Source organism: Sphingomonas epibiotica, from assembly GCF_039615155.1.
GTDB lineage: Bacteria > Pseudomonadota > Alphaproteobacteria > Sphingomonadales > Sphingomonadaceae > Sphingomonas.
Genome location: NZ_JBDGHY010000001.1, coordinates 629,179 through 684,832, shown reverse-complemented (window position 1 = coordinate 684,832; position 55,654 = coordinate 629,179). Strand labels below are relative to the sequence as shown.

General features: G+C 66.5%; 58 protein-coding genes (2 of these 58 running past the window's edge). 28 read left to right on the top strand and 30 right to left on the bottom strand.

Features of this window, described 5'->3' with window-relative positions:
* On the top strand, positions 1–513 hold the 3' portion of the coding sequence (locus tag AAIO73_RS03295; protein WP_345876196.1) for a metallophosphoesterase family protein. Its footprint begins 246 nt before the window's first position; the window shows 513 of its 759 coding nt (coding positions 247–759); the start codon falls outside the window, past its left edge; the stop codon is at positions 511–513.
* Between the two features lie 328 nt (positions 514–841).
* On the opposite strand, the gene AAIO73_RS03290 is transcribed toward AAIO73_RS03295, so the two are convergent.
* The 4 genes from AAIO73_RS03290 to AAIO73_RS03275 form a co-directional block, all read right to left on the bottom strand.
* Positions 842–1,591, bottom strand: a complete 750-nt coding sequence (locus AAIO73_RS03290) for a class I SAM-dependent methyltransferase (RefSeq protein WP_345876194.1) — start codon at positions 1,589–1,591, stop codon at positions 842–844.
* A 161-nt stretch (positions 1,592–1,752) separates the two neighbouring features.
* Positions 1,753–2,313 (bottom strand): 30S ribosomal protein S9, encoded by a 561-nt coding sequence (rpsI, locus tag AAIO73_RS03285; RefSeq protein WP_242115825.1) that lies wholly within the window; start codon positions 2,311–2,313, stop codon positions 1,753–1,755.
* The gene (gene rplM, locus AAIO73_RS03280) at positions 2,313–2,792 is read right to left on the bottom strand and encodes a 50S ribosomal protein L13 (RefSeq protein ID WP_242115824.1); all 480 of its coding nucleotides are present in this window, start codon (positions 2,790–2,792) and stop codon (positions 2,313–2,315) included. The genes rpsI and rplM overlap by 1 nt, the downstream gene beginning before the upstream one ends.
* A gap of 128 nt (positions 2,793–2,920) precedes the next feature.
* Entirely contained in the window at positions 2,921–3,961 is a 1,041-nt protein-coding gene (locus AAIO73_RS03275) for a COX15/CtaA family protein (protein WP_526023749.1), read from the bottom strand.
* 91 nt (positions 3,962–4,052) lie between these two features.
* Here AAIO73_RS03275 and AAIO73_RS03270 point away from each other — a divergent pair, with 91 nt between their 5' ends.
* A complete protein-coding gene (locus tag AAIO73_RS03270; protein ID WP_345876191.1) occupies positions 4,053–4,604 on the top strand; it encodes a DedA family protein in 552 nt (183 codons plus the stop codon).
* Here the strand turns inward: AAIO73_RS03270 and coaD are convergent.
* The 7 genes from coaD to AAIO73_RS03235 form a co-directional block, all read right to left on the bottom strand.
* Entirely contained in the window at positions 4,601–5,101 is a 501-nt protein-coding gene (coaD, locus tag AAIO73_RS03265) for a pantetheine-phosphate adenylyltransferase (RefSeq protein ID WP_345876190.1), read from the bottom strand. The two genes, AAIO73_RS03270 and coaD, sit on opposite strands and share 4 nt — an antisense overlap.
* The gene (locus AAIO73_RS03260) at positions 5,098–6,003 is read right to left on the bottom strand and encodes a polyprenyl synthetase family protein (protein ID WP_345876189.1); all 906 of its coding nucleotides are present in this window, start codon (positions 6,001–6,003) and stop codon (positions 5,098–5,100) included. The genes coaD and AAIO73_RS03260 overlap by 4 nt, the downstream gene beginning before the upstream one ends.
* Positions 6,003–6,245, bottom strand: a complete 243-nt coding sequence (locus AAIO73_RS03255; RefSeq protein ID WP_055999565.1) for an exodeoxyribonuclease VII small subunit — start codon at positions 6,243–6,245, stop codon at positions 6,003–6,005. The genes AAIO73_RS03260 and AAIO73_RS03255 overlap by 1 nt, the downstream gene beginning before the upstream one ends.
* Before the next feature lie 299 nt (positions 6,246–6,544).
* Complete coding sequence (locus AAIO73_RS03250) at positions 6,545–7,063, bottom strand: DNA-deoxyinosine glycosylase (protein ID WP_345876187.1); 519 nt, start codon at positions 7,061–7,063, stop codon at positions 6,545–6,547.
* Complete coding sequence (locus tag AAIO73_RS03245) at positions 7,027–8,193, bottom strand: BaiN/RdsA family NAD(P)/FAD-dependent oxidoreductase (RefSeq protein WP_345876186.1); 1,167 nt, start codon at positions 8,191–8,193, stop codon at positions 7,027–7,029. Before AAIO73_RS03245 ends, AAIO73_RS03250 begins: the two co-directional genes overlap by 37 nt.
* A 39-nt stretch (positions 8,194–8,232) precedes the next feature.
* Positions 8,233–9,651 carry a M48 family metalloprotease gene (locus tag AAIO73_RS03240; RefSeq protein WP_345876185.1) on the bottom strand — a complete coding sequence of 473 codons (1,419 nt, stop codon included), beginning with the start codon at positions 9,649–9,651 and terminating at the stop codon, positions 8,233–8,235.
* Between the two features lie 63 nt (positions 9,652–9,714).
* Positions 9,715–10,785, bottom strand: coding sequence for a PA0069 family radical SAM protein (locus tag AAIO73_RS03235; protein ID WP_345876184.1), 1,071 nt, complete (start codon positions 10,783–10,785; stop codon positions 9,715–9,717).
* Between the two features lie 56 nt (positions 10,786–10,841).
* On the opposite strand from AAIO73_RS03235, the gene AAIO73_RS03230 reads away from it, so the two are divergent.
* On the top strand, positions 10,842–11,171 hold the full coding sequence (locus AAIO73_RS03230; RefSeq protein ID WP_345876183.1) for a VOC family protein: 330 nt from the start codon (positions 10,842–10,844) through the stop codon (positions 11,169–11,171).
* A gap of 1 nt (position 11,172) precedes the next feature.
* Here the strand turns inward: AAIO73_RS03230 and moaB are convergent, their stop codons facing one another.
* Genes moaB through AAIO73_RS03215 form a run of 3 tightly spaced genes read right to left on the bottom strand, consistent with a single transcriptional unit; the run spans position 11,173 to position 14,175 of the window.
* Positions 11,173–11,700 (bottom strand): molybdenum cofactor biosynthesis protein B, encoded by a 528-nt coding sequence (gene moaB / locus AAIO73_RS03225; RefSeq protein ID WP_345876181.1) that lies wholly within the window; start codon positions 11,698–11,700, stop codon positions 11,173–11,175.
* Positions 11,690–13,429: a lytic transglycosylase domain-containing protein gene (locus AAIO73_RS03220; RefSeq protein ID WP_345876340.1), complete on the bottom strand. Its 1,740-nt coding sequence runs from the start codon at positions 13,427–13,429 to the stop codon at positions 11,690–11,692. The genes moaB and AAIO73_RS03220 overlap by 11 nt, the downstream gene beginning before the upstream one ends.
* 29 nt (positions 13,430–13,458) lie before the next feature.
* On the bottom strand, positions 13,459–14,175 hold the full coding sequence (locus AAIO73_RS03215; protein WP_345876180.1) for a uracil-DNA glycosylase family protein: 717 nt from the start codon (positions 14,173–14,175) through the stop codon (positions 13,459–13,461).
* Positions 14,176–14,295: 120 nt separating this feature from the next.
* On the opposite strand from AAIO73_RS03215, the gene AAIO73_RS03210 reads away from it, so the two are divergent.
* From AAIO73_RS03210 to AAIO73_RS03170, 9 genes are all read left to right on the top strand, one after another.
* Positions 14,296–15,957, top strand: coding sequence for an electron transfer flavoprotein-ubiquinone oxidoreductase (locus AAIO73_RS03210; RefSeq protein WP_345876179.1), 1,662 nt, complete (start codon positions 14,296–14,298; stop codon positions 15,955–15,957).
* 40 nt (positions 15,958–15,997) lie between these two features.
* Entirely contained in the window at positions 15,998–17,527 is a 1,530-nt protein-coding gene (locus tag AAIO73_RS03205; RefSeq protein ID WP_345876178.1) for a tetratricopeptide repeat protein, read from the top strand.
* A gap of 4 nt (positions 17,528–17,531) precedes the next feature.
* Positions 17,532–18,359 (top strand): 4-(cytidine 5'-diphospho)-2-C-methyl-D-erythritol kinase, encoded by an 828-nt coding sequence (locus tag AAIO73_RS03200; protein ID WP_345876177.1) that lies wholly within the window; start codon positions 17,532–17,534, stop codon positions 18,357–18,359.
* Between the two features lie 148 nt (positions 18,360–18,507).
* Positions 18,508–19,242, top strand: coding sequence for an enoyl-CoA hydratase/isomerase family protein (locus AAIO73_RS03195; protein WP_345876176.1), 735 nt, complete (start codon positions 18,508–18,510; stop codon positions 19,240–19,242).
* On the top strand, positions 19,239–19,958 hold the full coding sequence (locus AAIO73_RS03190) for an N-formylglutamate amidohydrolase (protein WP_345876175.1): 720 nt from the start codon (positions 19,239–19,241) through the stop codon (positions 19,956–19,958). The genes AAIO73_RS03195 and AAIO73_RS03190 overlap by 4 nt, the downstream gene beginning before the upstream one ends.
* A 9-nt stretch (positions 19,959–19,967) precedes the next feature.
* Positions 19,968–21,689, top strand: a complete 1,722-nt coding sequence (gene ilvD, locus AAIO73_RS03185) for a dihydroxy-acid dehydratase (RefSeq protein ID WP_345876174.1) — start codon at positions 19,968–19,970, stop codon at positions 21,687–21,689.
* A 69-nt stretch (positions 21,690–21,758) separates the two neighbouring features.
* Positions 21,759–22,148: a hypothetical protein gene (locus tag AAIO73_RS03180; RefSeq protein ID WP_345876173.1), complete on the top strand. Its 390-nt coding sequence runs from the start codon at positions 21,759–21,761 to the stop codon at positions 22,146–22,148.
* On the top strand, positions 22,145–23,533 hold the full coding sequence (locus AAIO73_RS03175) for an NAD(P)H-hydrate dehydratase (RefSeq protein WP_345876172.1): 1,389 nt from the start codon (positions 22,145–22,147) through the stop codon (positions 23,531–23,533). The genes AAIO73_RS03180 and AAIO73_RS03175 overlap by 4 nt, the downstream gene beginning before the upstream one ends.
* Positions 23,524–24,726: a class I SAM-dependent RNA methyltransferase gene (locus AAIO73_RS03170; RefSeq protein ID WP_345876171.1), complete on the top strand. Its 1,203-nt coding sequence runs from the start codon at positions 23,524–23,526 to the stop codon at positions 24,724–24,726. The genes AAIO73_RS03175 and AAIO73_RS03170 overlap by 10 nt, the downstream gene beginning before the upstream one ends.
* A 107-nt stretch (positions 24,727–24,833) precedes the next feature.
* On the opposite strand, the gene truA is transcribed toward AAIO73_RS03170, so the two are convergent.
* Together truA and fmt are read right to left on the bottom strand one after the other, a co-directional pair.
* On the bottom strand, positions 24,834–25,577 hold the full coding sequence (gene truA / locus AAIO73_RS03165; RefSeq protein ID WP_345876170.1) for a tRNA pseudouridine(38-40) synthase TruA: 744 nt from the start codon (positions 25,575–25,577) through the stop codon (positions 24,834–24,836).
* Positions 25,574–26,479, bottom strand: a complete 906-nt coding sequence (fmt, locus tag AAIO73_RS03160; RefSeq protein WP_345876169.1) for a methionyl-tRNA formyltransferase — start codon at positions 26,477–26,479, stop codon at positions 25,574–25,576. The genes truA and fmt overlap by 4 nt, the downstream gene beginning before the upstream one ends.
* A gap of 53 nt (positions 26,480–26,532) precedes the next feature.
* Here fmt and recR point away from each other — a divergent pair, with 53 nt between their 5' ends.
* The 3 genes from recR (at position 26,533) to AAIO73_RS03145 (ending at position 29,190) form a co-directional block, all read left to right on the top strand.
* Entirely contained in the window at positions 26,533–27,129 is a 597-nt protein-coding gene (gene recR / locus AAIO73_RS03155; protein ID WP_345876168.1) for a recombination mediator RecR, read from the top strand.
* 31 nt (positions 27,130–27,160) lie between these two features.
* Positions 27,161–27,685 (top strand): peptide deformylase, encoded by a 525-nt coding sequence (gene def, locus AAIO73_RS03150; protein ID WP_345876167.1) that lies wholly within the window; start codon positions 27,161–27,163, stop codon positions 27,683–27,685.
* A gap of 80 nt (positions 27,686–27,765) precedes the next feature.
* Entirely contained in the window at positions 27,766–29,190 is a 1,425-nt protein-coding gene (locus AAIO73_RS03145; RefSeq protein ID WP_345876166.1) for a DNA recombination protein RmuC, read from the top strand.
* A gap of 138 nt (positions 29,191–29,328) precedes the next feature.
* Here AAIO73_RS03145 and AAIO73_RS03140 read toward each other — a convergent pair whose 3' ends face one another.
* From AAIO73_RS03140 to AAIO73_RS03105, 8 genes are all read right to left on the bottom strand, one after another.
* Positions 29,329–30,279, bottom strand: a complete 951-nt coding sequence (locus AAIO73_RS03140) for an arginase family protein (protein WP_345876165.1) — start codon at positions 30,277–30,279, stop codon at positions 29,329–29,331.
* A gap of 30 nt (positions 30,280–30,309) precedes the next feature.
* Positions 30,310–31,107 (bottom strand): TrmH family RNA methyltransferase, encoded by a 798-nt coding sequence (locus AAIO73_RS03135; RefSeq protein WP_345876164.1) that lies wholly within the window; start codon positions 31,105–31,107, stop codon positions 30,310–30,312.
* An 8-nt stretch (positions 31,108–31,115) separates the two neighbouring features.
* Positions 31,116–31,337, bottom strand: coding sequence for a hypothetical protein (locus tag AAIO73_RS03130; protein ID WP_345876163.1), 222 nt, complete (start codon positions 31,335–31,337; stop codon positions 31,116–31,118).
* Positions 31,338–31,403: 66 nt separating this feature from the next.
* The gene (locus AAIO73_RS03125; protein ID WP_345876162.1) at positions 31,404–32,657 is read right to left on the bottom strand and encodes an N-succinylarginine dihydrolase; all 1,254 of its coding nucleotides are present in this window, start codon (positions 32,655–32,657) and stop codon (positions 31,404–31,406) included.
* 2 nt (positions 32,658–32,659) lie between these two features.
* The gene (astA, locus tag AAIO73_RS03120) at positions 32,660–33,673 is read right to left on the bottom strand and encodes an arginine N-succinyltransferase (protein ID WP_345876161.1); all 1,014 of its coding nucleotides are present in this window, start codon (positions 33,671–33,673) and stop codon (positions 32,660–32,662) included.
* Positions 33,670–34,875, bottom strand: a complete 1,206-nt coding sequence (locus AAIO73_RS03115) for a hydrolase (protein ID WP_345876160.1) — start codon at positions 34,873–34,875, stop codon at positions 33,670–33,672. Before AAIO73_RS03115 ends, astA begins: the two co-directional genes overlap by 4 nt.
* A gap of 27 nt (positions 34,876–34,902) precedes the next feature.
* A complete protein-coding gene (locus tag AAIO73_RS03110) occupies positions 34,903–35,799 on the bottom strand; it encodes a DUF481 domain-containing protein (protein WP_345876159.1) in 897 nt (298 codons plus the stop codon).
* A gap of 64 nt (positions 35,800–35,863) precedes the next feature.
* Positions 35,864–36,343: an RNA pyrophosphohydrolase gene (locus AAIO73_RS03105; RefSeq protein ID WP_345876158.1), complete on the bottom strand. Its 480-nt coding sequence runs from the start codon at positions 36,341–36,343 to the stop codon at positions 35,864–35,866.
* Positions 36,344–36,405: 62 nt separating this feature from the next.
* Between AAIO73_RS03105 and AAIO73_RS03100 the strand changes: the two genes are divergently transcribed.
* The 3 genes from AAIO73_RS03100 to AAIO73_RS03090 are packed head-to-tail and all read left to right on the top strand — an operon-like array spanning position 36,406 to position 39,931.
* Entirely contained in the window at positions 36,406–37,314 is a 909-nt protein-coding gene (locus AAIO73_RS03100) for a histone deacetylase family protein (RefSeq protein WP_345876157.1), read from the top strand.
* Between the two features lie 10 nt (positions 37,315–37,324).
* A complete protein-coding gene (locus AAIO73_RS03095; protein WP_345876156.1) occupies positions 37,325–38,689 on the top strand; it encodes a cryptochrome/photolyase family protein in 1,365 nt (454 codons plus the stop codon).
* Between the two features lie 42 nt (positions 38,690–38,731).
* Complete coding sequence (locus tag AAIO73_RS03090) at positions 38,732–39,931, top strand: class I SAM-dependent methyltransferase (protein ID WP_345876155.1); 1,200 nt, start codon at positions 38,732–38,734, stop codon at positions 39,929–39,931.
* Here the strand turns inward: AAIO73_RS03090 and AAIO73_RS03085 are convergent.
* Positions 39,920–40,387 carry a hypothetical protein gene (locus AAIO73_RS03085; RefSeq protein WP_345876153.1) on the bottom strand — a complete coding sequence of 156 codons (468 nt, stop codon included), beginning with the start codon at positions 40,385–40,387 and terminating at the stop codon, positions 39,920–39,922. The genes AAIO73_RS03090 and AAIO73_RS03085 overlap by 12 nt on opposite strands.
* Positions 40,384–40,743 carry a phosphoribosyl-AMP cyclohydrolase gene (gene hisI / locus AAIO73_RS03080; RefSeq protein ID WP_345876152.1) on the bottom strand — a complete coding sequence of 120 codons (360 nt, stop codon included), beginning with the start codon at positions 40,741–40,743 and terminating at the stop codon, positions 40,384–40,386. Before hisI ends, AAIO73_RS03085 begins: the two co-directional genes overlap by 4 nt.
* 116 nt (positions 40,744–40,859) lie before the next feature.
* Between hisI and purF the strand changes: the two genes are divergently transcribed.
* From purF to AAIO73_RS03065, 3 genes are all read left to right on the top strand, one after another.
* Complete coding sequence (gene purF / locus AAIO73_RS03075) at positions 40,860–42,320, top strand: amidophosphoribosyltransferase (protein WP_242115716.1); 1,461 nt, start codon at positions 40,860–40,862, stop codon at positions 42,318–42,320.
* Positions 42,317–43,024 (top strand): SDR family NAD(P)-dependent oxidoreductase, encoded by a 708-nt coding sequence (locus tag AAIO73_RS03070; protein ID WP_345876151.1) that lies wholly within the window; start codon positions 42,317–42,319, stop codon positions 43,022–43,024. Before purF ends, AAIO73_RS03070 begins: the two co-directional genes overlap by 4 nt.
* A 113-nt stretch (positions 43,025–43,137) precedes the next feature.
* Positions 43,138–43,518 (top strand): hypothetical protein, encoded by a 381-nt coding sequence (locus tag AAIO73_RS03065; protein ID WP_345876150.1) that lies wholly within the window; start codon positions 43,138–43,140, stop codon positions 43,516–43,518.
* Between the two features lie 176 nt (positions 43,519–43,694).
* On the opposite strand, the gene AAIO73_RS03060 is transcribed toward AAIO73_RS03065, so the two are convergent.
* The 4 genes from AAIO73_RS03060 to AAIO73_RS03045 all read right to left on the bottom strand — a co-directional run bounded on the left by AAIO73_RS03060 (position 43,695) and on the right by AAIO73_RS03045 (position 47,391).
* Positions 43,695–44,387 carry a prolyl hydroxylase family protein gene (locus AAIO73_RS03060; RefSeq protein ID WP_345876149.1) on the bottom strand — a complete coding sequence of 231 codons (693 nt, stop codon included), beginning with the start codon at positions 44,385–44,387 and terminating at the stop codon, positions 43,695–43,697.
* A 13-nt stretch (positions 44,388–44,400) separates the two neighbouring features.
* A complete protein-coding gene (gene mce / locus AAIO73_RS03055; RefSeq protein ID WP_345876148.1) occupies positions 44,401–44,850 on the bottom strand; it encodes a methylmalonyl-CoA epimerase in 450 nt (149 codons plus the stop codon).
* 141 nt (positions 44,851–44,991) lie between these two features.
* Positions 44,992–46,518 (bottom strand): acyl-CoA carboxylase subunit beta, encoded by a 1,527-nt coding sequence (locus tag AAIO73_RS03050; protein WP_345876147.1) that lies wholly within the window; start codon positions 46,516–46,518, stop codon positions 44,992–44,994.
* Positions 46,519–46,593: 75 nt separating this feature from the next.
* The gene (locus AAIO73_RS03045) at positions 46,594–47,391 is read right to left on the bottom strand and encodes a DODA-type extradiol aromatic ring-opening family dioxygenase (RefSeq protein WP_345876146.1); all 798 of its coding nucleotides are present in this window, start codon (positions 47,389–47,391) and stop codon (positions 46,594–46,596) included.
* A 114-nt stretch (positions 47,392–47,505) separates the two neighbouring features.
* Here AAIO73_RS03045 and AAIO73_RS03040 point away from each other — a divergent pair, with 114 nt between their 5' ends.
* The 7 genes from AAIO73_RS03040 to AAIO73_RS03010 all read left to right on the top strand — a co-directional run.
* Positions 47,506–48,048 carry a (2Fe-2S)-binding protein gene (locus AAIO73_RS03040; protein WP_345876145.1) on the top strand — a complete coding sequence of 181 codons (543 nt, stop codon included), beginning with the start codon at positions 47,506–47,508 and terminating at the stop codon, positions 48,046–48,048.
* 110 nt (positions 48,049–48,158) lie between these two features.
* Positions 48,159–49,151: an RcnB family protein gene (locus AAIO73_RS03035; protein WP_345876143.1), complete on the top strand. Its 993-nt coding sequence runs from the start codon at positions 48,159–48,161 to the stop codon at positions 49,149–49,151.
* Positions 49,152–49,251: 100 nt separating this feature from the next.
* Positions 49,252–50,028 carry an enoyl-CoA hydratase-related protein gene (locus AAIO73_RS03030; RefSeq protein ID WP_345876142.1) on the top strand — a complete coding sequence of 259 codons (777 nt, stop codon included), beginning with the start codon at positions 49,252–49,254 and terminating at the stop codon, positions 50,026–50,028.
* A gap of 48 nt (positions 50,029–50,076) precedes the next feature.
* Positions 50,077–52,206 (top strand): methylmalonyl-CoA mutase, encoded by a 2,130-nt coding sequence (gene scpA / locus AAIO73_RS03025; RefSeq protein ID WP_345876141.1) that lies wholly within the window; start codon positions 50,077–50,079, stop codon positions 52,204–52,206.
* Positions 52,207–52,214: 8 nt separating this feature from the next.
* On the top strand, positions 52,215–53,243 hold the full coding sequence (bioB, locus tag AAIO73_RS03020; protein WP_345876140.1) for a biotin synthase BioB: 1,029 nt from the start codon (positions 52,215–52,217) through the stop codon (positions 53,241–53,243).
* A gap of 33 nt (positions 53,244–53,276) precedes the next feature.
* Positions 53,277–55,340 carry an ATP-binding protein gene (locus AAIO73_RS03015; protein WP_345876139.1) on the top strand — a complete coding sequence of 688 codons (2,064 nt, stop codon included), beginning with the start codon at positions 53,277–53,279 and terminating at the stop codon, positions 55,338–55,340.
* A gap of 37 nt (positions 55,341–55,377) precedes the next feature.
* Positions 55,378–55,654, top strand: the beginning of a protein-coding gene (locus tag AAIO73_RS03010) for an alpha-amylase family glycosyl hydrolase (protein WP_526023758.1). Its footprint extends 1,286 nt past the window's final position; the window shows 277 of its 1,563 coding nt (coding positions 1–277); the start codon lies at positions 55,378–55,380; its stop codon lies beyond the right edge, outside the window.

The window sequence follows — 55,654 nt, the reverse complement described above, 5'->3', positions numbered from 1 at the left end:
GTCCGCCCGTACAAACGCTACAAGCGGCTCGAACGCATGATCGAACGCCCGCTGGAGATCGACGGCGTCGCGATCGTGCCGCTCAAGACCACCGCCCGTTTCCAGTTCCGGTGGGACTGGTCGAAGGGTTATGTCGGGCCGAAGGCGCTGGCACGAACGCTGAAACTGATCGATCGCGTGCCGAAGGGCGACCTGATCTTCATCGCCGCGCATCATCCGTTGGTCGATGTCGGCACCAAATCGAGTGGCGAGACCGATGGCGGGGCGGCGGCACTCGACGCGGTCGTTGCAGCTGGCGCCCATGCGGTGCTGTCGGGCCATGTCCACGACCCGTTCGATCTACCCTATCGCACTGCTAAGGGCCGGCTGCGCATGGTCGGCGCCGGCACACTGTCGACCCGCACCCGCCGCGATCCGCCCTCGTTCAACGAAATCCGCATCGAGGGACGGGAGTTCGAGACGATCGCACGCAAAATGGGCGCGCAGGACGAGCCGGTAACGATGGGCGGGTAGGGGGTCGCCACCATTCCCGTCGCCCGGGACCTGAACCGGGACCCGCTGCCTGTTCTGCGCGGCGCACGAAGTAACACCGCAGAGCGAGCCGAGACCTTTGTCCAATTCCGCTTCGCTGTATGTCGGCGAAGGCAAGAGCGTTGCAAAAGTCCCTCCTCGTACCCCGGCGAAGGCCGGGGTCCAGTTGGGAAGGCTTTTCCCGACCTTACCGACGTCCCCCAACTGGGCCCCGGCCTTCGCCGGGGTAAGGCGGTTTTCAGGTAACCGCGTGACTTTCGCCAAGGCCTCGAACAAGTCCGGAGTGAACCGGTAGCCAGACCTCGACTCGCTACGCCACCCGTCGCCCGATGAACGTCCCCTTGGTCCCGCGATTGACCAGCTCGAACCGGAAGTTCGGCCAGCGCCGCCGCCAGCGCTGCGCGACCACCCGTTCACCCGGCCGTGCGCCATCGTCGAGCATCACCACGCCGCCGACCGGCAACCGGTCGAACAGCGTCTCCGCCGCGCCGCGCACATAGGGGTGGATCGTCCAGGGCGGCCCGTCGATCAGCAGCAGGTCGACCTGATCGGGCAGCGCGTCGATATCATACCACACACCCGGCCAGTCGCCCGGCGCCTCGACCAGCGGCGCCGCGCGCAGATCGGCGGCGATGCCGTGTTCGGCCAGCCACTCGCGCGTCGCATCGACGAAGCCGGCATGCTGATCGAAACTGATGAGTTGCCCGCCGCCATGCTTGGCGAGCGCCGCGCCGGTCACCAGGCTCGACGCGCCGGTGCCTAGTTCGACGACGGTGCGCGGCCGGCTGGCGGCGATCTGCTCGACGATCAGCGAGAGATAGCCGGTATCCGCCTTCCAGCTTCCCAGATTGGGCAGCGCATCGGCGGCGAGGCCCAGTTCGGCCATCAACCGCGCCTTGTCGGCGCGCTTGCCGCCCGACAGGCTGCGCAGCAGCCACGGCCATTGGATCGCACCGAAGGCGATGGTGAACAGCTTGTCGGACAGGCTGCGACGCAGTTCGTCGGGCCACAGGTCCGAATCGGCAAGCGGCAGCAACGAGGTTTTGGCACGCGAGGTCATGGCGTCTCTTGGATTCCGGCTCCGCCAGCGTGCGGACGGGCACTCGCTATACGGTTACGGTACAAACGAAAAGGGCGGCCCGATACCGGACCGCCCCAAACGTACCGCGACTGGCCGCAAACGGGAACCTTCCGGTGTCCCGCGCGTGCGGCCTTGTCCGATTAGCGCTTCGAGAACTGGAAGCTGCGGCGGGCCTTCGCCTTGCCGTACTTCTTGCGCTCGACGGCGCGGCTGTCGCGGGTCAGGAACCCGGCGGCCTTGACCGGCGCACGCAGGATCGGCTCGTAGCGGGTCAGCGCCTGGCTGATGCCATGCTTGACCGCACCGGCCTGACCCGACAGGCCGCCGCCCTTGACGGTGCAGATCACGTCATACTGACCATTGCGGTCGGCAACGCCGAACGGCTGGTTGATGACGAGACGCAGCGTCGGACGTGCGAAATACACTTCCTGATCGCGACCGTTGATCGTGATCTTGCCCGAACCCGGCTTCAGCCACACGCGGGCCACGGCGTCCTTACGACGACCGGTCGCATAGGCGCGGCCATAGGCGTCGATTTCCTGCGCGCGCAGCGGCATGGTCGGACGGGCCGGCTCGACCGGAGCGGCGGCGGGGGCGTCGGTGCCAACTTCGGCGGCCGGAGCGGCCTGCTGGGCAGCGGCGGGTGCCTGCTGACCGGTCAGGTTCGCGAGGTCGGAAAGGGACTGGCGGTTGTCGGACATTATGCGCCCACCTTGTTCTTGCGGTTCATGCCCGCGATGTCGAGAACCTCGGGGTTCTGCGCTGCGTGCGGATGCTCCGCACCCTTGAAGATGCGCAGGTTGCGCATCTGCTCACGGCCCAGCGGACCGCGCGGAATCATCCGCTCGACGGCCTTTTCGAGGACGCGCTCGGGGAAACGACCTTCGAGGACCTTCTCGGCGGTGACCGCCTTGATGCCGCCGGCATAGCCGGTGTGCTTGTAATAGGTCTTCGTCTTCGCCTTGTTCGAGGTGAAGCGGATCTTGTCGGCATTGATGACGACGACATTGTCACCGCAATCGACGTGCGGGGTGAACGACGTCTTGTGCTTGCCGCGCAGCACGTTGGCGATGATCGACGCAGCGCGACCGACCACCAGGCCGTCGGCATCGACGATATGCCACTTCTTCTCCACCTCGTGCGGCTTGGCCGACTTGGTGGTCTTCATGAGCGCCTTCATGGGCGTTGGACCTTTCGGAGTTAACACGCGCCCGCCCCGAACCGGAGCGGTGCGAACGCCGGGCAATTGCCGAACGCTCGGCGGAAAGTCAAGCAAAGTGCGGCTTTGCTGACGGGTATCTAGATACCCTATGACCGCCGGCCGGTGGCATGCGCCGCCCATGTCGTTGCCACGACCAGCATCGCCCCAACGAACTGATGCAGCGCCGCCACCTCGATCCGCACCCCGGTCATCACGGTCGCGATGCCCAGCAGGATCTGGATTCCGAATGCGATATGTACAACCTTCGCTACCTTCGGATGGCCAACGCGTTTGGCGGCCCGTGCCAGCACGATCAGCGCCGCGACGGTCACCCATGCCCACCAGCGGTGAATGAAGTGAACGACATAGGGGTCGTTGACGATCGCATCGAGCGGTGCGCGCGCGGCCCATTCGTCCGCCGGAAAGAACCGTCCGTTCATCAACGGCCACTCGTTCGTCACCAGCCCCGCGTTCAGCCCGGCGACCCACGCCCCGAACAGCAACTGCACGAACAGGACCAGTCCCGCCAACGCGCCGATCACCGTCATCCGCGCCGGCCGTGCATAGCGATCCGCCGCCAGCTCGCGCAGGTCGAGCGCGGTCCACACCGTTCCCGCCAAGATGAACAAGGCGTTGAGCAGATGGACCGCCAGTCGAATGTGCGACACATCGGTCCGCACCGACAGCCCCGACGCGACCATCCACCAGCCGATCGCGCCCTGCAGCCCGCCCAGCGCCAGCAGCGCCAGTAACCGCCCCTTATAACCGGCTGGGATCGCGCCCCGCAGCCAGAACCACGCGAGCGGCAGCGCAAAGGCAAGGCCGATGATGCGGCCCAGCAACCGGTGGACATATTCCCAGAAGAAAATGCCCTTGAACTGCGCCAGCGTCATGCCCTGGTTGAGCAGCTGATACTCCGGAATGCGCCGGTAATTGGCGAACTCCGCTTCCCACTGCGCGGCGTTGAGCGGCGGGATCGTCCCCGACAACGGCTTCCATTCGGTGATCGACAGTCCGGATTCGGTTAGCCGGGTAATGCCCCCGACCACCACCATCGCCACGATCAGCGCCGCGACCCACCAAAGCCAGCGGGCGATTGCGCCCGGCCGGGCGCGCGAGGGAAGGGGAGGTGCGAGCATGTCCGGCATCTAGCGCTGGTACCGGTCGCACGAAAGGGGTGCGTTTCGCTTTACCCGCCGAGACTTGCCGCTACGGTGCCGCCATGCCGAAAGCCTGCCCATGACGATCGAAGCGCTGATCGCCCGCTACGGCCTCGCCGCATTGGTCCTCGGCGCGGGCATGGAGGGGGAAACGGTCGTCATCCTCGGCGGGATCATGGTCCAGCGCGGCGTCCTGCCCTATGTCGGCGCGATCCTTGCCGCCGCGATCGGATCGTTCATCGCCGACCAGCTTTTTTTCGCCGCCGGACGCCGCTTCCGCCATCACCCGCGGGTGGTCCGCTGGCAGGAAAAGCCGGCCTTCGCCCGCGCATTGACGACGTTCGAACGGCACCCGACGCTGTTCGTCTTCGCCTTCCGTTTCCTCTACGGATTGCGCACCGTCAGCCCGGTCGCGATCGGCACAACCCGCCTGCCGCTGACCCGTTTCGCGGTCCTCAACGGATCGGCGGCATTGCTATGGGCGACGATCTTCGTCTCGATCGGCTATTGGTTCGGCCATGGCCTCAGTGAACTGATCGGCCGCTGGCTGCCGTCGTGGCAGGTGCTGGCCGGCGGCGGCGTCGCGATCGTGCTGCTGGGCGGACTGACCTGGTGGTGGCGTCGGCGTTAGTCGCCCTTCCGCCCGATCCGTTCGACCCGGGCGACTACCTCTTCACACACTGCCGGCGACACGAATTTGGCGATCGACCCGCCATACATCGCGATCTCCTTGACCAGCCGCGACGCGATCGGTTGCAGCGATACGTCGGCCATCAGGAAGACCGTCTCGATCCGGTCGTTCAGCTGCTGGTTCATGCCCGCCATCTGATATTCATATTCAAAGTCGGCAACGGCACGTAAGCCCCGCACGATCACGCTCGCCCCCTGCCGCTCGGCAAAGGTCATCAGCAGCGCATCGAACGCGACGACCTGGATATCGCCCGCGACCCCCGCCACTTCGCGCTCGACCATGGCAAGCCGTTCATCGAGCGAGAACATCGGCGATTTCGACGGATTGGTCGTCACGCCGATGACCAGCCGGTCGACCAGCTTCGCCCCGCGCCGGATGATATCCATATGTCCGCGCGTGATCGGGTCGAAGGTACCGGGATAAACGCCGATCCTCACCGATCGCGCTCCAGTACGTAGCGGGCGATGGCGCGCAGCAGGTCGGCTTCGTGACCGAAGTCGCGCAGGTGCTCGATCGACTGTTCGACCAGCATCCGCGCCTGTTCGCGTGCACGGTCGAGGCCGAGCAGCGACAGGAACGTCTCCTTGCCGGCCTCGCCATCCTTCCGCAGCGCCTTGCCGACCGCCGCCTCGTCGCCTTCGACGTCAAGGATGTCGTCGGCGATCTGGAAAGCGAGGCCGATGTCGCGGGCGAAGCCACGCAGCGAGGTGCGCTGATCGGCGGGCAGCCGGCCGAGGATCGCCCCTGCTTCGACCGAACAGGCGATCAGCGCGCCGGTCTTCATCGCCTGCAACCGGGTGACGGTGTTGAGATCGAAGCTGGTTTCCTCCGCTTCAAGGTCCATCGCCTGTCCACCGGCCATGCCCGACGGCCCCGATGCATGCGCGAGGTCCGCGATCAGCTCGATACGGACATGGCTGTCGGGGTGCGTTGCTTCATGCGCGAGGATTTCGAACGCCAGTGCATGCAGGCAATCCCCGGCGAGGATCGCGGTGGCTTCGTCATATGCCTTGTGGACGGTCGGCTTGCCGCGCCGCATGTCGTCGTCGTCCATCGCCGGCAGGTCGTCGTGGATCAGGCTGTAGACATGGATGCATTCGATCGCGAGCGCGGCGCGCGCGGCACGTGTCCGCTCGACATTGAACAGCCGCGCGGTTGCGAAGACCAGCAATGGCCGCAGCCGCTTGCCACCGCCGATCGCGGCATGCCGCATCGCGCGATACAGGTTCGCGCGCGGATCGCCGGGAACCGGCAGCAGCGCATCGAACTGGCGATCCATCTCTGCCGAGATTTCGCGAAGGGCGGCGTTCAGCGACACCGGCGGCGCGATCGTCGCCATTATTGCGCGTCGAACGGCTGGGTCGAGGCGCGCCCTTCGGCATCGACCCGGATCGCCTCGATCCGCGCCTGCGCCGCATCGAGCCGCGCGGCGCATTGCGCGCGCAGGAGGTCGCCCCGGGCATAAAGGTCGATCGCGGTCTGAAGGTCTTCCTGACCCGTCTCCAACCGGCTTACGATTCCCTCGAGTTCGCGGAGCGCATCTTCGAAGGACAGGGCGGAAACATCGCGTTCGTCGGACATAGGCGACGCTATGGAGCAGGGGGCAGGGCGATTGCAACCGGCGAGCGATCGGCCACGGAAATTGCCGACAATTCAGGATGGATGCGATCGGCTCCGAACCGTTTCAGCAGGGGGCGTGCCCGGATATATTCTCGCCGATCGGATTGCTGCCAATTCGGCCTGGTCGAGCGTCGGGCGATGGCAACCGTCAGACAGGATGATGCTGGTCAATGCAGCGAACATGGTACCGGTTCGGACGGAAGCCATGGCGCTGGATAGGCGAGTGGGCACGGTGGTGTCAGCTACCGCCGTCCCACTTCCTACACCGTCAGATACGCCGCAATAGCGTCCCAAGCCGGCTGCTTGGCGGCAACGCCGACCGTATGCAAAGGGCTGCTTGACGGCAGGGCCAGCGTCTCGACCCCTTGCACCATCGTCCGTCCAGCTTTCCACGCCGTCCCGCCGTTGAACGCCACCAGTCGCAACGCTGGCAGGGTGGCAATCAGCGCGGCCACATCGTTCGCGGTCGCGTCGCGGATCGCGGCGTCGCTGCTGCCGGGGCGGGTCGCGCTCGCCACGACATCCCACAGCCCGATCCCCGCCGCCCGAAGCGTCGTCAGCCGCGCATCATAGGGAAGGGCGGGCAGGTCGACCCCGATCACCGGCGACAGCAACCGCCAGAACTGGTTCTGCGGATGCGCATAATAGCGCCCCGCCGCAAGCGACGCGTCGCCGGGCAGGCTGCCGAGGATCAACACCCGTGTCGACACGTCGACGACCGGCGGGAACGACGTCTTGCGGGTCACACCGCCTGGCCCGCTGCCCAGCCGCTCGACCACGCCCATTGGAAATTATAGCCGCCGAGCCATCCGGTCACGTCGACCGCCTCGCCGATAACGTACAGGGCGGGCAGGTGCTTCGCCGCCATCGTCTTCTGGTTCAGCCCGTCGGTCGCGACGCCGCCGACGGTCACCTCCGCCTTGGCAAAGCCTTCGGTGCCGTTGGGGTGGAATTGCCAGCCTGACAGCCGCCGTTCGATATCGCCCAGCACCGCATCGCGCGCATTGCCGATTTCACCCGTCACCTCGAACTTCCCCGCCAGCGCCTCAGCAAGCCGGTCGGGCAGGGCGGCTCCTAGTGCCGATCGCAGCCCGGCGCGGGGACGCGCTCGTTTGGTCGCGAGCAGCCAGCCGGGTGGCTGGTCGGGCACGAAGTCGATCGTCACTGCCTCGCGATGCCGCCAATAGGAGGACGCCTGCAAGATCGCCGGTCCCGACAGCCCGCGATGGGTGAACAAGGCCGCCTCGCGGAACTTCGCCTTGCCGGCTCCCGCCACGACCTCGGTCGCGACACCCGACAATTCGCGGAACAGCGCATCCTCGGGCGGGAGCGTCAACGGCACCAGCGCTGGACGTGGCTCGACCAGTTTCAGCCCGAAGCGTTTTGCCAGATCATACGCAAAACCGGTCGCGCCCAGCTTGGGGATCGATGGGCCACCGGTCGCGACGACCAGCGACGGCGCGGTGGCGCTTCGATCCCCCTGCGAGACGGTGAACACACCATCGGCATGGGTTACGTCGCGGATCGGCTGGCCCAGCGCGATGTCCGCGCCGGCTGCTTCGTCAAGCAGCATCGCCACGATCTGCCGCGCCGATCCGTCGCAGAACAACTGCCCCAGCGTTTTCTCGTGCCACGCGATGCCGTACCGATCCACCAGCGCGACAAAGTCCTGTGCCGTATAGCGGCCCAGCGCCGATCGCGCGAATTGCGGATTGGCCGAGACATAGCGATCCCAGCTTGCCCCGATATTGGTGAAGTTGCACCGCCCGCCGCCTGAAATGACGATCTTGCGGCCCGGCTCGGGCGCATGGTCGACGACCAGCACGCGCCGCCCGCGCTGCGCGGCGATCCCGGCGCAGAACAGGCCCGCACCGCCCGCGCCGAGGATGATGACGTCATGGCTGGTCATCGCCCGCCCTTCGCATGGCCGAAGGGCGAGGTGAAGGGGTCAGCCTCGCACCACGACCTTCACCAACTGCCCCGGCACCAGCCGCGCGCCGTCCTCCAGCCCGTTCAGGGTCAGGAACCGGTCGCGCTGGAAATCGGGATAGGCCATTTGCCGGCTGAGCGAATCGACGGTGTCGTTCGCCTTCACCGTGACGATGCGGATGCGCTTGCCGACGATCGCATTCGCCTCGGCCTGGCTGAGCGTGCCGAAGCTGTCGAGCAGCGATTCGAACGGGCCGATGCCGCGCCCGGCGGGCGTGACGATCTGGAAATAATAGATGGCCGAGGGGTAGCGATAGGCGACGATCGTCACATCGACCGCCTGGTTGTTGGCCGTCGCGCGCGTCGTCGCGATCGCGGCGTCGGTGCCGTTGATCCGCGTCAGTTGCGGCTCGACCGCGGTCCGCGCCCCCAGCGACGCCAGCCGCTGCTGCACGAAGCTCGCCGGATCGCCGGCCGGCCCCATCCGGAACTCCGCCTGCCCGCCTTGCCCGGCGATCGTCACCGCGTCGGTTCCGTTCTGCAGCGCATAGCCAGCCGGTGCGGTGAAGCGGATGCGGAGCGCGGGGTGCTTGAAGGTCGTGCCGTCGATCACCCCCTGCGCGGGATCGTCGTCATAGCGAAGGCCATCGAGCATCCGCAAATAGGTCACGTCCTGTGCCGGTTGGGTCGTCGCGCGACCGGCCTGCTGCGCCAGTGCTCGCGCCCGGCGGACGCGGTCGGCGCCATTGGGGTGAGTGCTCATCCATGTCGGCACCGCATTTCCGCCACGCCCGCTGGTCTGTGCGGCCAGCGCCTGCGCTTCGTTCAGCTGCACCAGCGCATCGGCCATGCCCGACGGCGCATAGCCTGCCGCCGTCGCGTAGCGCACGCCGAACTGATCGGCCTGATATTCCTGGTTGCGGCTGTACGACAGCGTATAGAGCTGCGACCCGACCCCGGCGATCCGACCGACGAGATCGCTGCCCGTCACCGCCCCCAGCAATGTCGCGCCGAGCGTCCCCAGCGTCGAACGGGTACTGCGCGAATTGCTGTGGCGTGCGGCGACATGCCCGACCTCATGCCCCATCACCGCCGCCAGTTCGGCCTCGCTGTTCATCAGCGCCAGCAACTGCCGGGTGATATAGACATAGCCGCCGGGGATGGCGAAGGCGTTCTCGACCGGCGAATTAAGCAGCGCCACCGTGAAGTCGCCGCTGGCGTTCGACAGGCCCGACTGCACCGCCACCCGCTTGCCGACGCGTTCGACATAGGCTGACTGCGGCCCCGAATATTTGCCGCCATATTGCGCCAGCAGCTGCGGATTGGCCTGTGCCCCCTGCGCCCGGTCGCTCTGCGAAATCGATCGTGTCTGCGCTGTTGCGGGAGCGGTGATCGTCGCGGCACACAGCATGGCCGCGGTCCAGATCCGTGTCGTCATCGTTCGGCAGTCCCCGTTCAGTCTCGTTCGGAATACGTTGCGATACGACAACGGTTCCGTCGCTCAGATGAACAACTCGCCCTGTGCGCCGGCAGGCGGGCGGAAAAGATCGCAGCGCAACGGCGAATGGCCGCCGGTCAGTCCGTGCCGGCGACAGGCGATGGCGAAGCGGGTCGCCAGCAATTCCCCCCACACCCCTTGCCCGCGCATCCGCGAATGAAAGTCGGGATCGTTATCGCGCCCGCCGCGCAGCGACCGGACGATCGCCATCACCTTGCCCGCCCGATCGGGGAAATGCGTTTCCAGCCAGGCACGAAACAGCGGCGCGACCTCGTGCGGCAGTCGCACCGGCAGAAAATACGCGCCTCTCGCGCCCGCTTCGGCCGCCCGTTCGATCAGATGCTCGACCTCGTGATCGGTGATCGCGGGAATGACCGGCGAGATCGAGACATAGGCCGGGACCCCCGCCGCGCTCAGCTTCGCCACCGCCTCCAGCCGTTTGAACGGATGCGGCGCGCGCGGCTCCAGCGTCCGCGCGACGACCGGGTCGAGCGACGTCACCGACAGCGTAACGCTGACCAGTCCCTGCGCCGCCATCGGCGCCAGCAGATCGATGTCGCGCACCACCCGGTCCGACTTGGTCGTGATCGTCAGCGGATGATTCGTCTCCGCCAGCACCGCGATACAGTCGCGCGTGATCCGCCATTCGCGCTCGATCGGCTGGTACGGATCGGTGTTCGTCCCCATCGCGATCGGCCGTGCGACATAGCCGGGCTTGGCCAGTTCGGCGCGCAGCAACGCCGCCGCATCATGTTTGGCGAACAGCTTCGTTTCGAAATCCAGCCCCGGCGACAGGTCTTGATAGGCATGGGTCGGCCGCGCGAAACAATAGATGCAGCCATGCTCGCAGCCCCGATACGGATTGATGCTTCGATCGAAGGGCATGTCGGGCGAGCTGTTGCGCGCGATGATCGTGCGCGGCTGTTCGATCGTCACCGTCGTGCGCAGCACCGGCTCCGCGCCGTCCACCGTCTCGCGCCAGTCGAGCCAGTCGCCGTCCGCATCGCGCATCGGCAGCGCGAAGCGACCGCTTACGGCATTCTCGGTCGCTCCACGGGCAGGACGGTTGCGCATTGCGCGACGCTACCGGTTTCGATAGAACGAAGCAAGAACATCAACGGGAGGACGATATGGCGCGCTTGAACTATCTCGAACTGCCGGTCGCGTCGACCGGACCGGCGGCGGACTTCTATGCGAAGGTGATGGGCTGGAGCTTCACCGATTACGGACCGGATTATGCGGCGACGACGACCGGCGATACCGATCTCGGGCTGGATGCCGATACGACGCTGAAGGTCATGCTGCCGGTCATTCAGGTCGACCATCTGGAGGCGACTTTGGCTGCCGTCGAAGCCGCGGGCGGCACCATCGTCGTGCCGATCTTCGCTTTCCCTGGCGGGCGTCGGTTCCATTTCTGCGATCCCGACGGGCATGTTCTGGCGGCGATGGTGCCCGAATAACCTACCGTTCGAGCAGGCGCGGCATCAGTTCGACGAAGTTGCAGGGGCGGTGGCGGCTGTCCAACTGTTCGGCGAGGATGCCGTCCCAGCCGTCCTTCACTGCCCCGGTCGATCCGGGCAACGCGAAGACATAGGTACCGCGCGCGACACAGGCGATCGCGCGCGACTGTATCGTCGACGTGCCGATCTTGGCATAGCTTTGCCAGCGGAACAGTTCGCCGAAGCCGGGGATCAGCTTCGTCGCGACACGCTCGACCGCCTCAGGGGTAACGTCGCGCCCGGTGACCCCGGTACCGCCGGTGGTGATGACGCAGTCGATCGCGTCATCGTCGATCCACTGGTCCAGTTGCGCGACGATCGTGTCGATATCGTCGCGTACGATCGCACGGGCGGCGAGGATATGGCCCGCCCCCTCGACCCGCTCGGCCAGCGTGTCGCCCGAACGATCCTCTGCCAACCCCCGCGTGTCCGATACGGTCAGTACCGCGATCCGAACGGGCACGAACGCCCGACTTTCGTCAATTGGCATCGGCGATGCGCGTCCGGCCGGTCTTGCTCACCCGCACGGCGGCGGCACCCGGCAGGCCGGGGAATTTCGGCCACATTCCCTGCGCCAGCGCCGACCGACTGGCCGACGGCTTGCCCGCCTGCTTTTCGTACATCCAGTAATTGCGCAGCACGGTCATGACGTAACCGCGTGTTTCCCAATAGGGGATCGATTCAATGTACAGCAGCGGATCGCCGCCATCTTTCAACTGCACGTTCCACGCCTCGACCGGGGTCGGACCGGCATTATAGGCGGCGATGACCTTGGGCAGCAGCCCGCCCGTGAAGGGCCGGTCGCGCAACTGTTCCAGATAGCTCTGCCCTACCGCCATATTGACCTGGGGCTTCGACAGCGAAGATTTCTCCAGCTGCAGTCCGTGCGCCCGCGCATAGTCGGTCAACGCGCCGCGCCGGATCTGCATCAGCCCCGTCGCCCCCGCAGGACTGACGACGCCGGCATCGAAGCGCGATTCCTGCAGCGTGTGTGCGAACACCAGCGCCTTGTCGACGCGCCAGCCGCCCTCGGGCGTCCAGTCGGGGGCGGGATAGCGCGCCTCGGCCAGCGGCCGCGCCCCCTGCGGCCCGTTATGCGACAGCCACAATTGCGTCGCGGGCAGGTTCAGGCTGCCGCACAGCCGAGTCAGCGCCGCATAGTCGCTTGCTCCCCCGATCCGCGCCTGATGGCGCAGCAGCTTGTCGGCCAGCGCGCCTTCGCCGATTTCGGTCAGCGCGGCGGCGACCTTTACGTTCGATCGCCGCTCCAGCGCGCGCCAGTCGTCGGTCGCGGGCGCGCGGCCATTGGCATCGGCTCCGTCGATCAGTCCCAGCGCCTGCCGCGCCAGCAACCCGTAATAGGTTTCGCCATATTGCGCCGCAGTCTGCAACCGCCCCTGCACCAGATCGGGCCGGCCGCAGGCGATGTCGGCGCGCGTTGCCCAATACAGCCCGGCCGAACGCAATTCAGTATCGCCCGCGCGCTGCGCGACGCTGGCAAAGGCATTCTGCGCCGCTGCGCAATCCTGTTGCCGCCACGCTGCTAGCCCTTGCGTCCAGTCGGCCTGCGCCGCCCAGTCGCCCGACCCGCGCTGCGCCACCGCCGCCAGTCGCCGGGCATTGGCATCGTCGCCGGCGACAAAATAGATCCACGCGACCCGCCCGCGCATCTCGGTCAACGCCTCAGCGGTAAGTTCCGATTCGCGGGTGGCGATCAGCGCTTCGGCGGCGGCACCGTCATCGGCCTTCACGAACGGTTTCATTGCTTCAAGCAGTTGCGCGGCGGCGGCATCGCTGCGCGCAGCCTTCGCCCGGACCCGAACCGGCGCGGCATCGAACCACACCAGCTTTTGCGGCGTGGGCAGTTCGGGCACAGCGTCCGCTCCCCGCAGCTTCGCGAGCCGCGCCAGATCGGGCGCCTGCGGCAGGTCGGGTGCCTCGGCCAGCAGCGCCAGCAATTGTGGCAGTTCGACCTTAGGCGACCCCTTCGCCGTATAGAGTTCGGCGCGTGCCACGGCGTGCAGCGGCCCTGGCTTCATCGCGTCCAGCCGCAATTGCGCATCCGCCCAGCGCCCGCCACGTATCGCCGCGAACACCTGCGCATAGGCATCGCGATCCTCGGCCGACAATTGCGGCGGCACCCGCGCCTCGACCGGCGTCCGGGCGACGTTCCCCAACGTAGGCGCTTCGTCGGCATAAGCGGGAAGGGCGGGCAACATCAGCGCCGCGAACACGATAGGGGTCAGCTTCACGTGGTCGTTTCCCTGGTAAGCAACTGTAGGTGCCGCCAGCTTTCCGCCTTGGCCAAGGGCCGCTCCAACAGGAAGCGCGGATGGAAAGTGGCGATGGCCGGGCAGTCTATGCCATCATGATGAAGGGTGCGTAAACCACCGCGTTGTCCGTCCGGCCCCAGCAGGGCCCGGCACGGTTCCGCCCCGAACAACAACAGCTTGCGGGGGGCCGCCAACGATACCAGTCGCTGTGCCAGATCGTCGAGTGTCGCCTGCGCCTCGCCCGGAACCCGCCCGGTCAGCGGCCGCGCCTGCGCGACCCCGGCGATGGTCACCGCATTCCGGTCGAGCCCGATCGCCGCGAGCATGCGATCGAGCAGCACGCCGACCGGCCCGGTCATCCACCCGGCCTCCACCGAATCATCGGCTTCGGGCAGGTCGGTCAGAATCATCAGCGCCGGATTTTTTGTCGCGACGACGGGCAGGCGTTCGGCATTCCATCCCGTCTCCGGCACGGCATCGCCCATCCGCCAGGCCAGAAACGCATCGAGTGTGTCGGGTGGCAGGTCGGCGACCGGCGTCGACGCTACGGCAGCGGGCGCTCGCGCCGGTGGCTGAGTCGCGAACCAGTCGCGCAGTTCGTCCTCGACCAGCGTGTCGACACCAGCGTCCTGCCACCATTCGAGTGCGCTGGCTGCCGCTTCGTGCCACTGGATATGCTGGTCCGCCCCCATGCCGTCTTTAACGCTTGCCTTGACCTCCCCGTCAATCTGCCCAAATCGTGCGGGAGGACAGGGCGTGGCAGTAGCGCGACGAGGTTGGGGCGCCCGCGGCGCCCGCGATGAGGATGAAAGATGAGCGAACGGGAATCGATGCCCTATGACGTCGTGATCGTCGGCGCGGGACCTGCCGGCCTGTCCGCGGCGATCCGATTGAAGCAGATGGCGGGCGAGTCGGGCGAGGAGATCGCCGTCTGCGTCCTCGAAAAGGGGTCGGAGGTCGGCGCCCATATCCTGTCGGGCGCGGTGTTCGATCCGCGCGCGATGGACGAATTGCTCCCGGACTGGCGCGAGCAGGGCTGCCCGATGGCCGAAGTGCCGGTGACCGAGAACCATCACTGGTTGCTGTCCGAAACCGGCAGCAGCGAGGTGTCGCACCGCATCCTGCCGCCATTCATGCAGAATAAGGGCACCTATACCGGCTCGCTCGGCAATATGTGCCGCTGGCTGGCCGAACAGGCCGAGGGGTTGGGCGTCGAAATATTCCCCGGATTTGCGGCGGCCGAAATCCTTTATCATGAAGACGGCTCGGTAAAGGGCGTCGCGACGGGCGACATGGGCGTGGCGCGCGACGGCACGCACAAGCCCGACTGGCAACCCGGCCTCGAACTGCACGCCAAATACACCTTCTTTGCCGAAGGCGTGCGCGGGCACCTGTCGAAGCAGATCATCCGTACCTTCGACCTCGCGCGCGACAGCCAGCCGCAGGTCTATGGCCTCGGCATCAAGGAATTGTGGGACATTCCGGCGGAAAACCACGTCCCCGGCCGGGTAATCCATACGCAGGGCTGGCCGCTCAGCGAAACGCGTGGGTCCAACGGCGGCGGTTTCCTCTATCATCAGGCGAACGGGCAGGTGGCCTTGGGCTTCGTCACCTGGCTCAACTATTCGAACCCCTATCTTTCGCCCTTCCACGAGATGCAGCGGTGGAAGACCCATCCGGCGATCGCCGCAATTTTGAAGGGCGGCAAGCGCGTCTCCTATGGCGCGCGCGCGATCAACGATGGCGGGTGGCAGTCGGTGCCGAAGCTGACCTTCCCCGGCGGCGCTCTGGTCGGCTGTTCGGCCGGATTTCTCAATGTTCCGCGGATCAAGGGCATTCATACCGCGATGAAGTCGGGCATGATGGCCGCCGAAGCCGCCTTCACCGCGGTGCGCGACGGTCGGCAAGGCGACGAACTCATCGCTTACACAGCCGCCTATGAGGCGAGCTGGGTGTACGAGGAGTTGCGCAAGGTCCGCAACGTCGTGCCGCTGGTCAAGAAATTCGGCGATTTCGTCGGGTCGGGCGTGGCCAATGCGACGATGTGGGCCGAACATTGGGGCCTGCGCATGCCCTTCACCATGGGCCACCACCCCGATCACGAAAGTCTGTGGCGCAAGGATCAGGTGCAGCCGATCGCCTATCCCAAACCCGATGGCGTGCTGAGCTTCGATCGGCTGTCTTCGGTGTTCCTGTCGAACACCAATCATGAGGAGGATCAGCCGGTCCATCTGACGCTGAAGGATCCCGACGTCCCCGTCGCCTACGACCTGCCGCTCTATGACGAACCCGCGCAACGTTATTGCCCCGCAGGCGTATATGAAATCGTGGGAGCGGAGACGGATAGTCCAAAGTTCGTCATCAACGCGCAGAACTGCGTCCACTGCAAGACGTGCGACATCAAGGACCCGACGCAGAACATCAACTGGGTCGTGCCGGAAGGCGGCGGAGGACCGAATTATCCGAACATGTAGTCTCGGCCTTCTCGCGGCGGCGCTGTTCGCGTCGCCGGCCATGGCTGCCGACACCCCGCTCGCCGCCTATATACGGGCGCGCGCCGCGGATGCCGATGGTCTGGCGACGATCGCGGCGCAGGGCTATTCACAGGCGCTGACGGCGCAACCGTCCGATCCGGTGATCGCGGTGCGCGCGCTCCGCGAAGCATTGGCGAGCGGCGACCTGGTGCTCGCGCGGCGTGCAGGGGCGGTGCTGCGCGCTGCCGATGTGGCGCCGCCCGACCTCGATATTCTCGCCTTTGCCGATGCGGTCGACAAACGCGACGCCGCCGGAGAGCGGACGGCACTGTCCCGGCTGGCGGGGTCGCCGCTCGGCTTCCTCGCACCGCTGCTGGCCATATGGGTCGATCAGCCCGCGCCCACCGTTGCCAGCGACGGCGGCGCGATCCCGCGTCGCTACGCCGCCGAGAATCATGCTCTGCGGCTGCTCGCAACCGGACAGGTGACGGGGGGCATCGCCGCCGTCCGCGCACTGCTGACCGTCGGCGGCAACGATGCCGATTTCCGCCTGAACGCCGCGCAATTGCTGGCACGCGCGGGGCAGGGCGACACCGCCCGTGCCCTGCTCGCCGGCGAAGACCCGGTCCTGTCGCGCAGCGCCGCGATGCTCGGTCGCGGCAGCAAAGGCGATGCGCGCTTCGGCGTCTCACGCCTGTTGACGCGCATGGCCGGTGACCTGTCGGCGGAGGGGACCGAGCCGCTGGCGATCATGCTCAGCCGATCGGCGCTGCAACTCGACCCTCGATATACCCGCGCCCGCCTCGCGCTGGCCGATGCGCTCGCCCGCAGCGACGCGACCGCCGAGGCGCAGGCGACGCTGGCGGCGATCCCCGCCGACGATCCCTTCGCCACCAGCGCCGCCGCGCTCGCCATCGTCATTCAGCAGCGCGCCGGCAATCTCGACGCCGCCCTCGCACTCGCCGCGAAACAGGCTGAGCGCAGCGATGCGACCACCGCCGGCCTGCGCCGCTATGCCGACCTGCTCCTCGAAACCGGTCGCGCACGCGAAGCCGCCGCCGTCTACGCCCGCGCCATGGCCCGACCGGGCGCGACGAACGACTGGTCGCTCTATCTGCAACGCGGCGCGGCGCTCGACCGGGCAGGCGACTGGGCAGCGGCGCTGCCGATGCTCCGACGTGCGGTCGAATTGGCCCCGCAGGAACCCGCCGCGCTCAACTATCTCGGTTATGCGCAGGTCGATCGCGGCGAGAATATTGTCGAAGCGACGCGGATGCTCGAACGCGCCCATGCGCTCGCGCCGAAGGACCCGGCGATCGCCGACTCGCTCGGCTGGGCGCGGTTCCGTGCCGGTGACCTGAAGGCCGCCTTGCCGCTGATCGAAGGGGCCGCGCGCGAAGCGCCCGACGATGTCGAGATCAACGAGCATCTCGGCGATGTCTATTGGGCCGCCGGCCGCCGGGTCGAGGCGCGCTACGCTTGGCGCGCGGCCTCGGTCGAGGCCGGGGGCGCCGATGCCACGCGATTGGTCAGCAAGCTTGCGAACGGACCCGCTTCGTCGCAACGCTGATCCGATGATCGTCGAACCCGCCCCCGCCAAGCTCAACCTCGCGCTGCACGTCCGCGCGCGGCGCGCCGATGGCTATCACGAACTCGAAACGCTGTTCGCCTTTGTCACCGATGGCGACACGGTGACGATTACCCCCGCCGAGCGCGACGGCTTTGCCATCACCGGCCCGTTCGCGGCGGGATTGAGCGGGGAGGGCGACAATCTGGTCACCCGCGCCCGCGACGCCTTTCGCGCCAGCTTCGGCCCAGGCGATCCTGTCGCGATCGTGCTCGACAAGCATCTGCCGGTCGCCTCGGGCATCGGCGGCGGATCGGCCGATGCCGCCGCGACGCTGCGCGGAATGGCGCGGTTGCACGGCGTCGCGCTCGACGATCCCGCGCTGATGGAAATCGCCGACAGGCTCGGTTCCGACGTGCCCGCCTGTTTGGTCGGCCGCACCATGATCGGGCGCGGGCGCGGCGAGCGACTGACCCCGATCGATGCGCCGAAACTGCCGGTGCTGCTGGTCAATCCCGGCGTCGCTGTTTCGACCGCGCAGGTCTTTGCGGGCTGGGATCGCATCGATCGCGACCCGATGGGTGAGGGAGATACGCTGTCGATCGCTTTAGCCGGCCGCAACGACCTCGAACCGCCCGCCCGCGCGCTGGCGCCTGCGATCGACGACGTGTTGGCGATGTTGCATGCCGCGCCGGGCGTGCGGCTGGCGCGCATGTCGGGATCGGGCGCGACCTGTTTCGCATTGTTCGAGGACCGCGCCGCCCGCGCCGGAGCCGCTGCGACCATCCGCGCGGCGCAACCCGGCTGGTGGTGTCTCGAAACGGCACTCGCGTGACGGCGCAAAGTGCCGAACCGGGGCAGGGTGCGCCACTCACCCTCCGTAAAACGTCTGGCACGAAGCTTGTAGGAGAATGGGCGCGGATCAGACGCGAAGCGCGGATCGTCCGTGGGCGGTCTCTTCGGACGCCGCCCACTTTTTTCCGATGATCGAGGTTACGCACGACACGCAAATCGCCACCATCTGGCTGGCGCGCGGCGGTGCGAGGAACGCATTGTCGACCCGCCACTGGCGCAAACTTGCCGCCAGCGTCACCCGCCTTGCCGCTTCGGACGCCCGCGCCGTGCTGATCGCATCGCGCGAACCCGGTATCTTTTCGGCTGGTGCCGACATCGCCGAATTTGCCGAGTTGCAACGGGAACCCGCCCGCGCCACCGCCTTCCGTGAAGCGCTGTCTTCCGCGATCGAGGGCGTCGCCGCGCTGCCGATGCCGGTCATCGCCGCCGTCGATGGCGGCTGTTTCGGCGCAGCGGTGGCGCTGATCCTCGCCTGCGACATCGTCGTTGCCGGGGACGGCGCTCGGTTCGCCATACCGCCCGCCCGGCTCGGCATCCTCTATCCGCCCGCCGATGTCGCCCGCCTGACTGCCGCCGTCGGCCGCGGTCACGCCGCCCGGCTGCTGTTCACTGGCGATACCATCGCCGCGAGCGAAGCGCTGGCGATCGGCCTCGTCCATCACCGCGTGCCCGACGCTTTTCCCTTCGCTGCCGACCTCGCCACCCGCATTGCCGCCAACGCTCCGCAAGCCGTGCGCGGACTCAAGCGCATCCTCAACGCCGAACGCGGTGGCGAGGCCCGGTTCGATGCCGCCTTTGCCGGTGCCGAACTACGCGAAGGGCTCGCCGCCTTCCAGTCCCGCCGCTCGCCGGAGTTTGCATGACCGACCATCTCCTCGGCCACGATACCGCTCTGCTGCTGCTCTGCGACCATGCCTCGGCATTCGTGCCGCCTGATATCGCCATCGCGCCCGAGTTGCTGGCACTGCATATCGGGGTGGATATTGGCGCCGGCCCGCTGAGCTATGCGCTGTCCGCCCGTCTCGACGCACCTGCGATTCTCGGCACCGTGTCGCGGCTGGTCATCGACCTTCACCGGCAGAGCGATCATCCCGGCCTGATCCCGACCGTGTCGGATGGCCACGCCATTCCCGCCAATATCGACGCCGACCGCGCCGCCCGCATTGCCCGGTTCCACGCGCCCTATCACCGTGCGATCCGCGAACAGGTTCGCCGCAACCGCCCGCGCCTGATGGTCGCGATCCACAGCTTCACCCCGCAACTGGAAACCGGCGGCGGCCCACGTCCGTGGGAGGCCGGCATCCTCTACGGCCGCGACGACCGCGCCGCCCGCATCGCCATCGACTTTCTTCGTGCCCAAGACATTCCTACCGGCGATCAGGAACCCTATTCGGGCCGCCTGCTAAATGCGACGCTGGATCGTCACGCGGACGGACAGGGCATCCCTTCGCTATCGGTTGAAATCCGCAACGACCTGATCGCCGGTCCGGCTGGCGTCGCCCACTGGTGCGCGGTCTTGACCGACATGATCGCCGCAGTGCGCAATGGACTTGCGTTGAACGCCGCTCCTGCGCAATAGGCTGTCGCCATGACCCAGCAATTCGACAAGTCGCGGCTGCCGAGCCGCCATGTTTCCGTCGGCCCCGAACGCGCGCCGCATCGCAGCTATTATTACGCGATGGGTATCGCCGAAGAGGATATCGCCAAGCCCTTCGTCGCGCTCGCTTCTGCCGGCAACGACAGCGCGCCGTGCAATACGACGCTCGATTTTCAGGCTGATGCAGCGCGCGAGGGCGTGGTGGCGGGCGGCGGCATGCCGCGTCGATTCAACACCATCACCGTTACCGACGGCATCGCCATGGGCCATCAGGGGATGAAATCCTCGCTGGTCAGCCGCGAGGTCATCGCCGATTCGGTCGAATTGTCAGTGCGCGGCCATTGCTACGACGCACTGGTCGGCTTTGCCGGATGCGACAAATCGCTGCCCGGCATGATGATGGCGATGCTGCGCCTGAACGTGCCGTCGATCTTCGTCTATGGCGGATCGATCCTGCCCGGCCGGTTCGAGGACCGCGACGTGACCGTCGTCGACGTGTTCGAGGCGGTCGGCCGCTATGCCGCCGGCACCTGCCCGTTGCACGACCTGACCGCGCTCGAGAAGGTCGCCTGTCCCGGTCACGGCGCCTGTGGTGGACAGTTCACGGCCAACACCATGGCCTGTGTTGGCGAAGCGATCGGTTTGTCGCTGCCCAACTCGAACATGGTGCCCGCGCCCTATCGCAGCCGCGAGGAAATCGCGATCGCGGCTGGCAAGCAGGTCATGGAGCTTGTCCGCCTGAACCTGCGGCCTCGCGACATCGCCACCCGTGCAGCCTTCATCAACGCCGCGCGTGTCGTCGCGGCGACCGGCGGCTCGACCAACGCCGCGCTGCACCTGCCGGCGATGGCGTCGGAAGCCGGTATCGACTTCGACCTGTTCGACGTTGCCGAGGCTTTCAAATCAACGCCTTACGTTGCCGACCTTAAGCCCGGTGGCAAATATGTCGCTAAGGATATGTACGAGGCCGGCGGTGTCTACATGCTGATGAAGACGATGCTCGCCAACGACCTGCTCGACGGCAGCTGCATGACCGTGACCGGCAAGACGCTGGGCGAAAATATCGACGAGGTGACGTGGAACCCGGACCAGAAGGTGATCTACGACGTCAAGACGCCGATCACCCCGACCGGCGGGGTCGTTGGTCTGCGCGGTACGCTTGCCCCTGATGGTGCAATTGTGAAGGTCGCTGGCATGAAGCGGTTGCAATTCACGGGAACTGCACGGGTTTTCGATTGCGAGGAAGATGCCTTCGCCGCCGTCGAAGCGCGTAGCATCACCGACGGCACCGTCATCGTCATCCGCTACGAAGGGCCAAAGGGTGGTCCGGGAATGCGCGAGATGTTGTCGACCACCGCCGCCTTGTACGGGCTGGGCATGGGCGAGAGCGTCGCCCTCATCACTGACGGTCGCTTCTCGGGCGGTACGCGCGGCTTCTGCATCGGCCATGTCGGTCCCGAGGCGGCCGAAGGCGGTCCGATCGCGCTGGTCGAGGATGGGGACATCATCACCATAGACGCCGAAGCAGGAACGATCGACCTCGACGTCGCGCCCGACGTGCTGGCCGACCGTCGCGCCAAATGGCAACCGCGCGTCAACGACTATCAGGCTGGCGCGTTGTGGCGCTATTCCACCACGGTCGGTCCAGCATATAAGGGCGCGGTGACCCATCCCGGTGCGAAGGCGGAGCGCCACGTCTACGCCGACATCTGATGGTGCGATCGACCGGTATCCGCGCTGACGCGGGGATACCGGTCGCCCGGCTTGTGGTATCGATCGCCGATGATCGACAAACGCCTTCTCCTGGTGCCTGCGCTTCTGCTCGGCGCCTGTGATCGACAACCCGACCGGGACGTCCTCGCCAATGTCGAGGCGGAGCAGCGCACCGCCGCCGCTGATGCCGGTCGTATCGAATGTGCGACCGGTACCGCGTCGGTCGCGGCCGATTGCACGATCGAACGTATCGCCGATGGCAGCGACACGATCCTGACGCTGCGTCAGCCCGATGGCGGGTTTCATCGGCTGCGCATCACCCGCGACGGACGCGGCGTCGTCGCAGCCGATGGCGCGGAGGACGCAAGGGTGACCGTCATCGGCAATGACCGGATCGAGGTTGCGATCGGCGACGCGCGTTATCGGCTGCCCGCTACCATCGGTCCGGTCGCACGATGACCCTGTTCCCCGCCAGCGCACCGATCCTGCGCGCTGCCGAGATGCGTGCGGCAGAGGCCGCCGCCTTCGCATCCGGCGTGTCGCAAGACGCCTTGATGGAACGCGCCGGCACCGCCGTAGCGCAACAGGTGCAGCGTATTGCCTTCGGAAGACCGATGCTGGTTCTCGCAGGATCCGGTAATAATGGTGGCGATGCCTTTGTAGCAGCTAGACTTCTGGCGCAATGGGGTAACGATGTTACGGTCGCCGCGCTCGCGGGAAAGTCGGATGGTGCCGCCGCTCGAATGCGGTCTGCCTGGACCGGTTCGACAACGTCGATCGAAGATGCACGGCCGAGACCGATCCTCGTCGACGGCCTGTTCGGTACCGGCGTCAGCCGTTCGCTTGAACCCGACCTCGGCAGCCGCCTCGCTGCCCTGTCCAAGAACGCCTTCGTGGTCGCGATCGACCTTCCGAGCGGCGTCGACAGCGATGCCGAGCAATGCTTTGCCGGTGCCGGCCGCGCCGACCTGACCGTCGCGTTGGGAGCACTCAAACCGGCCCATGCGACCGGACCCGATGCGGAACGCATGGGCCATGTCGTCCTTGCCGAGCTTGCCATTGCGCTGCCTGCCAACGTCCGGACGATCCGGCGTCCGAGGATCGACGCGCCGGCCCGTACCGCGCACAAATTTAGCCGGGGCCTGATCGCGGTACTCGGCGGCGCGATGCCGGGGGCGGCGCGCCTCGCCGCACGCGCCGCGCTGTCGGCCGGCGCGGGCTATGTCGTGCTGACTGGCGACGCAGCGGGGCAGAGCAGTCCGGACGCGCTGGTCCGCCGCGACGATCTGGACGCGCTGCTGGGTGACGAACGACTGGCGGCTTTGCTGATCGGCCCTGGCCTCGGTCGCAACGATCACGCTCAAAGTCTGCTCGACCGGGCGCTTGCCACCGATGTGCCGCTGGTCATCGACGGCGACGCGATCTCGCTGCTTGCCCAGACCGGCCCGGAACGCATCGCCGCCCGCTCCGCGCCGACCTGGCTGACTCCGCACGAGGGCGAATTTGTCCGCATGTTTGCCGGAAAGGGCGGCAGCAAGATCGACCGCACCCGCGAAGCTGCGCTACAGGCGCGCGCGACCATCGTGCATAAAGGCCCCGATACCGTGATCGCTTGCCCGCAAGGCTCCGCCATCGTTTCCACCCACGGCCCTTCGTGGTTGTCCACCGCAGGCACGGGCGACGTGCTGGCTGGCACACTCGCCGCGCGTTTGCGGCCGGGCGCTGCTGCCGCTGCCGAACAGGCGGTCTGGCTCCACGGCCGCGCCGCGCGCCTTGCCGGTCCGGCCTTTGTCGCCGATGCGCTGATCGACCATCTGGGACAGGCGATCGCCGAATGTCGCTGACCGACGACGATGTGATCGTCCGCGTCGCAGCGCGTGGCGAGGGCGTGACTGCCGACGGCATCCATGTCCCCTTTGCCGCACCGGGCGACCGCCTGCTCGGCGACGGATCGATCGAGCCGGGACCGCATCATGCCGAACCGCCCTGCCGTCACTTCCCAATCTGTGGCGGGTGTCAGTTGCAACATATTAATCTGAAATCTGAAAGTGATTTCGTCGCAGACCGCGTCGCCGGGGCGCTGGCTTCGCAATCGCTGGCCGCGACGATCCGCCCGGCAATCCTGTCCGCACCCGAGACCCGCCGCCGCGCCACGCTCCATGCCGACCGCCGCGGCAAGCAGGTGACGCTCGGCTTCACCGAGGCCGGCAGCCACCGCATTGTCGACGTCCGCGAATGCCATATCCTGCTGCCCGAATTGTTCGACGCGATTGCTCCGCTGCGCCGCCTCCTTGGCCTAGCGCTTAAAGACCGCACGCGCGCCGACGTGCACCTCGCCCGCGTCGATCAAGGCATCGACGTCCTCATCATCGGTAAGGTCGCCGAAGGGCTTGCTGCCGCCGAAGCGCTGACGATCTTCGCACAGGAACAGGGGCTTGCCCGGCTGTCAATCGATGACGGCATGGGGCCGGAGGCGCGGTGGGAACCCGAACCGGTCACGGTGACGCTGGGCGGCGTGCCCGTGCCGTTCCCGCCCGGCAGCTTCCTGCAGGCGACCGGCGATGGTGAGGCTGCACTGATCGCTGCGGTCGACGAAGCGGTCGCCGGTGCGGCGATCGTCGCCGATCTGTTCGCCGGGCTCGGCACCTTCACCCTGTCGCGCGGCGCCGACATCCGCACCTATGCCGGCGAGGCGGGACGCGAAGCGATCATGGCGCTGAAGCTCGCCGCCGCCCGCGCCGGTCGCCCGGTCGTCGCCGACCATCGCGACCTGTTCCGCCGCCCGCTGACCCCGACCGAGATCGACCGGTTCGACGCCGTCATCCTCGACCCGCCCCGCGCCGGCGCGCGTGAACAGGCGGCGGCGCTGGCCGAGGCGAGGGTGCCCGTCATTGCCTATGTTTCGTGCAATCCCAGCAGCTTCGCGCGTGATGCGAAGACATTGGTGCAAGCCGGCTACCATCTCGATTGGGTGCAGCCGGTAGGTCAATTTCGCTGGTCGACCCATGTCGAACTGGTCGCGCGACTGGTGCGCTGACTTTCCTACTCGGCCCTGTTCTGCCATTCAGGATCGGCGGCGGGGTCAGGTAGAAGCTGGGCATGACGCGAAGCACGCACGAGTGTGAACTTCGTGAACTTTGACGCTCAGGACGGGTAGTCGGCGCCCACGAAATACAGCCCGTCGGGCGGCGCGTTCAACCACAGCGCGGCCCGGTCGCGTGCGGCGAGGATGTCGGCAAGATCGTTGGGCGTCCGCTTGCCTTGTCCGACCATCGATAGACAGCCGACCATCGATCGCACCTGATGATGCAGGAACGAGCGGGCGGCGGCATGGATCGCGATCCGCTCGCCGTCGCGCTCCACCTCCAGCCGGTCGAGCGTCCGCAGCGGGCTATCCGCCTGGCAATGCGCCGACCGAAAGGTCGTGAAGTCGTGCCGCCCGACCAGCCGCGCCGCTCCTTCGGCCATTGCCGCCACATCCAGCTCCTGCGGCACCCGCCACGCCAAGCCTTGATCGAACGTCAACGGTGCACGCCGACAGACGATGCGATAGACATAGGCGCGCTGGATGCACGAGAAGCGCGCATGCCAGTCGTCTTGCACGACCTGGCAATCAAGGATCGCCACCGGATCAGGCCGCAATCGCGCGTTCAGCGCCTCCATCAGCCGGAACGGCGCGAACTCCTTGGCGACATCGACATGCGCCCGCATCGCGGTAGCATGGACCCCGGCATCGGTCCGGCCGGCGGCATGGACGGCGGCGGTCTCGCCGGCGACCTCCAGCAGCGCGCGTTCGATCGAACCCTGTACGCTCGCCCCTTCGGACTGGCGCTGCCACCCGACGAACGGCCGCCCGTCATATTCGACCGTCAATGCGAAACGGGTCATGCCAGCCGCGTGCCCTCGGGGATTGCAAAGCCGCGCAGCAACTCGGCCGGCGTCATCGCTCCCCGCCCGGCGCGCTGGACCCGCGTCGGTCGCAACGCTCCCTCGGCACAGGCGATGGTCAGTGCATCGTCCATGACCGTTCCCGGCGCTGCGGCCCCGTCGACTACCTCCGCTGCCAGCACCCGTACCCGCTCGCCATTCAATTCGAAGAAGGCCCCCGGCGCCGGATTGTACGCCCGCACCTGCCGCTCGGCATCGACCGCGCTGCCATCGAAGCGCAACCGCGCCTCGCTCTTGTCGATCTTGGCGGCATGGGTCACCCCCTCGCTTGCCTGCTCGATCGGCGGATAGCCGTCCGGATTAGCCAGTACCTGCAGCATCAGTCGCGCGCCCATCGCGCTCAGTTCCCCGGCCAGCTCGCCCGCGGTCTTGTCGGCGACCGGCGTCCGCCCCTCCAGCCGCACCGGCCCCGTATCCATCCCCGCCGCCATCTGCATGATGCCGACCCCGGTCTCGGTGTCGCCGGCAAGGATTGCGCGCTGGATCGGCGCCGCCCCGCGCCATCGCGGCAGCAACGAACCATGGACGTTCAGACACCCTAGCCGGGGCGCATCCAGCACCACCCGCGGTAACAGCAAGCCATAGGCCGCCACCACCGCCACGTCCGCCTTCAGCGCTTGGAAGTCCGCTTGCACCGCCGGATCGCGCAACGTCGCCGGCACCCGCACCCCGATCCCCAGCGATTCGGCAAGTCGGTGAACGGGGGAGGGGGTCAGCGCCTTGCCGCGCCCCGCGCGGCGCGGTGGCTGGCTATACACCGCGACGAGGTCATGCCCGGCATCGACCAGTGCCTGAAAGATCGGCACCGCAAATTCGGGAGTGCCCATGAAGATGATCCGCATGTCCTCTCTCGACACCGTGGCGTCCGCGCACGCAACCCCCTATCTTGTGCGCAATGGCCTCTCCCGAAATCGACGCGCTGACGCAGGCGCTCTCCCGCCTTCCCGGTCTCGGCCCCCGTTCGGCCCGGCGTGCGGTGCTGCATCTGGTCAAGAAGCGCGAGACGGCGCTCGATCCGCTGCTGGTCGCGCTCGACCGAGTGGCGCGCAATCTCGCAACCTGCTCGACCTGCGGCAATGTCGATACCACCGATCCGTGCGGCATCTGCACCGATCCGCGCCGCGATGATCGATCGCTATGCGTGGTCGAAGAGGTCGCCGATCTGTGGGCGCTCGACCGTGCGCGGCTGTTTCCCGGGCGCTTCCATGTCCTTGGCGGCCGGCTCTCCGCGTTAGAAGGTGTCCGTCCCGACGACCTCGCCATCGACTCGCTGATCGGTCGCGTCGCGGCGGGCGGTATCGACGAAGTCGTTCTCGCAATGAATGCCACGCTGGAGGGGCAGACCACTGCCCATTACATTGCCGAGCGGATCGAGAAATACCCTGTCCGCCTGACCCAGCTCGCCCACGGCCTGCCGGTCGGGGGCGAGCTCGACTATCTCGACGAAGGCACGCTCGCCCAGGCGCTCCGCGCCCGACGCCCGGTCGCTTGACGCTCCAAACTATGCTACATAGCTAGCCGCTATGGCCATTCTTCCGATCATCGAAATCCCCGATCCCCGCCTCCGCCTCGTGTCCGAGCCCGTAGAAGGCGTGACCGACGAGGTGCGGACGCTCATCGCCGATATGTTCGAGACGATGTACGATGCCCCCGGCATCGGCCTCGCCGCGATCCAGGTCGCGGTGCCCAAGCGCGTACTGGTGATCGACCTGCAGGAGCAGGAGGACGAAGAGGGCAAGCCGGTCAAGGCGCCCAAGGCGTTCGTGAACCCGGTGATTGAGGAAGTGTCGGACGAGCTGTCGACCTATCAGGAAGGCTGCCTGTCGATCCCCGAACAATATGCCGAAGTCGTCCGCCCCGCCCGTTGCCGCGTGACGTGGCTCGATGAGCAGGGTGACGCGCATGACGAATGGCTCGACGGGCTGATGGCGACCTGTCTCCAGCACGAGATGGATCACTTGAACGGCGTGCTGTTCATCGACCATCTGTCGCGGCTGAAGCGCGACATGGTCATCAAGAAGCTGAACAAGGCGCGCAAGGCGGCGTAAGCGACGAACCGATCCCCCTTCGCCTTGTCGGGCGGGCGGGGCGGGGGTAGGTTCCGGGTCCGTTCCTCCCGGAGTATCGCATGGACCCGCTTGTCATCGTCATCGTCGCCGCCGTCCTGCTCGCGGGGTTGGCGATCGGCTGGCTGATGGGCAGCCGGCAGGTCCAGTCGCTGCGCGAAGAGCGCGACAAGCGCGAGGACGATTTCAAACAGGCGATCGCCGATCTGGCACTCGCCAGCGAACGCGCCAAGGACGTGCCGGCGCTGCGTGAGGAACTGGCCGAGATCCGTGCGGACCGTGACGCGCTGCTGATCGATCATGCCGCCCTCAAGGCCAATGCCGCTGCGTTCGAGGAACGGCTGACCGAATTCAAGGACGCGCGCGAGGCGATGGCCTCGCAGTTCCGCGAAACCGCGCAGATCATGCTCGACGGCGCGCAGAAATCCTTCCTGCAACGCGCGCAGGAACGCTTCGCCCAGGCCGGCGACACCAACGAAATGAAGCTCAAAGCGCTGCTGGCCCCGGTCGAGGCGACGCTGAAGCGCTACGAAGCCAGCATCGGCAAGGTCGAGAGCGAGCGGCAGGAAGCCTATGGCACGCTCAAGGGCCTGATGGACGCGATGCGCATCGGTCAGGAATCGGTGAAGAGCGAGGCGGCCAAGCTGGTGAACGCGCTGCGCTCCGCGCCAAAGGCACGCGGCCGCTGGGGTGAGCAGCAGTTGCGCAACGTGCTCGAAACCTGTGGCCTCGCCGAACACACCGATTTCCAGATGGAGGTCTCGGTCGATCATGGTGACGGTCGCCTGCGCCCCGACGCCATCGTCAAGGTGCCCGGCGGCAAGAGCCTTGTGATCGACGCCAAGGTGTCGCTCAACGCCTATCAGGACGCACACGGGGCGGTCGACGAGATCGAGCGCGCCGCGTTCATGACCGCGCACGTCGCGTCGATGAAGAACCATGTCAACGCGCTCGGCGCGAAGAGCTACCAGTCGCAGTTCGAGGACACGCCCGACTATGTCGTAATGTTCGTGCCGGGCGAGCATTTCCTCGCCGCCGCGCTCGAACATGCGCCCGACCTGTGGGACTATGCCTTCGACCGCCGCGTGCTGATCGCGACGCCGACCAACCTGATCGCCATCGCCCGCACCGTCGCCGCGGTCTGGCGGCAGGAAAAGCTGGCCGGTGAAGCGCGGCAGATCGGCCAGCTTGGGCGCGAACTCCATGCCCGCCTCGCCAAAATGGGCGAGCATGTCGCCAAGCTCGGCAAGAACCTGGAAGGTGCCAACGCCGCCTACAACGCCTTCGTCGGCAGCCTTGAATCGCAGGTGATGACGTCGGCCAAGCGGTTCGAGACGCTAAATATCGATACCGCCGGCAAGTCGATCGAACCGCTGCCGGTCGTCGAGCAATCGCCACGCCCGCTGACCAAGCTGGCGGTCGCGATCTCGGCCGCGGAAGATGCGGTCGACGAGCGCGTGGAAGCGGAAGGTGCCGCCGCGGAATAGCGCAAACCCACGTACCTAGTACTGGACATGCCCCGGCAGAGCCCGGGACCCAGTTGGGATAAATCGGTTTCGATAGTATAGACTTTGCCGCAACTGGACCCCTGCCTTCGCCAGGATACGGCGAAGGCCGCATGTGGCTTACGCGGCAGACGGCCGCGGCGGCGTTTGGCCGTTATCGCCGAGCACCAGCCCCATCGTCACCGCCACGATCCGCGCCGCCATCGCCGCGCACAGCCGGTGCGGACCGTCTCGCTCCGGCACATATTCCGCCAGAACCAACCCGGCGATCTCGCCCTTTTCGGCAAGCGCGGTCAGTAGCAACACGACCTCCTCATAGCGCAATCCACCAGGCGTCGGCATCGCCACCGCCGGAAACGCCGTCGGGTCTATCCCGTCGCAATCGATCGATACCAGATAGCGCCCGCCCGCAGGCACCGCATCGATCGCTGCATCGATCCCGCCCCGGATCAGGTCATAGGCGGTGACGATCCGGCTGCCCCAGTTCCGCGCATCCTCGATCTGCCAAGCGCCGCCGCTGCCGAGGCCCCGAACGCCGACCTGCACCATGCCGGTGACGTGCGGCATCTCCGCCAGCCGTCGCATCGGCGATCCATAGCCCAGCGGTTCCCCACGGATATCGTCACCCCAGTCGACATGCGCATCGATCTGCACGACGATCAACGGCCCGTAATCGGCAAAGCCCGCCGCAAACGGGATCGGCACCGAATCGTCGCCACCCAGCACGATCGGCACGGCACCGGTCGCCAGCACCGCGCGCGTGGTCGCCTCGATACGCTCGCGATTGCCCGCTGCATCCTCGGGCCGGGTATCGACATCGCCCAGATCGACGACACCGCGCGCATCGTCCGGATCCGGAAAGGGCGTGAAGCCGAGGTCGAAATCGATCTGCGACAGTTGCCGCGCGAACCCCAGCGACGCTGCGCGGATCGCGGCGGGTGCATCCGCCGAATGGCTCGGCGCACCATCGTCATAAGGCGTGGCTTCGCTCGCACCGAACAACACGATGCTGGGCTGTTCCAACGTATCAAGGTCGGCGGCGGGCAGGGCGGCGAAGGTGGGGCGGGTCATCCCCGCTGAATGCGCCGCATGCACAAAGGTTCAGGGACGGTGCTGACCCAGCACGGTGTACGCCATCACCGCCGTTGCGACCGCCGCATTCAGGCTGTCAGCCTTGCCCAGCATCGGAATCTTGACCAGCAGATCGCATTCCGCCGCCATATGCTCGGGCATGCCTTGCGCCTCGTTGCCGGTCAGCAGGAAGGTCAGATCGGGATAGGTCGCGCCGCGATAATCCTGCGTCGTATCGAGGCTGAGCCCGACCAACGTCCCCGGACCGCTGCGCAACCAGTCCTTGAACGTTGCCCAATCGGCCCGCGCCACGGCGACGGTGAAGATCGCCCCCATGCTTGCCCGCACTGCCTCGACCGAAAACGGATCGACACAATCGTCGATCAGGATCAACCCGCCGGCACCGGTCGCGTCGGCGGTGCGCAGGATCGTTCCCAGATTGCCGGGATCGCGCAGGCGTTCGGCGACCAGCCAGAGCGATGCATTGCGCCGGTCGATGCCCGCCAGTTCGGTCGAGAATTCGTCATAGACGCCGACCACCGATCCCGGATTGTCCTTCCCCGACAGCTTCGACAGGATGTCGACTGTCGTGGCGATGGCAATGCCCCCCGACGCCTCGGTCTCGTCGATCAGTGTTTCCAGCAGCGGATGCGGCGCGTCGCTCGCAAAATAAAGCTCGGCAGGCAGCCACCCGGCCTCGCGCGCTTCGGTCAGGATGCGCAGTCCCTCGGCCAGAAAGCGGCGCTGGTCGCGGCGATGGCGCTTTTCGCGCAGGTTGCGCGCGGCCTTCACCATCGGGTTCGAATAGGCGGTAATCTCGCGAGGCATGCGACGCTCTAGCGAACCTCGCGGTCCGCGTCGATCGAATCGAGAATGCGCGTGCCCGCCATGAACACCGCGATCGGGCACACCGCGAACATCAGCTTGCCGGCGATTCCCGGATAGAGTTGCATGTAATGGAAGCCGCGTTCCACCGCCCCCACGGCAAGGCCGTAGATGACGAGGAACGCCTCGAACTTCGACTTGATGGTGAACAGGTTCTTGAGCCGCGTCAGCATGTTTCCAAAGTACGCAATTTACGTACCAGCGGCGGTTTTCCGCCGGTTTCGGACCACACAACGTGGTTAACTGTCAATTAACCCGACAAGGTCGAATGCTTCGAGCAGCGCCCGCCGCGCCGCGACGATCGCATCGATCAGGACCGGATCGCCGATATCGGCCGGATCGATCCGCTCGGGCCAATGCGCCTCGATCACCGCCTCGATCCGGTCGAGCTTTGCATCGTCCACCAGAAAGCGTGGATCGATCGTCGCCGGATCGGCCACCACCCGCAGCCGCAGGCAAGCCGGACCACCGCCATTGGCCATCGATTCGCGGACGTCGACCACCTCCAGCCGCCGGATCGGCCCATTGCCCGCGACCAGTTCCTGCAACCACGTCCACACCGGTTCGTTCGCCCGCGCTTCCGCCGGAAGGATCAATGCCATGCCGCCATCGGCCAAGGTCACCAGCTGCGCGTTGAACAGATAGGAAGCGATCGCATCCGCGAGACTGACCCGCGCCGCCGGCACCTCGACGATCTCCACCGACGGCATCGAGCCGCGCAGATCGGCGAAAAAGCCGTCGCGGTCGTGGAATGCTTGCTCATGCGCAAACAGCACGCGCTCGTTGGCGACCGCAACCACGTCGTTGTGGAATGCTCCGGCCGCAATCGCTTCGTCGGATTGCCGTACGAACAACGTCCGCGCCGGATCAAGGCCGTGCGCGCGCGCCACCGTCTCGCACGCCTCGCGATGCTGGCGGGCAGGGAAGGGGCCGCCACTCACCCCATAGACGAACACCTCGATACCCGCCGTGCCATGCGTTTCGCACAGCCGCATATGGTTCGCCGCTCCTTCGTCGCCGAACGGCGCGGGTACCGGCCCATGCACGGCGAAGGCCGGGTCGGCAAAGGCCAGCTCAAGCTGCTTAAGGGTCGCCGGCCATTCATGGCTGCGATGCGGCATGGTCACGAGGTTCGCGACGGTCAGGTGGCAGCGTCCGTCATCGCAATCGGCGGCCGGCGACACGGTCGCCGCATTGGCCGCCCACATCGCCGACGCCGACAGCGCCTGGGCCTGCAGATGCGGTGCGGCACGCGCATAATCGGTCGCCAGTCGCGCTAGCCAGCGCGCGTCCGGCCGAGGATGCGGCAGGAGAATGCCCTGCGTCAGTCCCAGCGCTAGGTTCGCCCGCATTTTGGCGATCCCCTGCAACGCCGCCATGCGCGGGCGTGATATTTCGCCGGCATTGCGCGTCGCTGCCAGATTGCCGTGGCTCAGCCCCGCATAATTATGGCTGGGACCGATGATCCCGTCGAAATTGATTTCGCGCACCATCGTCACCGCCCCACATGACACAGCGTGTCGCCGACCTCGACGCCCAGCGCCCGCGCCGCCTCCGCATCGATGACGATGCCGTCGTCGCGGACCGTCACCTCCCCCAGACAGGCGCGGAAATCGGACAGCCGGCCAGTGGACAGCAACGACGCGTTGCCGCCGCCATTGTCGATGGCAACGACCTTGCCCTCGCGCCGGTCGCGGATCGTCATGATCTGATCGGTCCGCGCGGTCATGGTCGGCCCGCCATCGAAGATGTCGACGTAATTCTCATACGCAAAGCCTTCATTCTCCAGCATCCGCATTGCCGCGCGCCCGGTCGGATGGGGCAGGCCAAACACCGCCCGCGCCGCCTCGGGCAGCATCGCGATATAGACTGGATGGCGCGGCATCAGGTCCGCGATGAACTGGTTGCCATGGATCGCATTGAACTGGTCGGCGTCCTGGAAGGTCATGCCGAAGAAGCGCCCGGCCACCCCGTCCCAGAAGGGCGATCCGCCCGCCTCGTCGATGATCCCGCGCAATTCGGCCAGCACGCGGTCGGCGAAGCGCCCGCGATGCCGCCCGATGAACAGATAGCGCGAACGGGCGAGCAACAGCCCCAGGCCACCCGCCCGCTCGCCCGGATGCAGGAACAGGCCACCGACCTCGCTCGACCCCTCCAGATCGTTGACCAGATTGAGGATATCGGCACGGAACGTTCGGCCCAGCGCCTCGCTATGCTTGGTCAGCGTCGCGACGCGATAGGAATAGAAGGGCCAGCGCTGCCCGACCTTGGTGAACACCTGACAGGTGCCGCGTACCTCGCCGGTATCGATATTCTCCAGCACCAGCACGAACACCTCGTCGCGCGGCGTGTCCTCCTCATGGCTGAACGCGATGGCACTGCGCTCCAGCCGGGTGGTCAGCGCATTGCGATCGGGCGGCAGGTTGGTGAACCCGCCCCCGGTCAGCTTCGCCATTTCATACAGATACTTCAGGTCTTCTTCGCGAGCTGCGCGGATACGAAACGTCACAATCCCCCCTGTGCCACGATACGCGAGATGGCGACCGCCGACAGCGCGGCGCGCTCGGCCAGGCTGTCGACGATCATATATTCGTCAGCCGAATGGATCGCGCCGCCGCGCACCCCCATCGTGTCGATCACCGGCACGCCCTGCGCGGCGATATTGTTGCCGTCGCACACCCCGCCGGTGTCGCGCCAGCCGATCGGAATCGACAGGTCGCGGCCGACGTCCTGTACCAGCGCGAACAGCTTCGCAGCCCCGGCATCGATCGGCTTCGGCGGCCGGTTGAAACTGCCATGCACCGCCACGCCCACGTCATGGGCGGCGGCGACCATCGCCGTCGCCGCGTCGATCTGCGACCGGGCGCGGGCGATCTCGTCGCTCCCATGCGGTCGGAAATTGACCCGCAGCACCGCATGGTCGGGCACGACATTGTTCGGCCCGCCGCCCTCGATCCGTGCCGGATTGACCGCCAGTCGCGGCCCCTTCACCGCGTTGAGCCGCAGCGCGATATCGGCGGCGGCGACGATGGCGTTGCGGCCTTCCTCCGGATTGCGCCCAGCATGAGCGCTGCGGCCGCTGACCACGATCGAGAAATTACCGGTCCCGCCGCGCGCACCCGCCAGCGTCCCGTCGGGCAGCGCGGGTTCATAGGTGAATGCCGCGACCTTACCTGTCGCCATCCTCTCGATCAGCCCCGCCGACGCGAACGATCCGGTCTCTTCGTCAGAATTGATGACGACGTCATAGCCGAAGCGATCGCCGATCCCCGCGGCCTCGACCGCCTTCAGCGCGGCGAGCATCACCGACAAGCCGCCCTTCATATCGGCAGCACCGGGACCGTTCAGCGCCCCGTCCGGTAGATAGCGGGCGGTCTGGAACGCGTGATCCGCGCCGTACACCGTGTCCATATGCCCGGTGAACAGCATCCGCACCGGCGCCTCGGGCCGCACACGCAGCAGCAGGTGACGGCCATGGTCGATCGCCCGGACCTTGCCGTCGCTATCGACCGTCTCCACCGGATCGGGATCGATCAGTTCGATCGTGCCGGGCAGCGCAGCGAAGTCGTCGGCCAGCAGCCCCGCCATCTTCGCCAGTCCGGACAGGTTGCGCGTGCCGCTATTGACCGCGACCCATCGCTCGACCTGTGCCTGCATCGCCGCAGCGTCGATCGTATCGATCAAAGCGGCATCTTCATACGTCCTATCCATGCCCCGGTGTAACCGGGTTCGGTCGCTTCAGAAAGCATAGACCAAAGATGCACGCCCGGTGGTGTCGGTGTTGACGCGCCCGACCGGCGGGCGGCTTTCATACTGGATGTTGTACGAAAGCCGCGCCGATAGCGGCCCCAACAGCTTGGCATCGACTGCGGTCAGGCTGGTGACGGTGCTGTTCGCCGCCTGGACATAGGCCGACGTATCCTGCCGCAGCGTCAAGGCGGGTGTCATCCGCCAGTCGAAATCGACCGATCCGCGCGCCGCCAGATTGCGCTCGACCGTACCGGTGGTGAACGACGTATGCCGGAACGCCGGCCCGAGTTCGAGGTCGAGCGTCACCGGCCCGCGCGCGACGGCGGTATAGCCTGCCCCGCTCGACGCGGAATAACGATCATAATAGCCGAAGAACCGGTCCGATTCATATTGCGCCGCGCCGTAGATATAGAGTCGGTCGTCGACCTTGTAGTTGGGCTCGAACGCGCCGAGATAATGTTCGCGCGACGGAATGCCGTTATTTTCCTGATAGTCTGCCTGCAGTTTCAGCTTGTGGCGCCAGCGATAGCCTTCGCGGGACAGATCGAGCACGGCCGTGATGCCGAGATTGTCCGAATTGCCGCTGTTCACCCAGCCGCCAACCTCGGCGCGTCCCTTGACCAGTGCCCCGAACGATGCGGTGCGCAGCCGCTTCTCGGTCTTCTCGGTCCGTTCGAATGTATAGTGCGACGCGAGGTCGGCGATCTTCTGCGAATGTTTCGGCGCAGCCTTGCGCGCATAGCGGACGATCGTCGCGACGTCGTTGTCGTTGCCCGACGCCATCGCCTCTTCCAGCATCGTCCGGATCTCGATCGGCAGATCGGGTTCGGGTGGCGGTTCCGCGAAATACAGGCCGAGCGGCAGGAGGAGCGCGGGATTGGGCATCACCGCTCGCTATAGCCGATCGCCTGTCGACCGGCTGAACCGTTCATCGCAGCTTTGGCGCGGTTCACCGATGTAGGTGCTCGGCGAAGGCCGCAAGAACCCGTTCGTACAAGGTCTTCTTGAACGGCACGATCATCGTCGGCAGGTCGGCCGGATCGGCCCAACGCCATGCGCGGAATTCCGGCTCGGGCGTCGCGATGTCGATATCGCCATCCTCGCCTTCGAACGCGAACAGGAACCAGCGCTGCCGCTGCCCGCGCCATTTCCCCTTCCAGATCCGGCCGATCATGTCGTCGGGCAGGTCGTAGAGGAATTCGCCCGGTGCCTCGGCGATCAGCCGCACCTTGTCGGGCATCACTCCGGTTTCCTCGCGCAGTTCGCGAACGGCGGCTTCGATCGCTTCCTCGCCTTCGTCGATCCCGCCTTGCGGCATCTGCCACGCCTCCAGCGTCGAATCGAGCCGTTGTCCGACGAACACCTGTCCGTCGCGGTTCATCAGCATGACGCCGGCACAGGGGCGATAGGGGAGGCTGGTCTTGTCCATGCCCGCTTCCTAGCCGCGCCTCGCCGCTTTTGCGAGGACCAACGGCATCTTATCTCTGCTATGTGATCCCCGTTATCCACCATCCGCATTACGTCGCCGAAAGCCCGCCGGGCAGTCGCTATCGCTGGGGCAAGAACGGCCTCGTCCGCGACCTGCTGCGCGATATGGGGTCGGCGATCGACTGGCACGAAGGCGAACCGATGCCGCGTCGCTGGATCGAGGCGGTCCACGACGACAGCTATGTCGCCGAGGTGATCGAGGCGCGCGTGCCGCCGGCCAAGGAACGCCGGATCGGTTTCGCCGTCACCCCGCCCATGGCATTGCGTGCCGTCGCGGTTCCCGGCGGCACCTATGCCGCCGCGCGCGTCGCGATGGAACGCGGCTATGCCGCCAACACCGCGGGGGGCAGCCACCATGCGCTGGCCGATACGGGCGCGGGCTATTGCGTGTTCAACGACCTCGCCATCGCCGCGAACCGGCTGGTCGACGAAGGAACGTGCGACCGGGTGCTGGTGATCGATGTCGACGTGCATCAGGGCGACGGCACCGCCTCGCTGCTCGCCGGTCGTACCGGGCTCGCCACCTATTCGATCCATGCCGAAAAGAATTTTCCGGCGCGAAAGGCGCGCTCGACGCTGGATATCGGTCTGGCCGACGGGGTCGGCGACGACGAATATCTCTCGACGCTCGCGGCAACGCTTGTCCCGCTGCTGGACAGTTTCGCGCCGTCGCTGCTGCTCTACCAGGCGGGGGTCGATCCCTTCGCCGACGACCGGCTGGGGCGGCTGGCGTTGACCCAGGCGGGGCTGAACGAACGCGACCGTTGGATCGGACAACTGGCGCGGACACGCGGCCTGCCGATCGCAAGTGCTCTGGGCGGGGGCTATGGCGACTTGCTCGAAGTCGCGCATCGCCACGTCGCGTCGATCGTCGCCGTGGCGCAGGGAACCGGGATCGTCGTGCAGGCGTAACGCCTTGCGCATGACCGAACCCGTCCTCCTCTGGCTCCGCCAGGACCTCCGCCTGCGCGACCAGCCCGCGCTCGTCGCCGCCACCGAAGCAGGCGCCGTTATCCCGGTCTATATCCTCGATGACCAGAGCCCCGGCGACTGGGCGATCGGCGGTGCCCAGCGTTGGTGGCTGCACCACAGCCTCGCCGCCATGGACGGCGCGCTGCAGGCAAAGGGATCGCGCCTAATTCTCCGTCGGGGCGAGGCCGTCGCTGAACTCCGCAAGCTGATGCACGAAACCGGCGCGACCCATGTGCACGCCATGCAACATTACGAACCCTGGTGGGTCAAGGCACAGGACGAACTGGGCGACGATCTGACGTTGCACGACGGCAACCATCTCCGTCCGCCCGAATGCGTCCGCACCGGTTCGGGCGGCATGTTCAAAATCTATTCGTCCTATTGGAAGGCGCTGAACCAGATGCTGCCGCCGGACGATCCGGTGGCAATGCCGCGCTCCATTCCCACGCCGGAAAAATGGCCGAAATCGGACAAGCTGACCGATTGGGACCTGCTGCCGACGAAGCCGGACTGGTCGACCGCCTTCGCCAAATCATGGCAGCCGGGCGAGGACGGCGCGTTGAAAGCGTTGAAATCCTTCGCCACCCGCCTCGACGACTATGCGGAGGCGCGCAACCTGCCCTCGATCGACGGCAGCTCGAACCTGTCGCCGCACCTGCATCATGGCGAGATTTCCCCGCGACAGGTCTGGGCCGCGCTCGACGAACCGGGCGACAGCCTGACCACCTACCGCAAGGAACTGGCCTGGCGTGATTTTTCCAGCGGCGTCATCCTGTCGATGCCCGACTATGCCGATGCCAACGGCCGCCCGCGTTACGACAAGCTGAAATGGCGCAGCGGCGCGCAGGCGACCCGCGACCTGAAGGCATGGCAACAGGGCCGCACCGGCTATCCGATCGTCGACGCCGGCATGCGCCAGCTCTGGCAGATCGGCTGGATGCACAATCGCGTGCGGATGATCGCCGCGTCCTTCGTCATCAAGCATCTGCTGATCGACTGGCGTGAGGGCGAGCGCTGGTACTGGGACTGTCTGGTCGATGCCGATTTCGGCAACAATGCCGTGAATTGGCAATGGGTCGCCGGCACCGGGGTCGATTCGAACATGTTCGGTCGGATCATGGCGCCGCTGACCCAGTCGGAGAAGTTCGACGCCGCCGACTATATCCGCCGCTGGGTGCCCGAACTGGCGCATCTCTCGGACGAAGCGATCCACGACCCCGACGCCGCCGGTTGCCGACCGAAGGACTATCCCGAAAAGATCATCGACCATCGCGAAGCGCGCGAACGGGCGCTGACGGCGGCGCGCGGCATCTGATCCCCCTTGTCGGCGCCCGTGCGTCGTGCATGTAGGCGCGCGATGTCGTCCGACCGCTTCCGCATCCTTTCCCCCTTGTTTCGCCGGGCCTTGGCCCGGATCGATGCCGCCCTGACCGTCGGTGCGATCCACGCGACCTTGCCCGATGGCAGCACCCGCCGCATCGGCGGCCATGCGCCGGGGCCGGTCGCCGTGGTCGTCCTGCACCGCTGGCGGGCGATGTGGCGGCTTGCGCGGGGCGGATCAGCCGGGTGGTACGAGGCATGGGCCGATGGCGACTGGTCGAGCCCCGATCCGGTCCCGCTGTTCGACCTGTTCATGCGCAATGCCGAAACGCTCCGCGGCTCGGCCCGCGCGGGCGGCATATCGCGCCTGCTGCGCCGCCTCGCCCACCGCGCGCGGCGCAACGACCGACCCGGCGCCCGCGCCAACATCGCCGCGCATTACGACCTCGGCAACGACTTCTACCGCGAATGGCTCGATCCGACGCTGACCTATTCCAGCGCGATCTTCGACGGCGCCACCGGGCTTTTCGCGGCGCAGCGCAACAAGCTGACCGCGATCCTCGACCGCACCGCCACCCGCCCCGGCGACCGCATCCTCGAAATCGGCTGCGGCTGGGGCTCGTTCGCCCGGACCGCGGCGGATGCGGGGCGGCGGGTCGATGCCATCACCCTGTCGACCGAGCAGAAGCGACACGTCGACGCCCTTGCACTCCCCGGCGTCACCGTATCGCTGACCGATTATCGCGACGTCACCGGCACCTATGACGCGATCGCCAGTATCGAAATGGTCGAGGCGGTCGGTCGCGAATATTGGCCCGCCTATCTCGATGCGATCGCCGCGCGCCTGAAACCCGGCGGCCGCGCCGCGATCCAGTATATCGCCATCGCCGAGCCGCTGTTCGATGCCTATGCGCGCAATGTCGACTTCATCCAGGCGCATGTCTTTCCGGGCGGCATGTTGTTGTCCGAGCCGCGTTTCCGTGCCCTTGCCGAGGCACGCGGCCTCGCATGGCGGGACGTTCGCCGCTTCGGCCTCGACTATGCCGAGACCCTACGCCGCTGGCGGCAGGCGTTCGACAAGGCCCGCGCCGAAGGCCGCCTGCCGATGATCGACGACCGCTTCGCCGATCTGTGGCGCTACTATCTGATGTATTGCGAAGGCGGCTTTCGTGGTGGCGGCATCACTGTGGCACAGGTCACGCTGGTCAAACGGCCGGCGGCGGCGTCACCCGCATAATTGTCGCCCCTTGGGATCGCGCAGCGCCGCCGCCTCCGATCCGCTGTCGCTCAGCCGGTCGACTTCGAACCCCGCCAGCGAAGCGCGCCGGGTACACAGCCGCCTGCACGCCGCCGGCACCGCGCCGGCAAGGCGGATATGGTCCCCGTCATAGGTCGCCCCGAACGTACAGCCGCCGCCAAGGTCGATCCGTAGCGTTTCCCCCTCGCGGGTGAAGCTCCCATGGCCGCTGCAACCAATATCGTCGCCATAATCGACGAACATGCCGATCCGCTCTACAGCGATGCATAGTCGGTCGTCCTCGCGGGCATACAGCCCGGTCGGTGTTGCCGTCGCCGGATCGCGCACCACGCCGCGCGCGATCGCCGCTTCCTCCAGCGTGGCTGGCGCGCTGTCGGTCGTCGACGATGGCGAACATCCCGCCAGCAGCAGCGCCGCCGCAATCCAGAGTCTCACGTCGCGGGCACCAGCCGATCGCCCTCGATCCGCCGGAAGAAGCAACTGTCCGCCCCGGTATGGCACGCGGGCCCCGCCGGTTCGCACCGCAGCCACAGTGCATCCTGATCGCAATCGATCCGTGCCTCGACCACGCGCAGGACGTTGCCCGACGTCTCGCCCTTCTTCCACAACCGCCCCCGGCTCCGCGACCAGAAGGTCGCCTCGCGCGTTTCCAGCGTCAGGCGCAGGGCTTCGTCGTTCATGAAGGCGACCATCAGCGGTTCGCCGCTGGCGGCGTCGACGGCGATAGCGGTCAGCAGCCCATCGGCATCGAATTTCGGGTTGAGCACCAGTCCGGTATCGCGATTGTCCATCGCCGCAACTCCTATCGTCGATCATGGTTCCGCCGCAATCGACGATCAAAGGGCGACAAATCGATTCCGCCTGCCTATATGGCAGCCGTGTGACACGCTTATCCCCGGAAGGGCCTATGTTCACCACCCATCCATTCGACGACGACAAGCTGCGCGAAGAGTGCGGCATTTTCGGTGTATCCGGCGCGGACGGCGCTGCGGCGCTGGTGGCCCTCGGCCTCCACGCGCTCCAGCATCGCGGGCAGGAAGCGGCCGGCATCTGCAGCTGGGACGGCGCGATGTTCCATACCCAGCGGGCGCAGGGCCATGTCGCGGGCAATTTCGATCGCCCTGACGTGATCGAATCGCTGCCCGGCGCCACCGCCTGCGGCCATGTCCGCTATTCGACCACCGGCGAGACGTCGAATCGCAACATCCAGCCGCTCTATGCCGAACTGGCGTCGGGTGGGTTCGCGGTGGCGCATAACGGCAATCTTTCCAACGCGATGCGACTGCGGAAGGATCTGGTCCGCACCGGATCGATCTTCCAGTCGACCAGCGATACCGAAGTCATCATCCACCTCGTCGCGACGTCCAACTATCGGACGCTGCTCGACCGGTTCATCGACGCGTTGAAGCAGGTCGAGGGCGCCTATTCGCTGATCTGCATGACGCCCGAGGGGATGATCGCCTGCCGCGACCCGCTCGGCATCCGGCCGCTGGTGATGGGCAAGCTCGGCGACGACGCCTATATCTTCGCTTCCGAAACCGTCGCGCTCGACGTGGTCGGTGCCGAATTCGTGCGCGAAGTCGAACCCGGCGAGCTGGTCATCGTCAAGAATGGCGAACTGCGCTCGATCCGCCCGTTCGCGCCGCTTTCCCCACGTCCCTGCATCTTCGAATGGGTCTATTTCTCGCGCCCCGATTCGATTAGCGACGACCGCTCGATCTATTCGGTGCGCAAGGCGATCGGTGCCGAACTGGCACAGGAAAACCCGGTCGAGGCCGATCTGGTCATCCCGGTCCCTGATTCGGGTGTGCCGGCCGCGATCGGCTATGCGCAGGCGTCGGGCATCCCGTTCGAACTGGGTATCATCCGCTCGCACTATGTCGGCCGCACCTTCATCCAGCCGGGCGACAAGGTCCGCCATCTCGGTGTAAAGCTGAAGCACAATGCCAACCGCAAGCTGATCGAGGGCAAGCGTATCGTCCTGATCGACGACTCGATCGTGCGCGGCACGACGTCGCTCAAGATCGTGCAGATGATGCGCGATGCCGGTGCCGCCGAAGTGCATATGCGCATCGCTTCCCCACCGACCCGGCATAGCTGCTTCTACGGCGTCGACACGCCTGAACGCGCCAAGCTGCTCGCCGCCAAATTCGATCTCGGCGGCATGACCGACTATATCCAGGCGGACAGCCTTGCCTTCGTCTCGATCGACGGGCTGTACCGGGCACTCGGCGAGGCATCGCGCACTTCGGTCCGTCCGAAATATTGCGACGCCTGCTTCACCGGCGACTATCCGACCCCGCTGACCGATCAGGACGAAACCAGCTCGGTCGATCAACTCGCGGTGCTGGCCGAACGCGTCGGATGAGCGATCGGCTGAAGGGGCAGCTGGCCCTCATCACCGGTGCCAGCCGCGGCATCGGTGCCGCCACCGCCATCGCATTGGCCGCAGAGGGCGCGCACGTCATCCTGACCGCGCGCACCACCGGCGGGCTGGAGGAGGTCGAGGACGCGATCTATGCCGCCGGCGGTTCGGCGACGATCGCGCCGGTCGACCTCTTTGATCGTACTGCCATTCCGCAACTGGTGTCGGCGATTGCCGAACGCTGGCGCGCGCTCGACATGCTGGTGCTCAACGCTGGCGCGCTAGGTACGCTGGGGCCGGTGCCGTCGTTCGATCTAAAGGAATTCGACAAGGTGATGGCGCTCAACGTCACCGCCAATGCCGCGCTGATCGCAGCCTTCTCGCCGATGCTGCGGCTGGCACGGTCGGGCAGGGTGGTCGGCGTCACCTCGTCGGTTGGCGCCGCCCCGCGTGCCTATTGGGGCATGTACGGCGCGTCGAAGGCGGCGTTCGACAACATCATCGCCAGCTACGGCCTCGAAATGGCGAACATCTCGCCGGTCCGTACCGCGATCGTCGATCCTGGTGCTACCCGGACGAAGATGCGCGAACGTGCCTATCCTGGCGAAGATCCCCAATCGGTAAAGCCGCCAGAGCGTGTCGCGGATGCGATCGTGCGGCTGATGGCCGGCGGTTTTGACAGCGGCACCCGCATCCGCGTCGACTGACGAAGGTTCCGGACCCCGGCAAAAACAAATAGTTGGTTATTGCCGGGGCCGGCTCCGGCTTCGCTCGTTGTCCGGCGGCTGCGCGTGCAGCTTGCCGTTCGAGGAGCCTTTGCATGGCCGTTAAATTCGCCGGAACGATGAACGCGATCAATCGCGGACTGGACGAAACCAAGCCCGCCAAGGGCGCGACGATGATCGAGGATTGGGAAGCGGCGCTGGCCGATACCGACGTGCCGGGCGCCAAAGGCATCCTGCGCGACCTCGCCTCGCTGCGCAAGCAACTGGAAAAGGACGCGCCGGACAGCGATCGGGTCCACGACCTGCTTCACCGCTTGGGTGCGGCCACGACCAAGATCGCCGAGAAATCCGACAAGCAGCAGGACAAGCTGCGTGCTCTCGGCGAAGCGTTGAGCGAAGCGGGCGAAGAAGCACCCGACGAGGAAGAAGACACCGAAGCCGCCGCCGCCCCGAAGCGGGCGCGCAAGAAGGCATAAGACCTAGGCAGCGGGTCGTTTCCCGACGACCCGCTGCCCCGCTTTCGCTTTCCTACAGCCCCATCAGGGACCATCATCGTCACTTCGGACCGGGTCCAGGATGACTTGGTGCTTTGAGATAGGGGACAGCGCCACGCAAAACCGTGGCAAGTGTGAACTTTGTGAACTTTGGTGGCTTAGGGCTGGACCGTCGGCGTCCATGGCCGCTCGCGAAACCACTTGGTTATGATGTACTTGGTCCCCTCGACCACCGCCATCCCCTCGTGCAGCGTCGACAGATTGGGGCTGCCATCGGCGTTCATGTTGTTCCACGCGATCAGCATGCCCGGACGCGGATTGAAGCGGACCCCGGCGACCGGAAACCAGGTCGCGCCGCCTTGGTCGACCTCGTTCAGATAGACCATCGCCGTCCAGGTCCGCTGCCCGCCCTGTACCGCCATCGACGCCCAATAATGTTCGTTTTCGTTGAAATAATCGCCATGCGCGCGGAACTGCTGCCCCGGGGCGTAACGCTGCCCCTGCATCGTCTCGCCATATTCGGGCGGGATGCCGAGCAAATGCGCGATCCGCTCGTCGATCGGTTGCAGGTCCGGGTGCCAGCGGTCGAGGTCGCAGCTGTCCGAGGTCCGGAAATTCGGATCGTTGCTGCTCGTCAGCAACGTCGATTTGCGCCGTCCGGCATCGATCGTCGCCATCAGCAGTTCACATTGATCCTCCGACAGAAAGTCGGGGAGCGCGAACAGCACCGCCGCCTCGGTCTTGGCGCGGCGGATGCCGGGCATGGCGGCAAGCCTCGCCTCGACCGTCCGGCCCCATTCTGCCCGGACGGGGGAGGGGCCACCGGGCGCTTTACGGACAGGGTTGTTCATGACCGGAGTTCAATCAGATAGCGGCCGGAGTGTCGAGGGGAAGCGATCCGTGACCGACCGGCGTCTCCACCAACTCGATCAGCACCCCGCCCATGTCGCGCGGATGGACGAAGACGATCGGCGTCCCGTGCGCCCCGATCCGCGGCGCGCCCAGCACCCGCGCGCCTTTCGACGTCAGGTCGGCGATTGCGGCATAGATATCCGCGACCTCGAAGCACAGATGATGCTGCCCGCCCGCCGGATTCTTGGCCAGAAAGCCGGAGATCGGCGAGCTGTCGTCATACGGTTCGATCAGTTCGATCTGCGTATTGGGCGCATCGATGAAGCAGACCCTCACCCCCTGCGCCGGTAGATCGAACGGCTCCCCGATGGCGTTGGCGCCGAGCAGGTCACGATACATCGCGATCGATGCTTCGATCGACGGCGTCGCAACCCCGACATGGTTCAACCGCCCAAGCATCACAACTCCTCCCCGGCACGGGGAGGGGGACCGTCCGCGCAGCGGATGGTGGAGGGGGGCATCGCCGAAGCGCAAGCGTGGCCGAGCAGGCCAACCCCCTCCACCAGCTGCGCTGGTCCCCTTCCCTGCGAAGTAGGGAGGACCTTACAGCGGAATATTGTCATGCTTCTTCCAAGGGTTTTCGAGCTTCTTGTTCCGGAGCTTGCGCAACCCCAGAGCCACCCGCCGCCGGGTGGAATGCGGCAGGATCACTTCGTCGATGAACCCCTTGCTCGCCGCGACGAACGGGTTGGCGAAGCGTGCCTCATATTCCGCCGTTCGTGCGGCGACCTCTTCCGGATCCTTCGACCGGAAGATGATCTCGACCGCACCCTTCGCGCCCATGACCGCGATTTCAGCGGTCGGCCACGCATAATTCAGGTCGCCGCGCAGATGCTTTGACGCCATCACGTCATAGGCACCGCCATACGCCTTGCGCGTAATGACCGTAATCTTCGGCACCGTCGCCTCGGCATAGGCGAACAGCAGCTTCGCGCCATGCTTGATGATCCCCGAATGTTCCTGCCCGACCCCCGGCAGGAAGCCCGGCACGTCGACGAAGGTCACGATCGGGATGTCGAACGCGTCGCAGAAGCGCACGAACCGTGCAGCCTTCTTCGACGAATTGATGTCAAGGCACCCGGCCAGCACCATCGGCTGATTGGCGACGATGCCGACGGTTCGACCCTCGATCCGTCCGAAGCCGATGATGATGTTGCCGGCATGTGCTGGCTGCAGTTCGAAGAATTCGCCGTCGTCGACCGTCCGCACGATCAGTTCGTGCATGTCGTAGGGCTGGTTGGCGCTAGGCGGGATCAGCGTGTCGAGGCTGGGTTCGATCCGGTCCCATGGATCGTCGCTCGGCCGGACCGGCACGCCGCTGCGATTGTTGGCGGGCAGGAAATCGACGAAATCGCGTGCCGCCAGCAGCGCCTCGATATCATTCTCGAACGCGCAATCGGCGACCGACGACTTGGTGGTATGGGTGATCGCACCACCCAATTCCTCCTGAGTTACCACCTCGTTCGTCACCGTCTTCACCACGTCCGGCCCGGTCACGAACATGTAGCTCGAATCCTTCACCATGAAGATGAAGTCGGTCATAGCCGGCGAATAGACCGCACCGCCCGCGCACGGCCCCATGATGAGCGACAGCTGCGGCACGACGCCCGATGCCAGCACGTTGCGCTGGAACACCTCGGCATAGCCGCCGAGCGACGCGACGCCTTCCTGGATGCGCGCTCCACCCGAATCGTTCAGCCCGATGACCGGCGCGCCGACCTTCATCGCCATATCCATGATCTTGCAGATCTTCTGCGCATGGCGTTCCGACAGCGATCCGCCGAATACGGTGAAGTCCTGGCTGAACACATAGACCAGCCGGCCGTTGACCGTGCCCGACCCGGTCACCACCCCGTCGCCCGGGACGACCTGCGACGGCATGCCGAAATCGACGCAATTATGTTCGACATACATGTCGAGTTCCTCGAACGACCCTTCGTCGAGGAATACGTCCAGCCGTTCGCGCGCGGTCAGCTTGCCCTTGGCATGTTGCGCGGCGACGCGTTTCTCACCGCCGCCGGCGCGGGCTGCCGCACGCCGCTGTTCCAACGCTTCGAGTGCTTCGAGCATCGTCTCTCCTTGGCCCCTTGATGGGCGTTTCCGCCCTTGTGCCAGCAGGACGCGGCAAAGCGCAACATTCTTGCGTCACCCGAAGCGATAGCCCGAAACGACCCAGCCCATCACCGTGTCGCGATAGTCGCAGACCGCCGGCCCGTTGCCGCCCGCCCCCAGCGCCACCATCAGCGGCAGGAGATGCTCCGCCTCGGGGTGCGCGAAGCGGGCATGGGGCAGATGTTCCCAGTCGGCGACCCTTGCCGCCCGCCGCGCCGGATCGGGATCGGTCACCGCCGCGGTCAGCGCATGGTCCCATTCGTCGGCAACCCGCGTGACCGATGGGCCGCGCGCCCGCAAATTATGAAAACTCATCCCCGACCCGACGATCAACACCCCTTCGTCGCGCAACGGCGCCAGCGCTCGTCCCATCGCGATATGCGCGGCCGGATCGAGCGACCGGTCGAGAGACATCTGCGCCAGTGGAATATCGGCCCCCGGCACCGCGACCATCATCGGAATGAACACGCCATGGTCCCATCCGCGCCGTTCCTCTTCCGCCGTCGCGAAGCCCGCCGCCTGCAACAACCCCGCCGCCCGCCGCGCGACGTCTGGCGCGCCGGCCGCATCCCAGCGCAGGTGATAGGTATGTTCGGGAAAGCCGTAATAATCGAACAGAAGTTCGGGCCGCTCGCCGACATGCACAGTCGGCACCGGCGCCTCCCAATGGCCGGAGATCATCAGGACCGCCCGTGGCCGTTCGGGCAGCGACGCGATCACCCCGGCAAGATAGTCCTGCATGGGACGCCACATCGGGTCCGGCGCTTCGCCGGGGTGCAGGAAGAAGCAGGGGCCGCCGCCATGCGGCACGAACAGGGTTGGTAAGGTCATGGGGGAAAACATCGCCCCGCTCGGACAGGCCGACAAGATCGCACGGGGAAACGACCGGTTTCCCGATCCATGGGGTTGGCGCGGACGCACGATCCTTCCTACAAGGCCGACGCCATGACCCGGTTCACCGTCAACAATCTGCCGCAGGAATATCGGCTCGACCCCGAAACGCCGCTGCTGTGGGCGCTGCGCGACGTGTCCAACCTGACCGGCACCAAATATGGCTGCGGCTCGGGGCATTGCGGTGCCTGTACCGTCGATATCGACGGGCGCGCGGTCAAGTCCTGCCAGGTCACGATCGGGAGTATCGAGGGCACGTTCGTCACCACGATCGAGGGGCTGGCCCGCGACCGCAGCCATCCGGTCCAGGCGGCGTTCCTTGCGGCGCAGGTCGTGCAATGCGGTTATTGCATTCCCGGCTTCGTCATGACGACCGCCGCGCTGCTGCGCGCGAACCGCGATCCGGACGAGACGACGATCGCGGCGGCGCTGACCAATTTGTGTCGTTGCGGCATCTATCCCCGGCTCATCGATGCGGTGCGGCAGGCGGCTGCCGCCGCACGCGGCGATGCGACCCTCGCACCCCCGCCGCAGCCTGGAATCGACCCTGCCGAAGCGGCACGCGAAACGCCCGCACTAACCCCGCCCAAACCATAGCGGCCATTTCTTTCAATCGGCTGTCATCGCCATTCAGCCACGGTTGATCGCACCGGTCCTATGCCGGCATCATCGAAGCCGGCGACATCCGGCGGTGAAGGGAAGCCGAGATGAAGAACCGTTTCCTGCTGGCGTTGCTGAGCGTGACCGCCCTGGTCCCGAGTGCGGCGATGGCGCAGCCCGAGCGTGAGGGGCGGGGGCCCCGCATGCGCGAGCGGATCGAGCGTTCGCCGGGTGGCGAAACGCCCGCGGCACGCGCCGAATTCCGCAACGATATTCGCGTTGAGGCACCCGCGCCGCGCCCCGAACAGCGTCGCGAGTCGCCCGGCTTCGAACCGCGCGGCGATCGGCCCGACCGTGGTCCTGGCTTCGAACGGCGCGACCCGCCGCGCGATGCGCAGGGACAGATCGATCGCGACACGTTGCGCGGTCAGTGGCAGCGGGGCCAACGCGAAGAGCGCGAGGATCGCGGCTGGCAGCGCGCGCCGCAGCCGGGCCAGCCCGATCGTGGCTGGCAGCGTCCGCCCCAGCCCGACATGCCCGACCGCTTCGAACGCCGCGATCCGCCGCGTGACGTGCAGGGCCAGATCGACCGTGAGGCGCTGCGTCGCGATTGGCCGCGTCGCGACGGTCGCGGTGTGCAGGATCGCGATCGGCGCGAGCAATGGCGGCGCGAACAGCTTCGCCGCGACCAGTGGAATGGTGATGGCTGGGCTGGGCGCGACCGCGACTGGAACCGCAACGGCTGGGACCGCGGCAATTGGGAACGCGACCGCTGGGGCAATAACGGCCAATGGGATCGCGGCTGGCGGCGCGACGACCGGTACGACTGGAACCGTTATCGCGAACGCAACCGCAGCCTGTACCGCCTGCCGCGCTATTATGCGCCGCAGGGTTGGGGCTATGGCTATCGCCGCTTCGGCGTCGGCGTCCGGCTGAATTCGTTCCTGTTCGGGTCGAACTACTGGATCAACGATCCCTTCTATTATCGCCTGCCCGAGGCTTGGGGACCGTATCGCTGGGTTCGCTATTACAACGACGCGCTGCTGGTCGACATCCGCTCGGGTCAGGTCGTCGACGTCGAATACGACATCTTCTGGTAAGCGGTTCGTGGCGGGGGGCACCCCGCCACGGTTCGTTTGCGCTGGCAATCGCCGCGGGCTTTCCGCAAAACCGTATCAAAAGATACGGGAGAGCGATTCGATGGCAGGCGATATCCGGGTGGCGCGCGATGGGGACGTGCTGCGCATCACCCTCGACCGGCCCGAGCGGCTGAACGCCGCCCCGCCGGCGATGTTCGATGCGATCCGCGATGCGCTGGCGGATCTCGGCGGCGCGCGTGCGGTGCTGTTGACCGGCGAAGGGCGCGCTTTCTGCTCCGGCGCGGACGTTGCGGCGGTGCAGGCCGCCGGTGACGCACCCGCTGCGACCCACCATTCGCTGATCCATCATTACAATCCCTGTCTGCAGGCGATCGCCGACCTGCCGGTCCCGATCGTCAGCGCCGTGCGCGGCGCGGCGGCCGGCATCGGGTGCAGCCTCGCGCTCGCTGCCGATTTCTGCGTCGCATCCGATGACGCCTATTTCCTGCAGGCCTTCGTCAATATCGGCCTCGTGCCCGATGGCGGGGCAAGCTGGATGCTGCCGCGCCTGATCGGGCGGGCGCGGGCGGCGCGGATGATGCTACTCGGCGAGCGCGTACCCGCCGCGACCGCGCTCGATTGGGGCATGATCCATGCGGTGGTCGCCGCCGATGCGCTCGACGACGAAGCGCTGGCGCTCGCCCGGCGGCTGGCGGCAGGGCCGACGGTCGCGCTCGGCCTGACCCGCCGCAACCTCACCTACGCCCTCGATCACGACTATCCCGTGGCGATGGTCCGCGAGGCGGAGGCACAGCGCAGCGCCGCCGCCAGCGCCGACGCCCGCGAAGGCACCGCCGCCTTCCTCGCCAAACGCACTCCCCGGTTCGAAGGGCGCTGACATGACCGACCTCGACTTGTCCCCCCGCCGGGCGCTAGGGAAGCACGAATGACCGGCCCGACGATCGAAGACTGGCAGAAGCTCGCCGCGCGTGAGGTGAAGGATGCCGACCTCACCTGGCACACGCCGGAAGGAATCGCGGTCAAGCCGCTCTACACCGCCGCCGACGCGCCCGATCCCGGCCTGCCCGGCTTCGCCCCGTTCACCCGCGGGGTGAAGGCGTCGATGTATGCGGGCCGGCCCTGGACCATCCGCCAATATGCCGGCTTCTCGACCGCCGAGGAATCGAACGCCTTCTACCGCCGCAACCTCGCGGCGGGGCAGAAGGGGCTGTCGGTCGCCTTCGATCTCGCCACCCATCGCGGATATGACAGCGATCATCCGCGCGTGGCGGGGGACGTGGGCAAGGCCGGGGTCGCGATCGACACGATCGACGACATGAAGATCCTGTTCGACGGCATCCCGCTCGACACCATGTCGGTCAGCATGACGATGAACGGTGCGGTCCTGCCGTGCCTCGCCTTCTACATCGTCGCGGCGGAGGAGCAGGGCGTCGGCCCGGAGAAGCTGGCGGGCACGATCCAGAACGACATTCTCAAGGAGTTCATGGTCCGCAACACGTATATCTATCCGCCCGAGCCATCGATGCGGATCGTGTCGGACATCATCGCCTATACCGCCGAGCACATGCCGCGTTTCAACAGCATCTCGATCAGCGGCTATCACATGCACGAGGCCGGGGCGACGGCGGTGCAGGAACTTGCCTTCACTTTGGCCGACGGCATGGCCTATGTCCGCGCGGCACTGGAGCGCGGGCTGGATATCGACGCGTTCGCCGGGCGGCTGTCCTTCTTCTTCGGCATTGGCATGAACTTCTTCATGGAGATCGCCAAGCTGCGCGCCGCGCGCACCCTGTGGAGCCGGATCATCGCCGATTTCGGTGGCAATACGCGTAGCCAGATGCTGCGCACCCATTGCCAGACGAGCGGCGTGTCGCTGACCGAACAGGACCCCTACAACAACGTCATCCGCACCACCGTCGAGGCGATGGCCGCGACCTTCGGCGGCACCCAGTCGCTCCATACCAACTCGCTCGACGAAGCGGTCGCGCTGCCGACCGACTTCTCCGCCCGGATCGCGCGCAATACGCAGCTGATCCTTCAGGAAGAGACGGGCATGACCCATGTCGTCGATCCGCTGGGCGGCAGCTATTATGTCGAGGCGCTGACGAAGGAACTGGCCGACAAGGCGTGGGCGCTGATCGAGGAGGTTGAGGCGGCGGGCGGCATGATCGACGCCGTCAATCAGGGCATTCCCAAGGAACATATCGAGCGTGCCGCCGCCGCACGGCAGGCGCGCGTCGATCGCGCCGAGGACGTGATCGTCGGCGTGAACAAATATCGGCTGGCGGAAGAGACGCCGATCGACATCCTTTCGATCGACAACGCCAAGGTCCGCGCCGACCAAATCCGCCGGATCGAGCATGTCCGTGCGAACCGCGATGAGGTCGCGACGCAGGCGGCACTCGGTGCGCTCCGCGACGGGGCGGCGGGCGATGCCAACCTGCTCGCCCTGTGCGTAGCGGCTGCCCGGGCGCGGGCGACGCTCGGCGAAATGTCGGCGGCGATGGAGGTCGCCTTCGGTCGCCATGCCGTGTCGGTCACGCCGGTCAAGGGCATTTACGGTCCGGCCCATGCCGATGACAGCGGCTGGCTGCGTGCCGGCGAAGGCGTTGCGGCGGTCGAACGGCGGCTGGGGCGCAAGCCCCGGATGCTGGTCGCCAAGATGGGACAGGACGGCCATGATCGCGGCGCCAACGTCGTTGCCAGCGCCTTTGCCGATCTCGGCTTCGACATCGTGTCGGGTCCGTTGTTCCAGACGCCGCAGGAAACCGCCGATCTGGCGATCGCGGAAGCGGTCGACGTCGTCGGTGCCTCCAGCCTGGCCGCTGGGCACAACACATTGATTCCCGAACTGATCGAGCGCTTGGCGGCGGCGGGTCGCGCCGATATCCGCGTCATCGCTGGCGGGGTTATCCCGCCACAGGATTATGCGCTGCTCCGCGAGGCCGGGGTGGCGGCGATTTTCGGACCGGGCACCAATCTGGTCCATGCAGCGGCGGAGGTGCTGAAACTGCTCGGCCACAACCTCCCGCCGGTTGGAGAAACTGTCGAATGAATGTGATTGTGCCCGTTGAAGCTCGAATCGCCGCGCCGGAAACTGGTGTCCGTACCGATTGGACCCGCGCGGAAATCGCCGACCTCTTCGACCTGCCCTTCGACGAACTGATGTTCCGTGCCCAGACCGTCCACCGTACCCATCACGCGGTCGGTCAGGTCCAGCTCTGCACCTTGCTGTCGATCAAGACCGGCGGCTGCCCGGAGGACTGCGGCTATTGCTCGCAATCGGCCAGCGCCGACACCCAGCTCAAGGCCGAAAAGCTGATGGACGTCGACGCCGTCCTTGCCAGCGCGGCGGAGGCCAAGGCCGCGGGATCGCAGCGTTTCTGCATGGGGGCGGCATGGCGCAACCCCAAGGACCGCGACATGGACAAGATCGTGGCGATGGTCGAGGGCGTGGCCGCGATGGGCATGGAAACCTGCATGACGTTGGGCATGCTCTCCCCCGATCAGGCAAAGCGGCTGGGTCAGGCGGGCCTCGATTATTACAACCACAATATCGACACCTCCCCCGAAAACTATGCCAACGTCATCACCACGCGAACGTTCGACGATCGGCTCGACACGCTGGCGCATGTGCGCGAGGCGGGGATCAACGTCTGCTGCGGCGGGATCGTCGGCATGGGCGAGACCCGCGCCGATCGCGTCGGCTTCGTCCATGCGCTTGCCACCCTGCCGCGCCATCCCGAAAGCGTGCCGGTCAACGCGCTGGTCCCGGTCAAGGGCACCGTGCTCGGCAACATGCTGGCCGACACGCCGCTCGCAAAACTAGATGATATCGAGTTCGTCCGCACTGTGGCCGTCGCGCGCATCACCATGCCGCTCAGCATGGTCCGGCTGTCGGCAGGTCGCGAAAGTATGTCGGATGCGACGCAGGCCTTATCCTTTATGGCCGGCGCCAATTCGATCTTCACCGGCGACCGCCTGCTGACGGCGGGCAATGCCGGCGACGATGCCGATGCGGCACTGCTAGCGAAACTCGGGATGACGCCGATGGTCGCCGAGGAACCGATGCGAAAGGCGTCATGCTGCTGACCCTGTAAAAACAGGGCGGATTAGGAGAGCGATTTGTTCAAGAAGATTTTGGTCGCGAACCGGGGTGAGATTGCCTGTCGCGTGATGCGCACCGCCAAGCGGATGGGCATCGCCACGGTCGCGGTCTATTCCGACGCCGATGCGCGGGCGCCGCATGTGATGATGGCGGATGAGAGCGTGCGGCTCGGGCCGGCGCCCGCCGCGCAAAGCTATCTCGTCCCCGAACTGATCCTCGCCGCTGCCAGGGCGACCGGTGCGGACTGTATCCATCCGGGCTACGGCTTCCTGTCGGAACGCGAAAGCTTTGCCCGCGCCTGTGCCGATGCCGGCATCGCCTTTGTCGGCCCGCCGCCGAACGCGATCGCAGCGATGGGCGACAAGATTGAATCGAAGAAGCTGGCACAGGCCGCCGGCGTCAACGTCGTCCCGGGTTTCCTTGGCGAGATCGTCGATACCGAGCAGGCGGTCCGCATCGCCACCGACATTGGCTATCCGGTGATGATGAAGGCATCGGCCGGCGGCGGCGGCAAGGGGATGCGCCTCGCCTGGTCCGAACAGGACGTCCGCGAAGGGTTCGAGGCGACCAAGCGCGAAGGGCTGGCCAGTTTCGGCGACGACCGCGTCTTCATCGAGAAATTCATCGAAAGCCCGCGCCACATCGAAATCCAGGTGCTGGGCGACCAGCATGGCAACATCGTCTATCTCGGCGAGCGCGAATGCTCGATCCAGCGCCGCCACCAGAAGGTCGTCGAGGAAGCGCCGTCGCCCTTCGTCACGCCCGCGATGCGCAAGGCGATGGGCGAACAGGCGGTCGCACTGGCGCGTGCGGTCGGCTATTATTCGGCGGGCACCGTCGAACTGATCGTTTCCGGCGCCGATACGACCGGTGAAAGCTTCTACTTCCTCGAAATGAACACCCGGCTGCAGGTCGAGCATCCGGTGACTGAGGAAATTACCGGCCTTGATCTGGTCGAACAGATGCTGCGCGTCGCGGCGGGCGAACCGCTCGCCTTTATGCAGGATGAGGTGAAGCTGACCGGCTGGGCGATCGAAAACCGCGTCTATGCCGAAGACCCCTATCGCGGCTTCCTGCCCAGTACGGGTAGGTTAGTGCGCTATAATCCTCCCCGGAACGGGGAGGGGGACCATGCGAAGCATGATGGAGGGGGGCTTCGGCAAACAACGTCACTTGATACCGCGGCGCCACGCACCCGCGTCGACGACGGCGTCGTCGAGGGCGGCGAGGTCAGCATGTTCTACGACCCGATGATCGCCAAGCTCGTCACTTGGGCACCGACCCGCGAAGCCGCGATCGATGCGCAGGTCGCCGCGCTCGATCGGTTCGAACTGGCCGGGGTCGGCAACAATATCGACTTCCTCTCGGCGATCATGCAGCACCCCCGCTTCCGCGCAGGGGCGCTGACCACCGGCTTCATCGCCGAGGAATATCCCGAGGGTTTCCACGGAGCCCCCGCCGACGAAGCGCTGCTCCGCAAGCTGGCGGCGATCGCGGTCGTCGCCGACGTCGAACAGACGCACCGGGCGAGCTCGATCGACGGGCAACTTGGCAACCGTCTATATCCGTCGACCCAGCGCATCGTGACCACCGGCGATCATCGCTACGACATCTGTGTCGACGGCTATGAAGGCGGATTACTGGTCAACATCGATGACGCCGCCCCGCTCGACGTCGTCATGCATTGGCGCCCTTCGCAACGGGTCGTGACCGCGCGTATCGACGGCGAGGAACTGACCGCCCGCATCGCCCGCACCAACGGCGGTTGGAAGTTGACGACGCGTGGCGCCACTCATACGCTCCGTGTTCTGCCGCCGCATGTCGCCGCGCTGACCCGGCACATGCTCGACAAAGTCCCGCCCGACCTGTCGCGCTTCCTGCTCTGCCCGATGCCCGGCCTGTTGACCCGCGTCGAGGTCGCCGAAGGACAGCGCGTCGAGGCCGGACAGCCGCTCGCGGTGGTCGAGGCGATGAAGATGGAAAATATCCTGCGCGCCGAACGTCCCGGCACCGTCGCCCGCATCGCCCATGCCCCCGGTGACAGCCTTGCCGTCGATGCGGTCATCATGGAGTTCGAATAAGGGAACGTTTTGCCCGCTGGCGGCTTGTCCGCGGGTGATCGTTTCATCCGCGCAACCATGGTGGCAGGCCGCCACCATCTACCAGATCTACCCTCGGTCCTTCGCCGACAGCGACGGCGACGGGATCGGCGACTTGCGCGGTATCGCCGATCGGCTCGACCATCTGGTGACGCTGGGCGTCGATGCGCTGTGGATCTCGCCGATCTTCCCGTCGCCCATGGCGGATTTCGGCTATGACGTCGCCGACTATACCGGCATCGACCCGCGCTTCGGCACGCTTGCCGACTTCGACGCGCTGCTGGCCAAGGCGCATG

Excerpts from the sequence above, each read along its gene's own strand:
- AAIO73_RS03290 (WP_345876194.1), bottom strand. The coding sequence starts at position 1,591 with ATGACCTCGCGTGCCAAAACCTCGTTGCTGCCGCTTGCCGATTCGGAC.
- rpsI (WP_242115825.1), bottom strand. The coding sequence starts at position 2,313 with ATGTCCGACAACCGCCAGTCCCTTTCCGACCTCGCGAACCTGACCGGT.
- rplM (WP_242115824.1), bottom strand. The coding sequence starts at position 2,792 with ATGAAGGCGCTCATGAAGACCACCAAGTCGGCCAAGCCGCACGAGGTG.
- AAIO73_RS03275 (WP_526023749.1), bottom strand. The coding sequence starts at position 3,961 with ATGCCGGACATGCTCGCACCTCCCCTTCCCTCGCGCGCCCGGCCGGGC.
- AAIO73_RS03270 (WP_345876191.1), top strand. The coding sequence starts at position 4,053 with ATGACGATCGAAGCGCTGATCGCCCGCTACGGCCTCGCCGCATTGGTC.
- AAIO73_RS03260 (WP_345876189.1), bottom strand. The coding sequence starts at position 6,003 with ATGGCGACGATCGCGCCGCCGGTGTCGCTGAACGCCGCCCTTCGCGAA.
- AAIO73_RS03255 (WP_055999565.1), bottom strand. The coding sequence starts at position 6,245 with ATGTCCGACGAACGCGATGTTTCCGCCCTGTCCTTCGAAGATGCGCTC.
- AAIO73_RS03245 (WP_345876186.1), bottom strand. The coding sequence starts at position 8,193 with ATGACCAGCCATGACGTCATCATCCTCGGCGCGGGCGGTGCGGGCCTG.
- AAIO73_RS03240 (WP_345876185.1), bottom strand. The coding sequence starts at position 9,651 with ATGACGACACGGATCTGGACCGCGGCCATGCTGTGTGCCGCGACGATC.
- AAIO73_RS03235 (WP_345876184.1), bottom strand. The coding sequence starts at position 10,785 with ATGCGCAACCGTCCTGCCCGTGGAGCGACCGAGAATGCCGTAAGCGGT.
- AAIO73_RS03230 (WP_345876183.1), top strand. The coding sequence starts at position 10,842 with ATGGCGCGCTTGAACTATCTCGAACTGCCGGTCGCGTCGACCGGACCG.
- moaB (WP_345876181.1), bottom strand. The coding sequence starts at position 11,700 with ATGCCAATTGACGAAAGTCGGGCGTTCGTGCCCGTTCGGATCGCGGTA.
- AAIO73_RS03220 (WP_345876340.1), bottom strand. The coding sequence starts at position 13,429 with ATGTTGCCCGCCCTTCCCGCTTATGCCGACGAAGCGCCTACGTTGGGG.
- AAIO73_RS03215 (WP_345876180.1), bottom strand. The coding sequence starts at position 14,175 with ATGGGGGCGGACCAGCATATCCAGTGGCACGAAGCGGCAGCCAGCGCA.
- AAIO73_RS03210 (WP_345876179.1), top strand. The coding sequence starts at position 14,296 with ATGAGCGAACGGGAATCGATGCCCTATGACGTCGTGATCGTCGGCGCG.
- AAIO73_RS03205 (WP_345876178.1), top strand. The coding sequence starts at position 15,998 with ATGGCTGCCGACACCCCGCTCGCCGCCTATATACGGGCGCGCGCCGCG.
- AAIO73_RS03200 (WP_345876177.1), top strand. The coding sequence starts at position 17,532 with ATGATCGTCGAACCCGCCCCCGCCAAGCTCAACCTCGCGCTGCACGTC.
- AAIO73_RS03195 (WP_345876176.1), top strand. The coding sequence starts at position 18,508 with ATGATCGAGGTTACGCACGACACGCAAATCGCCACCATCTGGCTGGCG.
- AAIO73_RS03190 (WP_345876175.1), top strand. The coding sequence starts at position 19,239 with ATGACCGACCATCTCCTCGGCCACGATACCGCTCTGCTGCTGCTCTGC.
- ilvD (WP_345876174.1), top strand. The coding sequence starts at position 19,968 with ATGACCCAGCAATTCGACAAGTCGCGGCTGCCGAGCCGCCATGTTTCC.
- AAIO73_RS03180 (WP_345876173.1), top strand. The coding sequence starts at position 21,759 with ATGATCGACAAACGCCTTCTCCTGGTGCCTGCGCTTCTGCTCGGCGCC.
- AAIO73_RS03175 (WP_345876172.1), top strand. The coding sequence starts at position 22,145 with ATGACCCTGTTCCCCGCCAGCGCACCGATCCTGCGCGCTGCCGAGATG.
- AAIO73_RS03170 (WP_345876171.1), top strand. The coding sequence starts at position 23,524 with ATGTCGCTGACCGACGACGATGTGATCGTCCGCGTCGCAGCGCGTGGC.
- truA (WP_345876170.1), bottom strand. The coding sequence starts at position 25,577 with ATGACCCGTTTCGCATTGACGGTCGAATATGACGGGCGGCCGTTCGTC.
- fmt (WP_345876169.1), bottom strand. The coding sequence starts at position 26,479 with ATGCGGATCATCTTCATGGGCACTCCCGAATTTGCGGTGCCGATCTTT.
- recR (WP_345876168.1), top strand. The coding sequence starts at position 26,533 with ATGGCCTCTCCCGAAATCGACGCGCTGACGCAGGCGCTCTCCCGCCTT.
- def (WP_345876167.1), top strand. The coding sequence starts at position 27,161 with ATGGCCATTCTTCCGATCATCGAAATCCCCGATCCCCGCCTCCGCCTC.
- AAIO73_RS03145 (WP_345876166.1), top strand. The coding sequence starts at position 27,766 with ATGGACCCGCTTGTCATCGTCATCGTCGCCGCCGTCCTGCTCGCGGGG.
- AAIO73_RS03140 (WP_345876165.1), bottom strand. The coding sequence starts at position 30,279 with ATGACCCGCCCCACCTTCGCCGCCCTGCCCGCCGCCGACCTTGATACG.
- AAIO73_RS03135 (WP_345876164.1), bottom strand. The coding sequence starts at position 31,107 with ATGCCTCGCGAGATTACCGCCTATTCGAACCCGATGGTGAAGGCCGCG.
- AAIO73_RS03130 (WP_345876163.1), bottom strand. The coding sequence starts at position 31,337 with ATGCTGACGCGGCTCAAGAACCTGTTCACCATCAAGTCGAAGTTCGAG.
- AAIO73_RS03125 (WP_345876162.1), bottom strand. The coding sequence starts at position 32,657 with ATGGTGCGCGAAATCAATTTCGACGGGATCATCGGTCCCAGCCATAAT.
- AAIO73_RS03115 (WP_345876160.1), bottom strand. The coding sequence starts at position 34,875 with ATGGATAGGACGTATGAAGATGCCGCTTTGATCGATACGATCGACGCT.
- AAIO73_RS03110 (WP_345876159.1), bottom strand. The coding sequence starts at position 35,799 with ATGCCCAATCCCGCGCTCCTCCTGCCGCTCGGCCTGTATTTCGCGGAA.
- AAIO73_RS03105 (WP_345876158.1), bottom strand. The coding sequence starts at position 36,343 with ATGGACAAGACCAGCCTCCCCTATCGCCCCTGTGCCGGCGTCATGCTG.
- AAIO73_RS03095 (WP_345876156.1), top strand. The coding sequence starts at position 37,325 with ATGACCGAACCCGTCCTCCTCTGGCTCCGCCAGGACCTCCGCCTGCGC.
- AAIO73_RS03090 (WP_345876155.1), top strand. The coding sequence starts at position 38,732 with ATGTCGTCCGACCGCTTCCGCATCCTTTCCCCCTTGTTTCGCCGGGCC.
- hisI (WP_345876152.1), bottom strand. The coding sequence starts at position 40,743 with ATGGACAATCGCGATACCGGACTGGTGCTCAACCCGAAATTCGATGCC.
- purF (WP_242115716.1), top strand. The coding sequence starts at position 40,860 with ATGTTCACCACCCATCCATTCGACGACGACAAGCTGCGCGAAGAGTGC.
- AAIO73_RS03070 (WP_345876151.1), top strand. The coding sequence starts at position 42,317 with ATGAGCGATCGGCTGAAGGGGCAGCTGGCCCTCATCACCGGTGCCAGC.
- AAIO73_RS03065 (WP_345876150.1), top strand. The coding sequence starts at position 43,138 with ATGGCCGTTAAATTCGCCGGAACGATGAACGCGATCAATCGCGGACTG.
- AAIO73_RS03060 (WP_345876149.1), bottom strand. The coding sequence starts at position 44,387 with ATGAACAACCCTGTCCGTAAAGCGCCCGGTGGCCCCTCCCCCGTCCGG.
- AAIO73_RS03050 (WP_345876147.1), bottom strand. The coding sequence starts at position 46,518 with ATGCTCGAAGCACTCGAAGCGTTGGAACAGCGGCGTGCGGCAGCCCGC.
- AAIO73_RS03045 (WP_345876146.1), bottom strand. The coding sequence starts at position 47,391 with ATGACCTTACCAACCCTGTTCGTGCCGCATGGCGGCGGCCCCTGCTTC.
- AAIO73_RS03040 (WP_345876145.1), top strand. The coding sequence starts at position 47,506 with ATGACCCGGTTCACCGTCAACAATCTGCCGCAGGAATATCGGCTCGAC.
- AAIO73_RS03035 (WP_345876143.1), top strand. The coding sequence starts at position 48,159 with ATGAAGAACCGTTTCCTGCTGGCGTTGCTGAGCGTGACCGCCCTGGTC.
- AAIO73_RS03030 (WP_345876142.1), top strand. The coding sequence starts at position 49,252 with ATGGCAGGCGATATCCGGGTGGCGCGCGATGGGGACGTGCTGCGCATC.
- scpA (WP_345876141.1), top strand. The coding sequence starts at position 50,077 with ATGACCGGCCCGACGATCGAAGACTGGCAGAAGCTCGCCGCGCGTGAG.